This window comes from Desulfobacterium sp. N47 (assembly GCF_051233685.1).
Taxonomy (GTDB): Bacteria; Desulfobacterota; Desulfobacteria; order Desulfobacterales; family RPRI01; genus RPRI01.
Genome location: NZ_JBAMMY010000117.1, coordinates 1 through 52,630 on the forward strand (window position 1 = coordinate 1; position 52,630 = coordinate 52,630).

The 52,630-nt window shown below is 39.7% G+C and carries 53 protein-coding genes, 3 tRNA genes and 1 pseudogene; 19 read left to right on the forward strand and 38 right to left on the reverse strand.

The genetic code is table 11. From position 1 onward, the window contains the following. Positions 1–117 precede the first annotated feature (117 nt). The 7 genes from VXK47_RS07000 to VXK47_RS07030 all read right to left on the reverse strand — a co-directional run bounded on the left by VXK47_RS07000 (position 118) and on the right by VXK47_RS07030 (position 10,276). On the reverse strand, positions 118–843 hold the full coding sequence (locus tag VXK47_RS07000; RefSeq protein WP_435548056.1) for a hypothetical protein: 726 nt from the start codon (positions 841–843) through the stop codon (positions 118–120). Between the two features lie 14 nt (positions 844–857). After that, positions 858–4,247 (reverse strand): helicase-related protein, encoded by a 3,390-nt coding sequence (locus tag VXK47_RS07005; protein ID WP_435548057.1) that lies wholly within the window; start codon positions 4,245–4,247, stop codon positions 858–860. 1,279 nt (positions 4,248–5,526) lie between these two features. Continuing rightward, positions 5,527–6,249: a hypothetical protein gene (locus tag VXK47_RS07010; RefSeq protein WP_435548058.1), complete on the reverse strand. Its 723-nt coding sequence runs from the start codon at positions 6,247–6,249 to the stop codon at positions 5,527–5,529. An 85-nt stretch (positions 6,250–6,334) separates the two neighbouring features. After that, a complete protein-coding gene (locus tag VXK47_RS07015; protein ID WP_435548059.1) occupies positions 6,335–6,904 on the reverse strand; it encodes a hypothetical protein in 570 nt (189 codons plus the stop codon). Between the two features lie 261 nt (positions 6,905–7,165). Beyond that, on the reverse strand, positions 7,166–7,714 hold the full coding sequence (locus VXK47_RS07020) for a hypothetical protein (protein WP_435548060.1): 549 nt from the start codon (positions 7,712–7,714) through the stop codon (positions 7,166–7,168). Between the two features lie 403 nt (positions 7,715–8,117). Beyond that, positions 8,118–9,956 (reverse strand): toprim domain-containing protein, encoded by a 1,839-nt coding sequence (locus VXK47_RS07025; protein ID WP_435548061.1) that lies wholly within the window; start codon positions 9,954–9,956, stop codon positions 8,118–8,120. A 128-nt stretch (positions 9,957–10,084) separates the two neighbouring features. Continuing rightward, on the reverse strand, positions 10,085–10,276 hold the full coding sequence (locus VXK47_RS07030; RefSeq protein ID WP_435548062.1) for a hypothetical protein: 192 nt from the start codon (positions 10,274–10,276) through the stop codon (positions 10,085–10,087). Positions 10,277–10,804: 528 nt separating this feature from the next. Between VXK47_RS07030 and VXK47_RS07035 the strand changes: the two genes are divergently transcribed. Beyond that, on the forward strand, positions 10,805–12,007 hold the full coding sequence (locus VXK47_RS07035) for a FlgO family outer membrane protein (protein ID WP_435548063.1): 1,203 nt from the start codon (positions 10,805–10,807) through the stop codon (positions 12,005–12,007). 134 nt (positions 12,008–12,141) lie between these two features. On the opposite strand, the gene VXK47_RS07040 is transcribed toward VXK47_RS07035, so the two are convergent. From VXK47_RS07040 to VXK47_RS07050, 3 genes are all read right to left on the reverse strand, one after another. After that, positions 12,142–12,744 (reverse strand): hypothetical protein, encoded by a 603-nt coding sequence (locus VXK47_RS07040; protein WP_435548064.1) that lies wholly within the window; start codon positions 12,742–12,744, stop codon positions 12,142–12,144. A 120-nt stretch (positions 12,745–12,864) separates the two neighbouring features. Then, the gene (locus VXK47_RS07045) at positions 12,865–14,601 is read right to left on the reverse strand and encodes an aldehyde ferredoxin oxidoreductase family protein (protein ID WP_435548065.1); all 1,737 of its coding nucleotides are present in this window, start codon (positions 14,599–14,601) and stop codon (positions 12,865–12,867) included. 344 nt (positions 14,602–14,945) lie between these two features. Then, the gene (locus VXK47_RS07050) at positions 14,946–15,209 is read right to left on the reverse strand and encodes a MoaD/ThiS family protein (protein WP_435548066.1); all 264 of its coding nucleotides are present in this window, start codon (positions 15,207–15,209) and stop codon (positions 14,946–14,948) included. A gap of 410 nt (positions 15,210–15,619) precedes the next feature. On the opposite strand from VXK47_RS07050, the gene rd reads away from it, so the two are divergent. From rd to VXK47_RS07120, 14 genes are all read left to right on the forward strand, one after another. Further along, on the forward strand, positions 15,620–16,312 hold the full coding sequence (rd, locus tag VXK47_RS07055; RefSeq protein WP_435548067.1) for a rubredoxin: 693 nt from the start codon (positions 15,620–15,622) through the stop codon (positions 16,310–16,312). A gap of 100 nt (positions 16,313–16,412) precedes the next feature. Beyond that, positions 16,413–16,562: a hypothetical protein gene (locus VXK47_RS07060; protein WP_435548068.1), complete on the forward strand. Its 150-nt coding sequence runs from the start codon at positions 16,413–16,415 to the stop codon at positions 16,560–16,562. Beyond that, a complete protein-coding gene (locus VXK47_RS07065) occupies positions 16,534–16,914 on the forward strand; it encodes a hypothetical protein (protein WP_435548069.1) in 381 nt (126 codons plus the stop codon). Before VXK47_RS07060 ends, VXK47_RS07065 begins: the two co-directional genes overlap by 29 nt. Before the next feature lie 3 nt (positions 16,915–16,917). Next, positions 16,918–17,934, forward strand: coding sequence for a VWA domain-containing protein (locus VXK47_RS07070; RefSeq protein ID WP_435548070.1), 1,017 nt, complete (start codon positions 16,918–16,920; stop codon positions 17,932–17,934). Between the two features lie 7 nt (positions 17,935–17,941). Further along, a complete protein-coding gene (locus tag VXK47_RS07075; RefSeq protein WP_435548071.1) occupies positions 17,942–18,136 on the forward strand; it encodes a hypothetical protein in 195 nt (64 codons plus the stop codon). A 36-nt stretch (positions 18,137–18,172) separates the two neighbouring features. Then, positions 18,173–18,613: an iron-sulfur cluster assembly scaffold protein gene (locus tag VXK47_RS07080; RefSeq protein ID WP_435548072.1), complete on the forward strand. Its 441-nt coding sequence runs from the start codon at positions 18,173–18,175 to the stop codon at positions 18,611–18,613. Between the two features lie 29 nt (positions 18,614–18,642). After that, on the forward strand, positions 18,643–19,410 hold the full coding sequence (locus VXK47_RS07085; protein ID WP_435548073.1) for an XdhC family protein: 768 nt from the start codon (positions 18,643–18,645) through the stop codon (positions 19,408–19,410). Then, the gene (locus VXK47_RS07090; RefSeq protein WP_435548074.1) at positions 19,407–19,727 is read left to right on the forward strand and encodes an XdhC family protein; all 321 of its coding nucleotides are present in this window, start codon (positions 19,407–19,409) and stop codon (positions 19,725–19,727) included. Before VXK47_RS07085 ends, VXK47_RS07090 begins: the two co-directional genes overlap by 4 nt. An 18-nt stretch (positions 19,728–19,745) precedes the next feature. Beyond that, a complete protein-coding gene (yqeC, locus tag VXK47_RS07095; RefSeq protein ID WP_435548075.1) occupies positions 19,746–20,510 on the forward strand; it encodes a putative selenium-dependent hydroxylase accessory protein YqeC in 765 nt (254 codons plus the stop codon). A 14-nt stretch (positions 20,511–20,524) separates the two neighbouring features. After that, a complete protein-coding gene (gene mocA, locus VXK47_RS07100) occupies positions 20,525–21,109 on the forward strand; it encodes a nucleotidyltransferase family protein (RefSeq protein ID WP_435548076.1) in 585 nt (194 codons plus the stop codon). A 399-nt stretch (positions 21,110–21,508) separates the two neighbouring features. Next, entirely contained in the window at positions 21,509–22,990 is a 1,482-nt protein-coding gene (locus VXK47_RS07105) for a TRAFs-binding domain-containing protein (protein WP_435548077.1), read from the forward strand. Positions 22,991–23,014: 24 nt separating this feature from the next. Next, positions 23,015–24,106 carry a metallophosphoesterase family protein gene (locus VXK47_RS07110; RefSeq protein ID WP_435548078.1) on the forward strand — a complete coding sequence of 364 codons (1,092 nt, stop codon included), beginning with the start codon at positions 23,015–23,017 and terminating at the stop codon, positions 24,104–24,106. A gap of 55 nt (positions 24,107–24,161) precedes the next feature. Next, complete coding sequence (locus VXK47_RS07115; RefSeq protein WP_435548079.1) at positions 24,162–24,512, forward strand: hypothetical protein; 351 nt, start codon at positions 24,162–24,164, stop codon at positions 24,510–24,512. A 10-nt stretch (positions 24,513–24,522) separates the two neighbouring features. Continuing rightward, positions 24,523–26,460 carry a CHAT domain-containing protein gene (locus VXK47_RS07120; RefSeq protein ID WP_435548080.1) on the forward strand — a complete coding sequence of 646 codons (1,938 nt, stop codon included), beginning with the start codon at positions 24,523–24,525 and terminating at the stop codon, positions 26,458–26,460. 88 nt (positions 26,461–26,548) lie between these two features. On the opposite strand, the gene VXK47_RS07125 is transcribed toward VXK47_RS07120, so the two are convergent. From VXK47_RS07125 to VXK47_RS07245, 25 genes are all read right to left on the reverse strand, one after another. Then, positions 26,549–26,623, reverse strand: a tRNA-Cys gene (locus VXK47_RS07125). 8 nt (positions 26,624–26,631) lie between these two features. Next, positions 26,632–26,706, reverse strand: a tRNA-Gly gene (locus tag VXK47_RS07130). A gap of 154 nt (positions 26,707–26,860) precedes the next feature. Next, a complete protein-coding gene (gene pgsA / locus VXK47_RS07135) occupies positions 26,861–27,424 on the reverse strand; it encodes a CDP-alcohol phosphatidyltransferase family protein (protein WP_435548081.1) in 564 nt (187 codons plus the stop codon). A gap of 21 nt (positions 27,425–27,445) precedes the next feature. Next, complete coding sequence (fsa, locus tag VXK47_RS07140) at positions 27,446–28,099, reverse strand: transaldolase family protein (RefSeq protein ID WP_435548082.1); 654 nt, start codon at positions 28,097–28,099, stop codon at positions 27,446–27,448. Positions 28,100–28,130: 31 nt separating this feature from the next. Further along, positions 28,131–28,400, reverse strand: coding sequence for a hypothetical protein (locus tag VXK47_RS07145; protein WP_435548083.1), 270 nt, complete (start codon positions 28,398–28,400; stop codon positions 28,131–28,133). Positions 28,401–28,429: 29 nt separating this feature from the next. Further along, positions 28,430–28,924, reverse strand: a complete 495-nt coding sequence (gene folK, locus VXK47_RS07150) for a 2-amino-4-hydroxy-6-hydroxymethyldihydropteridine diphosphokinase (protein ID WP_435548084.1) — start codon at positions 28,922–28,924, stop codon at positions 28,430–28,432. Positions 28,925–28,951: 27 nt separating this feature from the next. Continuing rightward, positions 28,952–30,121: an LL-diaminopimelate aminotransferase gene (locus tag VXK47_RS07155; protein ID WP_435548085.1), complete on the reverse strand. Its 1,170-nt coding sequence runs from the start codon at positions 30,119–30,121 to the stop codon at positions 28,952–28,954. Positions 30,122–30,174: 53 nt separating this feature from the next. Further along, on the reverse strand, positions 30,175–31,002 hold the full coding sequence (gene dapF, locus VXK47_RS07160; RefSeq protein WP_435548086.1) for a diaminopimelate epimerase: 828 nt from the start codon (positions 31,000–31,002) through the stop codon (positions 30,175–30,177). A 17-nt stretch (positions 31,003–31,019) separates the two neighbouring features. Then, on the reverse strand, positions 31,020–32,273 hold the full coding sequence (gene lysA, locus VXK47_RS07165) for a diaminopimelate decarboxylase (RefSeq protein WP_435548087.1): 1,254 nt from the start codon (positions 32,271–32,273) through the stop codon (positions 31,020–31,022). An 88-nt stretch (positions 32,274–32,361) separates the two neighbouring features. Further along, on the reverse strand, positions 32,362–32,823 hold the full coding sequence (locus tag VXK47_RS07170) for a fibronectin type III domain-containing protein (protein WP_435548088.1): 462 nt from the start codon (positions 32,821–32,823) through the stop codon (positions 32,362–32,364). Positions 32,824–32,931: 108 nt separating this feature from the next. Beyond that, positions 32,932–34,317 carry an argininosuccinate lyase gene (gene argH / locus VXK47_RS07175; RefSeq protein WP_435548089.1) on the reverse strand — a complete coding sequence of 462 codons (1,386 nt, stop codon included), beginning with the start codon at positions 34,315–34,317 and terminating at the stop codon, positions 32,932–32,934. Positions 34,318–34,335: 18 nt separating this feature from the next. Beyond that, positions 34,336–35,547, reverse strand: a complete 1,212-nt coding sequence (locus VXK47_RS07180; RefSeq protein WP_435548090.1) for an argininosuccinate synthase — start codon at positions 35,545–35,547, stop codon at positions 34,336–34,338. 34 nt (positions 35,548–35,581) lie between these two features. Then, the gene (gene argF, locus VXK47_RS07185) at positions 35,582–36,511 is read right to left on the reverse strand and encodes an ornithine carbamoyltransferase (RefSeq protein WP_435548091.1); all 930 of its coding nucleotides are present in this window, start codon (positions 36,509–36,511) and stop codon (positions 35,582–35,584) included. Between the two features lie 92 nt (positions 36,512–36,603). Continuing rightward, positions 36,604–37,782, reverse strand: a complete 1,179-nt coding sequence (locus tag VXK47_RS07190) for an aspartate aminotransferase family protein (protein ID WP_435548092.1) — start codon at positions 37,780–37,782, stop codon at positions 36,604–36,606. 9 nt (positions 37,783–37,791) lie between these two features. Further along, complete coding sequence (argB, locus tag VXK47_RS07195) at positions 37,792–38,667, reverse strand: acetylglutamate kinase (RefSeq protein ID WP_435548093.1); 876 nt, start codon at positions 38,665–38,667, stop codon at positions 37,792–37,794. Between the two features lie 103 nt (positions 38,668–38,770). Further along, complete coding sequence (gene hslU / locus VXK47_RS07200) at positions 38,771–40,144, reverse strand: ATP-dependent protease ATPase subunit HslU (RefSeq protein WP_435548094.1); 1,374 nt, start codon at positions 40,142–40,144, stop codon at positions 38,771–38,773. A 5-nt stretch (positions 40,145–40,149) separates the two neighbouring features. Continuing rightward, positions 40,150–40,707, reverse strand: a complete 558-nt coding sequence (hslV, locus tag VXK47_RS07205; RefSeq protein ID WP_435548095.1) for an ATP-dependent protease subunit HslV — start codon at positions 40,705–40,707, stop codon at positions 40,150–40,152. 1 nt (position 40,708) lies between these two features. Beyond that, complete coding sequence (gene xerA / locus VXK47_RS07210) at positions 40,709–41,641, reverse strand: tyrosine recombinase XerC (RefSeq protein WP_435548096.1); 933 nt, start codon at positions 41,639–41,641, stop codon at positions 40,709–40,711. Then, the gene (locus tag VXK47_RS07215; RefSeq protein ID WP_435548097.1) at positions 41,638–42,219 is read right to left on the reverse strand and encodes a 5' nucleotidase, NT5C type; all 582 of its coding nucleotides are present in this window, start codon (positions 42,217–42,219) and stop codon (positions 41,638–41,640) included. Before VXK47_RS07215 ends, xerA begins: the two co-directional genes overlap by 4 nt. 49 nt (positions 42,220–42,268) lie before the next feature. Next, entirely contained in the window at positions 42,269–42,589 is a 321-nt protein-coding gene (locus VXK47_RS07220; RefSeq protein ID WP_435548098.1) for a transcription termination factor Rho, read from the reverse strand. A 210-nt stretch (positions 42,590–42,799) separates the two neighbouring features. Further along, positions 42,800–43,570 (reverse strand): slipin family protein, encoded by a 771-nt coding sequence (locus VXK47_RS07225; protein ID WP_435548099.1) that lies wholly within the window; start codon positions 43,568–43,570, stop codon positions 42,800–42,802. Positions 43,571–43,630: 60 nt separating this feature from the next. Further along, complete coding sequence (locus VXK47_RS07230; protein WP_435548100.1) at positions 43,631–44,920, reverse strand: NfeD family protein; 1,290 nt, start codon at positions 44,918–44,920, stop codon at positions 43,631–43,633. 7 nt (positions 44,921–44,927) lie between these two features. Continuing rightward, positions 44,928–45,614, reverse strand: a complete 687-nt coding sequence (locus tag VXK47_RS07235; RefSeq protein WP_435548101.1) for a uracil-DNA glycosylase — start codon at positions 45,612–45,614, stop codon at positions 44,928–44,930. A gap of 149 nt (positions 45,615–45,763) precedes the next feature. Next, a complete protein-coding gene (coaBC, locus tag VXK47_RS07240; protein ID WP_435548102.1) occupies positions 45,764–46,999 on the reverse strand; it encodes a bifunctional phosphopantothenoylcysteine decarboxylase/phosphopantothenate synthase in 1,236 nt (411 codons plus the stop codon). Between the two features lie 27 nt (positions 47,000–47,026). Next, on the reverse strand, positions 47,027–47,512 hold the full coding sequence (locus VXK47_RS07245; RefSeq protein ID WP_435548103.1) for a hypothetical protein: 486 nt from the start codon (positions 47,510–47,512) through the stop codon (positions 47,027–47,029). 421 nt (positions 47,513–47,933) lie between these two features. Between VXK47_RS07245 and VXK47_RS07250 the strand changes: the two genes are divergently transcribed. Then, positions 47,934–48,009 (forward strand) — tRNA-Arg (locus tag VXK47_RS07250). A gap of 79 nt (positions 48,010–48,088) precedes the next feature. Then, positions 48,089–48,385, forward strand: a complete 297-nt coding sequence (locus VXK47_RS07255; RefSeq protein WP_435548104.1) for a hypothetical protein — start codon at positions 48,089–48,091, stop codon at positions 48,383–48,385. A gap of 86 nt (positions 48,386–48,471) precedes the next feature. Here the strand turns inward: VXK47_RS07255 and VXK47_RS07260 are convergent, their stop codons facing one another. Then, positions 48,472–49,623: an IS4 family transposase gene (locus tag VXK47_RS07260; protein ID WP_435548105.1), complete on the reverse strand. Its 1,152-nt coding sequence runs from the start codon at positions 49,621–49,623 to the stop codon at positions 48,472–48,474. Positions 49,624–49,641: 18 nt separating this feature from the next. Continuing rightward, positions 49,642–50,804 (reverse strand): IS3 family transposase gene (locus VXK47_RS07265; protein ID WP_435548106.1). Its coding sequence is split into 2 segments (ribosomal slippage): positions 49,642–50,549 and positions 50,549–50,804, totalling 1,164 coding nucleotides; the frame shifts between segments, so codons are not numbered across the junction. 566 nt (positions 50,805–51,370) lie between these two features. Between VXK47_RS07265 and VXK47_RS07270 the strand changes: the two genes are divergently transcribed. Both VXK47_RS07270 and VXK47_RS07275 read left to right on the forward strand, forming a co-directional pair. Further along, entirely contained in the window at positions 51,371–51,619 is a 249-nt protein-coding gene (locus tag VXK47_RS07270; RefSeq protein ID WP_435548107.1) for a hypothetical protein, read from the forward strand. Continuing rightward, positions 51,612–51,956: a type II toxin-antitoxin system PemK/MazF family toxin gene (locus VXK47_RS07275; RefSeq protein ID WP_435548108.1), complete on the forward strand. Its 345-nt coding sequence runs from the start codon at positions 51,612–51,614 to the stop codon at positions 51,954–51,956. Before VXK47_RS07270 ends, VXK47_RS07275 begins: the two co-directional genes overlap by 8 nt. 77 nt (positions 51,957–52,033) lie before the next feature. Here the strand turns inward: VXK47_RS07275 and VXK47_RS07280 are convergent. Beyond that, positions 52,034–52,468 (reverse strand): annotated as a pseudogene (locus VXK47_RS07280) (Card1-like endonuclease domain-containing protein); the annotation flags it as partial. Positions 52,469–52,630: the final 162 nt, after the last annotated feature.

The following is a 52,630-nucleotide window of genomic DNA, read 5'->3' on the forward strand; positions in this document are numbered from 1 at the left end:
ATCGCCAAGGCCGCGTTGGCTGATGATTTTAATGCCGTTTGCAACAAAAACCAGAAACTCTCCCGAAAATCTTTCGTGGACGCGCTGTTACGGATGGTCGCGTGAGTAAACCATGCATCATTTCGGTGAAACTTTAGATACTAAAGAAACAGGTGAATCGGGAAATGCGACCTCTTTGATTGCCCAAAAATACCAGTAGGAAATCTCCTGATAGAATTTTTTGTTTAGGATATTAACACTGAACACATCCTGCCAGTAGGCGTATAGCTTTGCAAAGGAATCAACCTTGTTTTTACCGCTATCAGGGATTTTTAAATCATTTACAATTCGTTCATGCCCGGCATGGGGGTTTATGAGATCGATATCTCGCAGCAGTGAAACTTTGCCGGCTTTTTCTCCTTCCCGCCACTCCTGTTTGTATTTCAACCGCTCTGTATTAGCGAAAGCTAAATACATGCCATATTTAAATACCACAATAACGGGGGTATAAAAATACTCTCGGTTAAATGCTCTGGCGATTTCCGCTAACTGAGAACGGCTGGGCAGACGGTTGTTTTCCCTTTCACTCAAGGTAACGCCAAATATAAGAACGCCATCGTAATCCGATTTGATTTTTGACGTATCTATACTTTTATTCCCGGCAAAAGCGGCATCATCCACCATGCCGAGGAAATAAACATCCTTCATCAGATTAAAGGCAGCATTGTCTTTCCAGGTATCCTTTAAAATACTTCTGGCGGAAGTCGGCTCGTCGGCTAAATAATTAATCGGAACTTGAAGGTCTTTAAACAATACCTTTAAGGCAGGTAGAAAATCCATCCGATTGAATCTGCTTAAATCCATTATGTTATACCCTTTTATGCTGTGACCAGAAACCAGGCAATTAAATCAAAATTAGTTAGTTGATATTTTTCACTGGTTTTAGTGTTTTGTTTTAACCTGGTTAAACTGCCTTTGTCTCCTCTTTTGAGCTTTGTCAATATATCCCGGGCTTCTTTACCCATTACTGCTTTTTCGGTTCCATCGGATTGTAGTTCGATTTCCGCGGCCTGATCGTTAAGCCATCCTTTCACGGCATTTACCAATTCTTTAATTACATCTTCATCACCCCTGTCTACATCGTCAGGCACAAATCTGTTTTTATCTTTATGCACTGACATAGCGTCGAGGATTTCTTTTTGATTTAACAATACCGCCTTCCCCTGCATATTAATATAAATCAGATCAAAAAGTTGATATTCATAATCCGGGTTTTTGGATGGTCTGGCCGGATATCCAAGGAGCGCAATAATACCGGTTTCTTTACAAATGTTATTATCAGCATTAAAGCCGGTATAAACGCCCTTTGGCATTCTTAAATACTTATTGTTGTCTTTATTGAACTCTTCCAGTAAGTCCTGCCGATAACGCTCTAATGAGAGGTCATCAAAGCCAAGTCCTTCATCCGACACTTCAATATCATCCCAGGTTGTTTCCATCAGTTTCATCATGCGGGCGTTCATTTTTTGATCCAGTGATTCATCATGAATCATTTCTGAGAATGTTTCCGAGAATTGATGGTCAACCTCCGCACCAGCCAGTTTCATAGCCACCATTCGTTGTTCAATCCTACCTTGCAGGTTAAGGTAGGCGTTAATATTATTGGAAGGCCAGAAGTTGATGCCGAAAATATTTTTATTGGGGCTTCCCAACCGGTCAATACGCCCCATACGCTGAATAATTCTTACCGGGTTCCAATGTATATCGTAATTGATCACCATATCTGAATCCTGCAAATTCTGCCCTTCGCTCAAGACATCCGTGGCAATGAGAATATCTAAGGGCTTTGCTAACCTGTCATGGACTTTGGGATGATTTTCGGCGATCCATATCTTCCATTCATAAAAGGATTTTTTGTCTTTCTTTTTTGTTTCAAAATCCCATTCTTTTTCATTAAAAAGTTTGGTATAGGGCGCAAAGCGTTCTAAGATCGGCTCAAAATTTTTGGTTGTTTCTTTGCTGTCGCTTGTTTCTGAGCCCGTTCCTGAGACCATGGCGATTTTATCAAACCCACGGTTTTTTAATTGCTCAAACAGATACACAGCAGTGTCACGATAGGCTGTAAAAATAACTACCTTTTGATTGTGATCATTTTCACCTTTGAGCCGTTTTTCAATTATTTTTGAAATCAACCGTTCTAATTTATCATCAGCGCTTTTTTGATTGCCGGGAGTTTTTATCTCTTCGTTTAATCGGGTCTCAAATTTTTGCATATTGATAAAAAGATTATCTAACGCATCAATGTCTTGTTTAAGATCCTTTTTAAACACATCCAAATTACCATTTTTATCAATATCAGCCAGACGGACTTTTCTTTTTTCGCCTAGAGTGAATTCATCTATTTCATTTTCAAGATCGTCATCTTCAAATAAAGCAAATTCATCGTGTTCAATGGTGGTATCTGAATGGTTCTTCTGGTATGCTTTAATTTTATCAAGTGCGTTTTGATGATGAGCTCTTACCTTTCCTACTGTGGAATAAAAAGAGAACCAGGAAGATTCGAGTCGTTTCACCAGAAGAATATATAGCATTTTCACCAGGAATAAATCCCGCTGCCGTTCATCGTGGAGAATATCTTTATCCTTTTTTTTATCTGCTTCCAGATAAAAGGATGGCTGGTATCCAGACAGTTTGGGCGGAAAATGGTCGAAAAGCTCTTCAAACGAATCAAAATTTCCTAATTGTTTTGGAGTAACAAAAATATTTTCTGGTTTTGCTTTGATAGGAAACGTTAAAGCATCCTGCTGGCCTTCAACCATCTTTCTAGTTCGTGCTACGGTTAATGAATCAGTTAAGGTAAAGAAACTGGCCGGTAATTTTTTAATAAATTCGCTGATCTTAGGATGTTCGTTTTCCCGCCATTTGTTGAATTCTCTCTGTGCCGTCCTGAAAGAATAATCAATGTTTTTAACGCCTAATTGTTCATCATAACCGTGCACATTGCCCTGCACCATTAACTTGAACTGATTTCGAATATCATTTAAAGAATTGTTAATTGGTGTTGCCGATAAAAGCAGCACTTTAATATCCTCATTTTTTTGAAGGATATCCTTCATGAGCAGTTCATATCTCTTTGATTTATCATTTCTAAGATTATGACTTTCATCAATAATGATAAGTTTGGGTTTTTCATTGGTGAAGTATTTATCGGCCCGGTCACAATATCTTTCCAATCTCTCATCAATCATATCTGTATGAAACCGGATAAAATAATCCAATTGATCTTTTTCAAATCGGGATTCCTGATGTTTTTTATAACGGTTCCAATTTGCTTCCAGTTTTTTGGGACACAACAGAAGTGTTTCCCTTCCCTGTAACTGAAAAAATTTAATAACAGCTAATGCCGTCCATGTTTTGCCCAAACCAACGGCATCCGCAAGTATAGCTCCATTATATTTCTGAAGCATCCTGATAAGACTTAGCACTCCTTTTTTTTGAAATTCATAAAGCACATTATAAATTACCGAGTTTTCTAATCTGCCAATCTGCCTGTTGAATTCTGGGTCGTTTTGTTCATCAAGAATTTGACTTCCGAACAGTTCGAAGAGTACTTTATAGTATATTTCTCTTGGCGTATATTGAACGAATATCTTCTCGATCTCATTGATTAAATATTGTTTAAAATCAATTTTTTCTTTTGAGCCGTCCTTGGAAATGACTGTTTTATTTTTATGGGCTTGAGGTTTTTTCCATAGATTTTCAAACCATTTAACCAATTCTTTATATTGATTGTTATTCCCGGTTTCTGCAATGTTCAATTCTACATTGTTTGTTTTTTTTAACCCAAGGCCTGCCTCCGTAAGGTTGGAACTACCTGAGATAAAATACTTATTCCTGTCATCATTTTTATCAGGTGAAAAAAGATAATTTTTGGCATGGCAAAAATTGGGCTCCAGGGTTTTAGCGGCAACTTTATCCTGTTTTAGGAAACGAACGGCTTCTCTGGAAAGTTTGTTCAATTTTAAAGCAGCCTCAATTGTTATATTTTCATTTAATAAATCAAGAGGTCGGTTCTCTTCTGGAGTAACATTTACAATATCACCAAGGATGAATCGAAAGTCCGTGATTTTAGAATTTACCTTCTCGGATAAATAAGCAAGTGCGGCAATAGTGAAATAGCCTGTCACAATATCCAGTTTCCCGTTTTCAGTGTATTCCGAAATCCATTCATGAACTTTAAAGTTATTGTTTTCGTTATCTAGTATCATTTTTTCCTGCCTGCGAAGAGAGTCATTTAGAATACACCACACGTTAGTTGACCAAAGTGATTTAGAAAATGGGCCATTCTTGCCACAGTTTAGTGGCAAGTACAAATTGAAAAATTAAGTGTTCAATATCATAGATAAGCTAAAATCACCAGATATTGATTTTTATGGGATGGTATAATAAGCCTTTTTCGCTTTGGTATATCTTTCCATAATAACAGGATATCCGCCAGCCAGAAAACCTTTGATATGTACTATAAGCTCTCATTTTTTAGTGGAAATTTCCACCGGCGGCCTATAAATCTTCACTTTGTTGATAAAGTCCCTGAATATGCATAACAACAACGGAAATAAAGAGTAGACGACTTTAACAGATATTATGTGAAGGATAAACTGAATACAAGTGTGCTTCTAACGATGTTTTAACTGTTTGTTTGTGCTGCTTTGAATTTTTATCACTGCTTTTTCTGTGGTGCTGGAAAGCAAAGGGATGGGTTGAAGGACGGGATGCTGGAAGGGAAAACGCTGTTCTGTGGGACGGCATACTGGCATAACATTTATATGATACTTTAATTATTATATTATTATTTTGTATTGCACATTCTATCTTTAAGTTTAATTTAGCATCCCGTTTACCTCTATTCAAATTCACATAACATTGTTTCAAATATTTCCTATGCTTTATCTCTTTCCTTTTTTATTCCTTAAATCGTAAAGCACGGGATACTGGAACAATATCCAATTCTTCACAACATCGGTTTCCTGAAGCTACTCGTTAATACAAGGGTTTACTGCCTATAATAACAGCTATTTCCGGTTGTTTTATGGGGGGTTTTGTTCTCAAGAAAACTGGCTTTAAGGATAGATCGTTTTTATGGAAAGGGATAGAGGGATGGGATAGTGATTGTATGCTAAATTAGCATGTTACTACTATACTATTACGATCTAACTGAGATGGGAGAATGTCTGTATTTATGGTTCTGCGGGTGGTTTTCACACACACTTTTTATTTTATTGATGAGGAATGGTTTTTATGGACATAATCGGCAGGCTGTTAATAAGATGACCATAATGGTAGTTCTTCACAAGCGCAGAAATATTCATGACGATAGCAAAGCCCAGTTGCAAGAGTTTATTTAGATAACACCTGTAAAGTCTTAATGGTGGATAATCATCAGAATTGAGGATGATAGGTTGAAAGAGAGTAAACGCTCGGCATATGGCGTAGCGACATTTTGCCGTTGCACTTAATACCGTTGATACCTTGTTTGAACGTATTGTTTTATATGACTGTAATCTCAGTCCTTTTTTTATTGTGAACAATATCTCGGGTGCCATTAATTCCAAACCATATCCATTCACCATCAATACTTGAAATTTCTATGCTGATATTTTTCATAATAAAATCATCGAAGTCTTTCAGATTTTGAATAATAAGCGGTTCTGTAGATAATTCCTGGCATTCTCCGATTAAAATCCTGAACTCCCGTTGGTATTGGTAACTTGTACTCTTACATATTGGAGACCACTCTCTTTGTTTTTCACTGTACGTAATGTTGCCAGCTGAAACTTCATGAGTGGTCAAGGTTTTTATGTATTCTATAAAAGGGTTAATATTGGCTGGTGGTATATAAGCATAATTGAGCCCGAACTCACTCCTGATGCGCTTTATGTCATTTACTAAAATCTCGAGTTCCGCTTCATCTTGGGGCATTACCAAGGTTGTCCAACAATGTAGCCAGCCATCTTTCATTCCAGTAGATCTAAAAGTGATATTAGCCAATGTTCCTATCGAATGGCCACCAACTACGATTTTTGCACCAGTATCACCACGACTTTGCCTAAAGGACCAAGTACAGCCTTCAGAACGGTCCGAAATGCCTATTTCATTATGAAGTCGGTAAAACTCTGGCGTATTGCAGAAAAGTTTTCCTCCACATAATTGGGATAGATATTCATCATCCTTAAAAAATTTAATAATTCCGAAAACTTCACTATTTGTCATCTTTTACCTTCCATGTATAACGAGTTCGTAACCGGCTGGCAATGGAGCGCAGCGAAATTGCCAGACCAAGTTGATGCGATCGTTATCATTGAGCCAACAGAGAATTGCCTTTGTCGACTATCACCTTAAGTGTTGACAAGTCACTCGTGGCAAAATAGCAGCTTGCTGGGCTTATTATGCCACTCTTAGAAAAAGCCGTTACTTTGGTGCCCTTCTGGTAAATACCCAGAATAAAATCCCCCTTTGTAGAGAAAATCACCTCTGTATACTCTCGGTTAATGCCTTGCCACTTTCCTAACAGTGTTATCATATATGAAATGGCTTGAGAAAGACTTTCTACTTCGTCCATATCCAAAAAGGAGGTATTACTCCGTTCAAGCCTGCCTCCTTCACGAACTTCAATCCGAAGCCCACTAATTTTGTCTGTTTCTTTACCGGGCTCATAAATCGTCATTGCGTCAACAGTTATTTTTGTTCCATACTGCCCGTTAAGAACACCAGCTTCATGCGTATCCTTTATGATTAGCTTCCCTTTCTTAGCCAGAAATTGCTCCAACTTCGTAACAGGTTCATTTTGGATTGGTTGTTGCCCATAGGCAAAAGTAGATACAAGCAATAGGACAACACAACAACCAACCAGAACTCTTCGTATCATTTTGGCCCCCTTTTAACGGTTAACAATTAATATGCCTAAAAACATAACTTTACAATTTATACTATACATAACACCAATAACAGTTATATATCATTACATAATTTTAGATATAATTTCTTCCATTAATAATATGATCCAGGATAATATATAGATTTGGTTGGGCATCACTTTTTTTATCATTATCTTTCGCCTCTTTTCTTAGAAAGTTGAGATACTAGTTCTTTTGATTACATGAATTTTTTGTGATTGCAACAACTTTGATCAGTTAATCATTGTTGGCTCAGTCCAACCAATAAATATTTCATCGCCCCAATATACTTTAACTTTAACCTTCGGGAATATGCCCTCCAATATTTCCACGCGGACTTCTGCATTAGTCATATTACACAAGCATTTGCCTGTAGCCAACATACTCATTGCATATGCTTTGTTATTTCTGTTTTTAACATATTCATTGTATTGTTCTTTTGTTCTACACACGAGAGCATACTTCTTAAGTGTTTCTTTATTATATGTGAGCTGGCTAGTCATACATTTTTTTTCAACCCAAGGTGTCTTACCAAAAACATCTACTTGTACCCAATCTCCTTGTTCTTTAACGATTTCATATTTTTCTCTATCATCCAAAGTAAGTGCTTTCTGGGCAGAATGTGAAAAGAAAAAGAAACCACTACTTTTATTGGGACCATTGTATGTTTGACAGCATTCGGTAGCATACAAGGATTTTCCCCAACATGAAGTTGAGCCGACAAAAAATGATATGCAAGTCGAAGCAAGTAACATGAAAGTCCAAAAAACAGTTTTCCCCATTTTATCCTCCTTTCAAGTATTAAAAAAATATTCTTTAATGATAAATTCTTTTCCGATCAACTACCATAAGTTACTATTATAATTTGCGATAAAAATCTAATAGTTTCCACGAAAATGTTTGATAATCTGTTTTCAGATAATCATAATTATGACAAAAGGAGTTTCATTTTTTGTTCCATTAGCGATAATCATATATTGAAAATCCCAACTATCCTGTATGCCTATTCAACAGTATCCAGACTTCTTTTTCTGTCGATGATAAATCAATCCGCACTTTACAGGTCATACTATAAATAACACCGATAACTCTTATATACCATTATATATTTTCATTATTTCAGACATACCGCTCCCCTTTAAGAATATAAAACGGAATGCTGTATAGATGGTGATACTAAATAGTTTATTCAGTATACACGGTTTCCTTAGAAAAATACCGAACGGATAACTTTTGAAGTTTTTTACTTGCATCGATATTCAGAAAACCGAGACTTTTGAGCCTGGTCTTGTGCTTGCTGATAGTCTGCCGTGATGTTTTCAACCAGTCTGCCAATGTCTCATCTGTTTCGGCAATTTTCCGCTTTCTTGTTTGCTGTTCGATTACAAGTCTTATCCAGAGAATTAACGCTTGTCCTAAATCGTCATATCCTTCCGTCTTTAAGAAATTTACAGGTATAGTAAAAACCTTCTCTGACTTTGGCTTTTCAGGGCGTGCTTCGAGCAGTTTAATTATCTGTTGAAGATTTTCGTCCAGCATCACCTTATTGCTGTGGTCATAAGCCAGAAGAGGCAGGAAGTCGTTAACGTCATAAATAAATTCCTTTGCATCAGATTTTCCCTTTAAAAAATCATATGTGTTTCCTGTATCTGTTGCCTCGAAAACAACATCGCTACGCTTTGAACTACCTCTAGACATAATGTGGATGTTTACAGGCTTGTCCGTTTTCTCCTGCATTTTCGATGCAGAGGTCATCAATCTATCCAGTGAAAAGCCGTTAATTGCGTTTACAGCGTGTTTTAGCATATCATACGGGTCTTGCCCTTCTTTCAGCCCGCCAAGAAAATAAACCTTTCCCTCGACTTCTGAGGCAATCTTTAAGATACCTTTTCTTCCTGCCTCATCGCCATCATACGCAACCACAAAGTGTTTGACACCAAGGCTTTTGAGAATGTTCAGCGCCTCTTTTGTAAGATGTGAACCCAGGGTCGAAAGTACTATTGGCTTTTCCTGGTCTTGTAGTATATTGTAAAATGCAAAATAATCAAAAATGCCTTCAACCAAAATGACCGCTCGATATTGTTTGATATATCGACTGGCTTTATCAATGCCATACAGCCAGCTCTTTGTACTCATTGAAGTATCTGTTTTTGTTTTCATCCAACGCATACCCCGATTATCAGGGCGTCTGCCTATAATACCGGCTATACTGCCATCTATATTGTAAATCGGAAATATAATTTTACCGGCAAAGTAATCTCCATTGCTGTTGGAAAACATGTCCTTTTTGGAGAAGTCGATTTGACTTCGATAATAAAAGTATGCTTTCGAGGTTTCATCGTTTAAGAGCCGTACCAAACTTGCTTTGAAAAAGGGATTAAATGTTTTGTAGTCGTCTTCAAATCGGGAAAGAAAGTTATAAATTAAGGCTCTGCCTTCATAGAGCTCATCTGAATACGGAGGGGCGTAGCCAATATTAAATTTGCTGATTAATTCTTTTCCGACGCCCCGGCGGAGAAGATAAGCGAATATGTCTTTGAACTTTTCTTCATTTGACAGCAAAAGTTTATTGTAAAAGTTGGCTCCTTCATCCAATGCGGTAATAATTTCATTATCAACTTCCGGTTCTGCAAATGAAACATCATCATCAGGTTCATGCTCTGTGTCAGGTTCTGGAATATGCGAACTTTTTCCATTAAACGGAGAAAAATCCTTAATCCCCAAATATTCTGACCATACCTTCTGTGCCTCTTTGAAACCGCATTTATTTCTAAGCATAATGATTTCGTAGATGTCCCAATCACTATGGCAAGCACCGAAACAGTGGAACCGGACTTCATCTTTGCCATTAACATACACTCTGAAACTGTCTTTATTGTCGGAATGGAAGGGACAGTAGGCGCTATATCTCTTATCACCTGTGGAGTGGAACTTAACACCGAGCAGACTTTCCGCAAAATGAATTATCTGTTCCAGATAAGTTTCGGATTTAAGTTGTATATGGTCAAATTTTTTAGAATTCATATGCTAAATAATAGTAATATAATAAATAAGTTATCATTCAAGTATACCAAATTGTCCAGCTAACGTATAGCATCTTTTATCGGTACAGTAAATTGTATTTTCTTTGTCAATATAACTGTTTAAGGATGCTATGATGTAGTATTTTTACCTTTATGTTCCTCACAAGTTTCTTCCTTATCGCCTTCACACGTAATCTCATAAGCAATAAACAATGCCACTAGAGCGAGAATGAGCCACCATAAATTGATTACTACCCACAGCAGGGCTACGAGCACTACGAACGTGCCTACCGCCAACAATAAAAACTTAATAAATTTCATGCTTGCCTCCTTAGTGTGTATAATATATAATGTATTTAATATATTATGATACCAATAAGCCGTTTTTTTCTGCTTCCCGTGTTATACTGGTTTTTTACAACCACTTTTTTTGTGTCTTAAGATTTAGTGATTAGTTTTGGAAATAGAGTGGAAAGAAGCGGATATGGATAATTAAAGCAGGATTTCGGTATAGTGGTTTGATAATATACTGTAATTATTATATTGTTATGTTATTTGGAATTACAAACATGCATGGAGTGTGTTCTGTTATTTTGATAGAATTCATAATGTTTATAGCCCTTTTTGAGTATAATGATAAAAGACGGATAAATCAGGAGTTTCGTTGGGGACGCCAATTTATCTGATAAAAAACAGGAGTTAGCTCTTTTGAGTTGGTTCCTTTTTTTATTTTGGATTCTTTTTTCCACCCTATTGCATAAAAACCAATTAAATTATTAAAATAATAGTTCTAATATCCCTATGAAAAAAATCATTCCCCCATTCTTGATCATATCAATTATTTTGTTAATGTTTCAATCTCAGGTATTGGCAGCATCTTCTGATTTCAAGAAAACCAAGATTGCTGTCCTTGACTTTCAGCTTGAGGGCCAGGGTTTTGAAACTCAGGATATGGGTGTAATAGTTGCGGAGTGGTTTACAACAGCCCTTGTTAAATCAGGACGTTTTGAAGTCATCGAAAGAGGATTACTAAAAAAATTATTAGATGAACAAAAACTGTCGATGTCCGGTGTTGTGGATGCAAGTACTGCAACTAAGATAGGAAAATTTCTCGGGGCCCAAACCATAATAAGCGGTTCTGTTATGAAACTTCAGAATATAATTGAAATAAATGCAAGAATAATCGATGTGCAAACTGCTTCCATAATTGCAGCCGAAAACGTGAAAAGCACCACAACTGTGAAGCTTCAGGATCTGGTTGTTCAGATGTCCGGAAAAATAATAAAAAACTTTCCGCTGGAAGGTTATATTGTAAATAGATCCGGATTAAAAGTCACCATTGACCTTGGAAAGATGGCCGGTGTTAAAGAGGATATGGAGTTTTTAGTTTATAAAGAGGGAAAAGTAATTAAACACCCCAAAACCGGTGCAATAATTGACGTCCAGCGCATAGAAACAGGTAAAATAAAAATTACGTCTGTAAGGGATAAAGTCGCAGAGGGTGATATACTAAAGGAAGAATCCCCAAACTCTATTTCTTACGGACAGCTTGTCAGCAATATAGCAGGAGATCTTGAGCCGGTAGCGCAAAAAGCAGCGACTACGGATAAAGATTTAGATAAGGCCCTCTCCTCATCGGGAAGCTCTTCAAAAACAAGCGACAGCGGTTTAATTGCAGGAGGATCGGCACTTTTTTCCAGGCTATCATCTTCAATATCTTCAATTGCTTCAAAGACAAGCGATAGCCCTGACGATGTTACCGGTATGCTGAGATCCTCAAATTTTAAAGATAAAGAAGAAGCAGCTAAAATTATTGCAAAACATTATAGAAACGACGAGAAGATCCTTGATGTGGTAAATGATGAACTTCTGCAAGGATACAACAGCTCTTCGAATGACAAGGATTATGTTAGCGCCATGGCCGGGCTTTGCAATGCACTTGGAGCATCAGGGCAAGCCAAATATATATCAACTCTTGAAACTGTTTCAAATAGTGCGCCTAACAGGAAGCTGCAAAAACATGCGCTTAAAAACCTGAAGCGCCTTAGATAACCCCTGCCGTTAAACAGCATTTTATTATTTCAAACTTATAATTTTCAGATATTACGGATGCTTCCATGCGCCCGAACCCTAACCCGCTCCATACTGGACCGGCTCAAAATCAGGACAAGCATTTGATAGATTTGTTATAAAGACGTAATTTGAAGAAAAATTTCATCTTTTTCTTCCCATTTTACTTTAAAAAAAATGTCTTTCCCCATTTGTTTCCCATCCTGTATAGCAGATATAAATCCTTTGGCAATTATATCGCTGTTTGATTTTATTAGATCAGAGAATGTATGACCGGCAATTATGATCCCACGATTCAAAAATTCCGGTCCTAATTCTTTTGATACCAGGTTAAACAGCTTTATGATTACTTTGCCCTCATATAAATTACGGTCGGCATTGCCCGGCAGATAGGAAATAGATGTTCTCATTGCGGCAAAGAATCCGCCTTTTCTTAATGTAGCACCCACAAGCCCTGGCATTGCAGCGGAAAGTGAAAGAGTTGATCCGTCTTTTACTATTGCCGAATCAACATCATCAACCGGTTTTCCATCAAGAAAGATTGTCTGTATCCTGCTGTCAAGATAATCATTTTCAACAAGTTGTTTATTACATAAAAATTCTCTGATATTGCAGCCGACTGTTGCTTTTATTATAAAGCCGCTTTGAAGCAGTTGGTGGAAGGGAAAAATGCTATTTTGCTCACAACTTAATATAAGGTGTGGAAGATGCAAACTCATATGAGGCAATAACCTTTTTTTATAACAGGTACATATTTTCCTTATGGATTAAGACTCATCGATAAAGCAAAAAGGGAGAGAACTTTATAAGCCTCTCCCTTTATTTTATGAAAAAACAAATTACCAGTTAAAAACCTGGTCCAGATCTTCATCTTTTACAATAAAAGTTGTATTGTGCGGCGGAAGCGGTTCGTTTTTAAAGAATTCGGGAAGCCTGTCATGCTTTGAAGTAAAACCGGCTTTTTCATTAAAGTCTCTTTCATTCTTAAGTACGGATTTTCCTAGAGCCACAACATCGTCTCCTGTCAGGTTCGTACCCAGAAAACCGTTAAGAACATCAAGCAGTGCCTGGAAAGTATCAGCCTGATCCAGAATAGCAAAGGCTATAAATAAACACATTCCTGTAGAGTCAACAGCAGCTGTTGCTATCTGAAGATTTCTTGAAAGATCTATTTGGCCATCTGCTTTTAGTTGATCGACTTTTCCTCCCACTCCAAGAACATTTGCGGTTACAGCATAACCTGCCGTATGGTCTGCACCCATTGTGCTTGTTGCATAAGTAACGCCCATACCCTGAATAGCCCGTGGATCATAAGCAGGCATGGATTGACCTTTCACAACAGGAACTCTTTCCACACCAAATACTTTGCCTGTAACTGCAGCTCCGTTTCCAAGTATACGGCCAAGCGGAGTTCCTTTTCCAACTTCTTTAACCAGATTTATGGCAGCCTGGGCATCTCCGAATTTTGCAAGACCTGCATCCATTGCAACTGCGATTGTTGCTCCCATTTCTATGGTATCTACACCAAAATCATCATCCAGACGGTCGAGCATGGCAATCGCATCAAGATCGTCTATACCGCAATTTGCTCCATGCGCCCAAACGGTTTCATATTCAGGCTGCTTTGTTAAATAATTACCGTCCTTATCATTATAAATTCCTGAGCATCTGATAACGCAGCCCCTATGGCAACCATGAGTTACAATACCACCGCGGGCGCTCTCATTTGCTGCTTCCGTTTCACCACTGATTTTTGAAGCACCTTCAAATTTTCCAAATTTAAAATTGTTTACAGGAAATCCTCCCGCTTCATTGATTATATTGGTAAGTACATTTGTTCCTAAAGCAGGCAAGCCCTCACCTGTTACAGGATGTTTTTTAAGTCCCTGAACAAAATTTTTATTGGCTTCTTTGAACTTTTCAGGATCTTTCGGCGCTCTGTTCGGCATTCCGGCATCATCTAATACAATAGCTTTTACACCTTTTGATCCCATTACTGCTCCTGTACCGCCACGGCCTGCATGACGGGTAGGCCTTAATTCCATATCGGTAAAGGCAATAGAAGCTGCCGACATTTTCATTTCTCCTGCAGGACCAATCGATATACAGCAGATCTTGTCACCAAATTCTTTTTTTATCTTGTCTACAAGATCATAATTGCCAAGCATTTTAAGGCTGTTGTCCGCAACTATTTTTACTCCGTCCTTATTAATGATAATTTTGTAAAGAGTATCATCTTTAGGCTTTCCTTCAAAAATAATAGCCGCATATCCAAGTCTTCCGAGAACCTGTGAGGGTTGTCCTCCTGAATTTGATTCTTTTATACCACCGGTAAGAGGACTTTTGCAGCCTACTGAAATTCTGCCAGACATCGCAGCAAGTGATCCGCTCAAAAGACCCGGAGCAATTACAAGCTTGTTATCAGCACCGAGAGGGTGACACAAGGGAGGAACTTCTTTTGAAACTATAGCGGAGGTCATGGCTCTTCCTCCAAGTCCTGCGTAATCGCCAAGAGAGTTTATTGCAAAAGAAGGACCGCCTTCTGCGCCCATGTTAATTCTTAAAATTTTATCCATTAGCAAGCTCCTATTTCTTGAATGTTGAAAGATGTGATTATACTTTACTAAAAGTGGAACATTTCCTTTAAGATAGTCTACAACTTTATTTAACTTATTATAGTCAATTGTCAAGAATTTTATACAATTTTTATTTGAATAAACAATATGTTATGACACTGTTGCCATAACAAAACATAATAATGTTCTTACTACATTCATGCTTTGTATAATCACAATCTTCCCGGCAGATATCGCTGAAATTCAGAGAAGGCCTGAAGCCCTGATAAAATCATTAGAAAATAAATTCATTTAATCCTGAACATCCTTTTTCAGATAATTGGAAGAAAAAGCTGAAGGAATAATTATCCTCCGCCTACAGGGGGAAACATACTTACAATGTCTCCGTCATTTAAAACACGGGTATTAATCTCATCGGATATCCCTTGAGATACACCATTGATTAATATAAGCTTCTGCTGATCAACCGGTATATTTAAGATGCTTATTATATCTCCAATTGTTGAGCCATAATCAAAAGACATAACAGCCCTTCCTTCTGATGATCCTTCGGGCAGATATTGTTTTAAAGTTATAAACAATCTTAGTTCGATATTAATTTTTTTCATTTATACCCTTTTATTCACTTTTAATTATAAAACGGGACAGCATTTTTTAGTATAAAAACCGATAAATTATCTTGCACTGCAAAACTGCTGTTTCATTTTCTCATCATATAAAATCCCATCAGCATCCTTTATTGATTTTTGATGCCAATAACCAATTAAGGCAAATTCTTTGAAACTCTTTTAAAAAAAGATTGCCGAATAATTTTATGGGATATAAACTCAAAATTTCATATGCTTATCAAGAAATTAAGACAATAAAATAATATGGATTATTTGCATATACAATAAGTTATGACATTGATGCCATAACAGATCGCAAAAAGGCTACAGATACGATTATGCATTTTACAATGATAAACCTCTCATCCAATATTCTTATCGTATTTTAATAACTAAAGGAGACATAATCTATGAACAAATCGGCTCTTTACAAGCTAAGCTACGGTTTATATGTGATAAGTTCTTTAAGTGGCGATAAGCTTAACGGTCAGATCGCAAATACTGCTTTTCAGGTAACATCGGAACCTCCAACAATTGCGGTTAGCATAAACAAGCAGAACCTCACGCATGATTTCATTAAAGAAAGCGGTAAATTTTCCGTATCCATGCTGTCTGTATCAGCACCCATGGAATTTATCGGACGTTTCGGTTTTAAGTGCGGCCGCGAAACGGATAAATTCGATTGCATAAATTATCAAACCGGGCAAACCGGCGTACCTGTTGTTACCGATCATTGTGTGGCTTTTATCGAGGCTCAGGTTATCAAAGAGCTGGACTGCGGCACACACCGGATTTTTCTGGGAGAGATAAAAAATTGCGATATCATAAATGATGAAGAACCTATGACTTATGCATATTATCATTTGGTCAAAGGAGGCAAATCTCCGAAAAATGCGCCCACATACCAGGCACAGGAACCAAAAGCAAAGAAACAGGATGATAAAGCAAAAAGATACACCTGTTCGGTTTGCGGATATGTTTATGATCCTGAAACCGGAGATCCGGATAACGGAATAAAACCGGGAACAAAGTTCGAGGATCTGCCGGATGGCTGGGTATGTCCTGTCTGCGGGGCGGATAAAAGCAGTTTTTCACCCGAATAGAAAATCCTGAAAAATGTTGACTTTTTCAGATGGGTAAGATTAGTAACATAGCCAGATAGTTATTATTAATTAAAGCTGATGACTCATAAATAAGGTTGTAATGGAAAAACCACTGTCAACAGAACAAATTAAAAAGGCAATGAAAGAAAATTCTTATATTTGCGATGATCAGCTTGCCTTTGTGATATACCTCTCACTTGCAATGGAGAAACCCTTGCTTCTTGAGGGGGAACCCGGAGCAGGTGCGTGAGCTTCATGATGCGCTTAAGCGCCGCTGTCTTTATCATTATATTGATTATCCTGATCCGGAAAGGGAAATGGAAATCATTAAAACAAAAATTCCTGCCATAAACGATTATCTTGCCAAAAAAATTGCCGGGATCATGGCAAAATTAAGAGATCAGGAGTTTTATAAGCGTCCGGGTGTTTCCGAAACCATAGACTGGTCCCAGGCATTAACCATTCTTGAAAAAGAAGATGTTGATGAAGAGGTTATGGATCTGACCTGCGGATGTTTATTTAAATTCAAGGAAGATGTTAAACGTTTTAAGGATATGAAAACCGAAATATTGATAGAGTCCAAAGCCGATCCTGAGGAATAAACATTGGCTCAACCTCCTATAGTTACAATAAAAAAGGTTAACAGGGAATTTGACGAAAAGGACTATCAGCAACGCTCCGAAAAGCTGATTAAACGTATTATTATATTTGCCGATCTGTTGCGCATTAACCGGGTTCCCGTTCATATGACGAATCAACTTGACGCAATGGCTGCCATAAAGCATGCTGATATTAAAAGCCGCTTTGAATTTTATATGGCTCTTAAAACAACAATGCTGGTAAGCCATAAATACTTTCCCGTTTTTGATCAGCTTTTTGATCAGTTCTGGAAAAAGGAAGATGATTTACTGAGCATACACAGAAATAATTCCGAAACTAAGGATGGTGAACAATACGCTGAGGCAAAACTGTCTGCTGATAAAAAGGATGAAAAAGAAAAATCGGAAGAAAACCGGGAAGAAGAAAATAAACCGCCATCCGAAGCTGTATCCCTGCCCACTTATTCTTTATTAGATACTCTAAAGGAGAAAGACTTTGAAAATGTCCGGCCTGAAGAACTTTTAGTTTTTGACGAACTTTTCAAAACGCTGCGAATTAAAATAAAGGAAAAAAGAGGGCGAAGGTTTAAGTCAAGTTATAAAGGGAAAATCATAGATTTTAACAAATCCATACGCCAGTCCAGGCAAAAAGGCGGAGAAATTGTTAATATTTTTAAAAAAGAAAAAAAGCCGAAACACTCAAAACTGGTAGTTCTGGCCGATGTCAGCGGCTCAATGGATATTTACAGCACTTTTTTAATCAAATTCATCTATGAGATGCAAAAACATATCAGAGATACCGAGACCTTTGTATTCGGCACCCAGCTAAAACGAATAACCGATCTGCTTAGCTACCGCTCTATAAGAGTTGCTCTTTCCATGCTTTCGCGCAACGTCCTGTTCTGGTCAGGCGGTACTAATTTAGGCGGATCTTTTCGTGATTTTAATGATATTTATGGGGGAAAACTTAGAAAAAAAAAGCAGAATCCTTGTAATTCTCAGCGATGGCTGGGAAAAGGGTGATGTTGAAATGCTGAAAAAACAGATGATTATTTTTAAAAAAGGTTTTAAAAAGATTATCTGGCTTAATCCAAATCTGAAATACGATAATTATGAGCCACTATGTATGGGTATGGCGGCGGCTATGCCCTATATTGATTATTTTCTTCCATGCCATAATCTGAAAAACCTGGAAGCTTTTATAGAAATCATCAAAAAGATATAAACTGTTTAAAAATATTTATCAGGAAATATATTTCAAATGGATGAACACCATGATTGCGTGCTTAATAGAAAATTCATAGAAGATTCAGATCAAACAGCACCTGTGAGTGCTGCTGAGCTGATAAAAGATCATGCTGAAAACCCGCGCAATTTCGGTGATATGTGCGAAGGACTTGCAGATGTTTATGTTTTCGCAAAAGATCCGGCATGTGGCGATATTGCAGAACTCTGGATAATTGTAGAAGAAGGGAAAATCTTTGCAATGCGTTTTCAATCAAATGGTTGCAAAAGTACAGTTGCAGAATTAAGCATGATGACAACTCTTGCCATAGATAAAACCATTGAAGAGGCGAAAATGTTGACCGAAGATGATATTTTAGCTCCATTTGAAGGCTTGCTCGGCAAACAGCATGATTGCCCTCTTTCAAGCATAAAAATATTGCATGCAGTGCTTGAGGAATATGAGAAAACCCGCTAAAACTATAACTTCTAAAAGTGACGGTATCTATGAATATAATTTTTCGAATAAACGACCTTATCTCAAAAGCAGAAATATTTTGTCTTGCAACCGTGGTTTCTTCTTCTGATAATAGTATTTCCCCTGGCACAAAGACTATTATATATAAAGACGGGACAATGGAAGGAGAAATAAAAGACAAAGAAACCGGCCAATTAATTTGTGACATTGCCTTAAAAGCTTTCACGCAGCAGGAAAAGAAACTTGTAGAAATAAGAGCCGGTCTGACTGTTTTTTTTGATTTTATATCTACAAGTGCCCAACTATTAATATGCGGAGCAGGACACATAGCAATTCCTCTTGCACAGTTTGCGCAACAGGTCGGCTTTGCCGTTACAGTGATAGACGACCGGCCTGACTTTGCAAACCAGCCCCGTTTCCCGGGATGCGAGGTAATTGCTGATGATTTTATAACCACACTTCGCCGTATTCCGATACACAATTCTTCCTTTGTAGTTATTATCACAAGAGGGCATGAGCATGACGCAGAATGCCTTGAGGAAATAATTCTTCACCCTACAGCTTATGTAGGACTTATCGGGAGCCGCCGCAGAGTGAGCTTTGTTCTTGAAATGCTGGAAAAAGCAGGGATACCAAAAGAAAGGCTGGCAGATATCTGCACTCCGATCGGGATTCCGATAGGCGCAGAATCACCGGAAGAAATCGCTCTTTCCATAACAGCTGAGCTTGTGTGTGTGCGACGCAAGGGAGTAGACCAGGCTAAGGCTTTAAGCAATGCCATAAGAGGTATGAAATGAACGATAAAGAAATATTTGAACAGCTGGCGCAATTTCAAAAACAAAACATACCTGTGTGTCTTGCAACTATTATTAAGGCAGCAGGATCAACACCGCGTGAGGTAGGTGCAAAAATGCTTATCTGTGCGGATGGCAAAACTTATGGATCAATCGGTGGCGGCTGCGGTGAAAATCAGGTCCGCAGCGCATCTCTTCGCTGTCTGCTTACCGAAAAAAAACCTGCGCTGATAGAAGCGGATCTTACCGATGACTTAGGCACTAAAGGCGGAGACGTATGCGGCGGCAAAATGCTGATTTTTGTCGAACCTTATTTTTAATGATTCATTGCGGCTCAAATGGATATTATAGAAGCGCTTGATATAAGCCTTAATAAACCGGAGTTGGTCTGCCTTGTGGGAGGAGGAGGCAAAACAACAACCATGTTTGCTATTGCACAGGCGCTCAGGTTTTTCAAAAAACGTGTTCTTGTAACTACTTCCACACACATATGCTATCCTGATCCTGAAAGGGAAAAGTACGACAAGCTGATAGTAGATAATACTGATGATATTGCAATTTTTACTGACACTCAAAAAGAAACGATCACTGTATTCGGCACCGGCATAGTCACTGCTAAAGTGAAGAAACTGGCTGGAGCTTCAAGTCAGTTTATAGAAAAGCTTTTTTTGCAAAAGGTATTTGACTACATACTTGTTGAATGCGATGGTTCAAAGCGAAAACCCATTAAAGCTCCTGCTTCTTATGAACCTGTGGTTCCTGATAATGCTACAAAAACAATAGGTGTTATCGGCCTTGATGCGATAGGCAAGCCGATTAATGAAGAATTTGTACATCGTCTTGATATTTTTTGCGATGTAGTAAAACGGTTGCCTGGAGAAATACTGGATGAAGAAGCGGTAGTCAATCTGATATTATCTCCTGCAGGACTTTTCAAGGGAGTGCCTGAGGGATGCGAAAAATATGTATTGCTTAATAAAGCTGAAATTCTTCAAAACAGAAAATATGCGCAAAACATTTCAGCCAGATTAAAAAACACAGACAATCTTTCTTTCATAAAGTGCATTATTGCTGCAATGGCTGATAACAAAGTTTATTCATAATCCGGTGACAGCCTATGATCTCAGGAATTATTCTTGCTTCGGGATTTTCAAAGCGGATGAAAAGAGAAAAACTTCTTCTGCCTTTAGCCGGTATTCCGCTTGTTGAACATATAATAAGAACCGCACAATCATCTCATCTTGATGAAGTAATACTTATCTATAGAAATGAAAATATAAAAGAATTAGGGGCAAAATATTTAAATAAGATAATATTTAATGCTCATGCCGAAGAAGGGCAAAGCGCTGCCGTAAAACTTGGAATTACTGCAGCAGATAAAGAAACGGATGCTTTCATGTTTTTTGTCGGCGACCAGCCATTTCTAAGCTCAGCGATGGTCAACATACTGATAGATATTTTCACAGATTATCCCGATAATATCATAGTTCCGGTTTATAACGGCAAAAGAGGAGGTCCGGTTATTTTTCCGGCAAAGTTTAAAGATGAACTATTGGCTCTGGTTGGAGACAGTGGGGGAAGAAGTATAATTGAAAAGCACAAAGAAGAACTAAAACCGGTTGAAATTGAAAACGCCAATGCCGGAATTGATGTTGATACCCGGGAAGAGTATGAAAAGATAACAGGGGACTTTAAGGCATAAGCGCTAAGTTAATTTATAAAGTGTATATTTAAAAAAAACGAATACAGAATTTCGAACCAAGTTTCAACATGGTATCTGAATGGCGCAGGGTTAACCGGCCACCGTCAACAAAGGTCAGATTCTATTCCTGCGAATAAAATACGTACCCATATCCAATCGGAACAGATTTATGACAATTGCTATATAAAGAAATAATAATTGAAGTAAATTTTAGTCAAAATCCAAAGGCGGTTACCTTGTCTTCTGCACAACATAAATTTGACAAAACCGATATTTATGCGATATAAAAAATTAAGTCCAGCCCATAAATAATTATAATTTTTGCTGTTGTAATTTTATACTCTTGAGCCACTTTAAAAATGTTTCAGTTTGGTTGAGCCCAACGCTGAGATCGCCCAAATGGGACGTTTTGGAACTGACTCTCCTGTATCCGATTGTCATACATGGAAAATACTTATTATCTGCCGATCGTTTTTTGCGATAAGCTTTATTTTTGCAGAAAATGAACTGACAGCAAATACTCCAACCGCTCATAAAGAGGTTATCATGCTTAAACCACTTTGTTTTGTACTAATGCCGTTTGGCCGGAAAAATGACGAGGCCGGTCGTTTGATCGATTTTGATGCTGTTTACCAAGAACTCATTATACCGGCTGTTATAGCCGCAGGCATGGAAGTAATTCGTGCTGATGAAGAGCAGGCCGGTGGAATTATACATAAACCCATGTTTGAGCGCTTACTGCTCTGCGAGTATGCGGTTGCCGATCTGACCACTGCAAATGCCAATGTCTTCTATGAACTCGGAATACGTCATGCAACGCGCCGCTGGTCAACTATTCCCATCTTTGCCGAGGGTAGCCGTTTGCCCTTTGATGTCTCCTTTATCAGGGCTGTGCCATACAAACTTACAGCAGACGGAAAACCGGCGAATAATAAAACCGATGCCGAAATCCTGAGCAAAAAACTTATTGATGCCAAAGATCCCTTGACTGATAGTCCCCTTTATAGCTTTGACCTGATCAGCAATCAACCGGACATCGCCCGGGAAAAAACCGATGTATTCCGTGACAGAGTCCGCTACTCTGCTGCCATGAAGGGAAGACTTGCCGCTGCACGCAAAGAAGGCATGGCAGCACTTGAGCTCATCGAAACAGAGCTTGGAAACATCAGAGATGCAGAGGGAGGGGTGGTAATCGATCTTTTTCTTTCTTACAGATCTATCAAAGCCTGGCCGGAAATGATTGCACTTGCCAGCCGGATGTCCCAGCCACTGGCCAAAACCACAATGATTCGCGAACAGCTGGCACTGGCCCTGAACCGGGCCGGCAGAAGCGAGGAAGCGGAAGCGGAACTTATCGATCTTATCGCCCGGCGGGGGCCTTCGAGTGAAACCTATGGCATCTTGGGACGGGTTTACAAAGACCGCTGGAACACAGCATCGGAAAAAGGCGAGGCAACGCTTGCAAAAGACCTGCTTGAAAAGGCAATCAATGCCTATCTGAAAGGCTTTGAGACAGACTGGCGCGATGCCTACCCTGGCATAAATGCAGTTACTCTTATGGAGATAAAAGAACCTCCTGATCCCGAACGCAAAAAACTCCTGCCGGTAGTAACCTATGCTGCAGAACGCCGGATAGCGGCAGGCAAGGCTGACTATTGGGATTATGCCACTTTGCTTGAGCTTGCGATCTTGAACATGGATGAAAAAAAGGCAAATGCGGCACTTGCCTCAGCTGCGGCTGCTGTCAGGGAGTTCTGGGAGCCTGAAACCACTGCCCGGAATCTCCGTATGATCGGTATGGCGCGTGAGAAAAGGGGTATAACGGAAAAATGGATACAGGCTATAGAAAAAGAGCTTGAAGGCCTGGCCAAACAAAAATAATAAAAAACATAAGGAGAATATAAAATGACACTACCTCAATTTGAAGAGATACACGTTGTATCAGATCTCCATATGGGAGGTAAAACCGGTTTTCAGATACTTCGTGAAACACAGCGCCTGGCGGCATTTATCCGCTGGGTAGCAAAACAACGGCCGGACGACCGGGTAGCGCTGATCCTAAACGGTGATGTAATCGATACCCTGGCAGAAGATAGCGGCGGATATATCGCTGTTGATAAGGCCGAAAATATTGTCCGCAGAATCATGGGAGACCCATCTTTTTCAACAGTTTGGGATGCCCTGGCTGATTTAGTGAAAACAGAACGCCGCACACTTATTATCCTGATAGGCAACCACGATCTTGAGCTATCCTTTCCGGTGGCGCAGCGCACTATACTCGAACGGCTTGCCGGAGATAATGCCATATATCGCGCCCGTATCGAATTTTCCTGCATGGGAGCAGGCTATTCCTGTCTGGTGGGAGGCTCGCGGGTATTTTGCACCCACGGCAATGAGGTGGACGCCTGGAATTATGTCCGTTATGAAAACCTTGCTAAAGCCGCCCGGCGGCTAAATGCCGGTCGTTCACTCAAAGCCAGCGAATGGGAGCCTAATGCAGGCACCAAGATGGTAAAAGACGTTATGAATGTAGTAAAGACTGATTACCCCTGGATTGATCTTCTGAAACCTGAGATGAAGGCCGCTGTCGGCGTTTTGTTGGCCCTTGACCCCGGCCAGATAAGCAAGATTGATAAGCTGCTTCCTGTAATCGGTGAAAAAGTTGAAGGCAGCATGGAAGTTGATCAGCGTCTTTCCGCCGATGGATTCAACACCCCTTCAAAAAATCGTTTACGTCCTGCCACCGTGGACAACCTGCTCGGTCCAAGCTTAACGAAAGGGCTTCGTCATGGCTCAGGCAGTAATATTCCGACAGCCGATGCCATGTTGCTTGCTGCTGAACAGGAATATAAAACCGGTAGTGCTGCCACTGATAGCCACGATGAAACTCTTGGCACTCCTCAGTATATCTGGGACCGGCTGACCTCCTGGTTCACCGGCATAACTAAGGCTGAAGCACTCCGCCGGGCTCTCACAGACTGGCTGGCTCAAGGATGACCGGACTTTTGCCATAACTGACCGTGATGATACATATAAAGAGGTAATAAAAACTGTGGGACCGGATATCCATTTCATAATAACAGGCCACACCCATCTCGAACGCGCCATAGACATAGGCGGCGGCCGCTTCTATTTTAACTGCGGAACATGGATACGCCTGCTTAGTTTTACGGAAAACATGCTTAAAAACGAAGATTCCTTTAATCCGGTTTTTAACCTGCTTAAAAATTGCACTATGGATGACATTGACAAGGCTTCTTTCAGCGATGCCCCTTTTGTGCTTGATCAGAACAGCGCGGTCTGCATCAGTGCAGAAAACGGTAAGGTAACCGGTCGGCTCGTGCACATAGTAAAAGACGGAGATTCTGTGGCACAAAAGACTATCAAACAATTTCAGAGATAGAGGTGAAGATATGTTTGAAATCCGAAACATCAAACTTGAAATCCTGCGGCCAGGCCCGGCTCACAATCAGCTACTCTCACCGCTTACCCCATACATAGCCCTCTGCGGCTCCGACGGTCCGGTAACAGTTTATTTACCCTTTGAACAGCGGCAGCTTCTAAGCAGGCTGGAACGGCTCAGGTATTATGTTGGCGGAAATGCTATCGCTCCAAGCCAGCGCGAAGCTGAACTCCGCGATCTTGGTGAGATCATCGGTCTTTTTTTTGGCCAGGTTCCTGCGTTACTGGCCGAGCTTGGCAACAACCGGGCAGAGCGGGGAAAGCTTGTGCATCTGCGGCTTTCGCTTTCCGCCTTCGAGCTTGGTCTTGTACCCTTCGAGACAGCCATCGCGCCAAATGGTTTTCCAGGCTCCGGTTCGCCACTTTTTCTGCAATCAAATATACCCATTACCCTGACCAGGGAAGTCCGCCGCGGCCAGCCGCTGCCGGTGAAATGGGATCGTCCGCCCCGCATCCTCTTCATTTTTGCCTCACCTGGCGGATTAGCGACTGTGCCTGCCGAAAATCACCTGTTGGCACTTCGCCGTGCAATTGCTCCATGGGTAAAGGTCAAGGACAGTGTTGAAGATCAGGTGAAGGAAGTAAAAAAAATGATCACTGTTCTGCCGGAGGCAACCCTGGATCAGATTCGTATTACCTGCGCCGATACTGAATTTACTCACGTACATATCCTGGCGCATGGCGCTCCTTATGATAATAACATTGACAAACACTATGGGCTTGCTTTATGCAGCAGCTCCAATCCTGCCGAGATCGATATTGTCGATGGCGAACGCCTTGCCATCGCACTCACCCCTGAACGCGCCACAACAAGCACCGGCCGGAACCGACCTACGGTGCTCTCGCTTGCAACCTGTGATTCCGCCAATGTAAATTCAGTGCTTACCCTAGGCGGCAGTATCGCCCATGAGCTGCATGCAGCCGGAATCCCGTGGGTTTTCGCCTCCCAGTTTCCACTCTGGATGCGTGCCTCGACCATATGCACGGAGGTGTTGTACAAGCGTCTGCTCAAGGGCGCAGATCCCCGTTGCATACTTTATGAATTGCGGCAGCGTCTGAGAACATCATGCCCTGAAACACACGACTGGGCAAGCATCGTAACCTATGCAACCGTACCATGGAATTTTGAAAAACAGGTAGATGAATTTCGCGATAAGCAGACACGCGATAGAATCGAAATCAAATTTGCGCGTATTGATGATCTTCTAAATAACAGGAAATCCGAATCTTGTGCAGATGAAACCGTTTCATCGGAAATGAAGGTTCTGAGCGAGACAATCCGTAAAGAACTCAAAGAATGGCTCGATGATACAACTGTGCCAACAACTCCAAAAGAGCGTTCCGAACTCCTGGGTGTTAGTGCTGCCAGCGAAAAACGTATCGGTATTGCTTACCATAAACTCTCTGACAAGGCGAATAAATTACAAGCCTACAATAATTCCTGCGAGTTTTATCGAAAAGCCTTTCAGACTGATACAACCAACTCCTGGGTCATCACCCAGTATCTTTCCATGCTGGCAGTAATCAGGCAGGAAAAAGGTGACGGCATGACAGGATTGGCAGAAAAATATGGCCAGTTATGGAATGCAGCTTTACTAATCATCGATATGCAGTTACCTACCCTGGCTGGACAAGATCTTGCCTGGGCTTACGGAACCCTTGCGGAGCTGGAATTGCTCGAATCTATCTATGCCGGTGAAGAATATAAAGAGGAGACTTCCAAAGATTTAATTGCCAACTACTGTAAAGAAATTATAGAAACCTGTGAACCTGACGCATTTGCCGTACAATCAACCGAACGGCAGTTTAGCAGATATACTGACATCTGGAAAAATGAGAAATGGGATGCGCTTGCCAAAGCTGCGCTTGCAGTTCTCGGCAAAAGATAGAATTTGGATTCAACCTGATATTTTATATTTTGACAACAAATAACAAAAAAAATGGGCCTGCAAAAATTGCAGGCCCTTATATTTTTTATGGAGGCGGCATCCAGATTTGAACTGGAGAATAACGGTTTTGCAGACCGTTGCCTTACCACTTGGCTATGCCGCCAAAAAAAATGGAGCGGGAAACGGGATTTGAACCCGCGACTTCGACCTTGGCAAGGTCGCACTCTACCACTGAGTTATTCCCGCTCACTATAAAAACCTGCGACAATATTGTTTATGAATAATTACCTTGCACAGGTTTCTATCAGGCTTTGTTAAGTATAAGCTAATATGCTTTTTGTCAATAAAAATTTTGGATCTTTCTTAGTTGCGAAGGTGTTCGCTGATAGCATAACAAAATCTATTCCTTAAAAAGTTTCCAGAAATGAACAAAATAATCCATGCCTGACCAAACCGTCAAAATAAGCGCTGCCCAGAGAAAAACCATTCCTATAGCATGAAAATTGATCCCCATATATGGATAATGCGTCAAAAGAGGAATAATTGCCGCTACCTGAAAACCGGTTTTATATTTTCCAAGTTTTGAGGCAGCCACATCCTGACCATGTTCGGCTATAATACTTCTTAAGCCTGTTACCGCAAGCTCACGCCCTATAATAATACAAACAACCCAGGCAGGTATCCATCCGAAAGAAGCCATCATTATACAGGAACATGATATAAGAAGCTTATCGGCAAGGGGATCCATGAATTTGCCGATATTTGAAACAAGACCCCACCGCCTGGCCAGATAACCGTCAAGATAATCGGTAATAGCTGCAGCACTAAAGAGCAGTGCCGCAATCAATGTAAAATATTTGTTTTGAAACAGCAGAAATACGACAATTGCAGGAATTGCGGCCATTCTGTATATTGTCAAGCTGTTTGGATGCTTCAATATATACAGAATTCTGCTGTTATTCATTATGCCATTATCCTAATAATATTAATTTTTTGTTTTTTTCGATTTCTTCCAGTCATCCAGAAAAGATTTTATACCCTTATCCGTAAGCGGATGGGAAGCAAGCTTTGCCAGGACATTAAAAGGAATAGTAGCAATGTCTGCCCCGAGTAAAGCAGATTCAAGAACATGGAGAGGATCACGCACGCTTGCTACAATAATTTCCGTTTCGAAAGCATAGTTGCCGTATATGTCTACAATCTGCTCTACCAGTAAAAGACCGTCATGGGAAATATCATCAAGCCGCCCTACAAAAGGACTCACATAAGTAGCACCGGCTTTTGCAGCCATCAAAGCCTGAAGAGGCGAAAAAATCAAAGTAACATTTGTATTTATACCATCATCCGTAAGCTTTCTTACAGCTTTGAGGCCATCAACCGTCATGGGAATTTTTACAACCACATTCTTATGGATTGATGACAGCTGGCTCGCTTCTTTTATCATACCCTTTGCATCAAGGCTTATAACCTCAGCGCTGATCGGTCCGTCAACAATCTTGCAGATCTCTTCTATTACTTCTTCTAAAACACGGCCCTCTCTGGCAATGAGAGACGGATTGGTTGTAACTCCATCCACCATCCCCATACTGTTTGCTTCTTTTATTTCATCAATGTTTGCCGTATCAATGAAAAACTTCATAATAAATCCTCCTTAAGCCGCACTTCACACTTTATTTGTTCGAATTCAGCTTGACGAACTTATCCCGGCATTCCGGACTGCAAAAATACATATCCTTGCCGCCAAAATTGAGATGTATACCATCATGTCTGGGAAAATATACTTCACAAACCGGGTCCTTTACCATTACATCATCCACTGTATCAGCCTTTGTATCAGCCTTGCGATAAACTTTTTTCCCCGAAGGAGCCGAAGGGGCTGCCAAGTATTTAAAAATCTTAAATACAAAAAATATCAGTAAAATATATATTATTAATTTCATTGCAAATTTAACGCACTTATATCAGACCGTTAATATTTAATTATTTGCTGTTCATTATCATCCAGATTGTCGAGCAGATATTTTATATCTTTTTTAAAAACCGGATGAATTACAGATGAATCTATATCACAAAGAGGCTTTAGCACAAACAGCCTTTTATGCATCCTGGGATGCGGTATTGTAAGCTTCGGTGAATCAATAACCAAATCGTCATATAATATAATATCAAGATCAAGAACACGCGGCCCGAATCGTACTTTGTCTTCTATTCGTCCGGCATTATACTGGACTGAAACCATCTTTTTTAAAAGATCGTCAGGTTTAAGCGCGGTTTCAACCTTTACAACAGCGTTTATGAACCAATCCTGATCCTTATAATCAACAGGAGAAGTCTTATAAAAATGTGACCATGCAATAATTTCAACAACCCCCGGATCAGTCAGTGCTTCTATACCTTTTTTGCAGTTTAAAAGCTTATCACCGATATTGGAGCCGACTGAAATATATGCAGTGTGTTTCTCCACTTCAATAATACCGGTTAAACCGAAGGTTTAAATTTCAACAGATCGGATTCGTTCAACAACTTCTTTCATCCTCTCCTGGCCAACCGTAAGAGCCATACGAATATAGCCTTCTCCGGCAGAACCGAACCCGTTTCCGGGAGTAACAACAATACCTGTTTTTGACAGAAGAAGACTGGTAAACTGCGCTGATGTGTAACCCTTTGGAACCTCTACCCACACGTAAAAAGTAGCACGCGGCTTTTTAACCGAAAATCCAAGTCCCGTTAAGCCGTCCACCAGAATATCGCGGCGCTTTGTATATTCCAGGTTAAACTCATCCACACATGACTGGTCTCCGTCAAGAGCTGCAATACCTGCAATCTGTATGGCCTGGAATGCACCCGAATCTATATTGCTTTTTATCTGTCCGAGCCCATCGATCACTTCCGGTCTTCCTACAGCAAATCCCAGGCGCCACCCGGTCATATTATAGGTTTTTGAAAGCGAATGGAATTCAATTCCAACTTCTTTAGCACCTTGTGTTTCAAGAAAACTGGCCGGCTTGTAACCGTCAAACGCCATTTCAGTATAAGCCGCATCATGGCATATTATGATATTGTTTTTATGTGCAAATTGCACAACATCTTTAAAAAATTCTTCCGTTGCAACAGCGGAAGTCGGATTATTGGGATAATTAATAAACATCAGTTTTGCTTTTTTTGCTATATCATCAGGAATGGCACTAAGATCGGGAAGAAAATCGTTTTCCTTTTTTAAATCCATCAAATGGGATCTGCCTCCTGCGAACTGAACTCCAATATTATACACAGGATAACCCGGGCTTGACACAAGCGCTATGTCTCCCTGATTAATAAAAGCAAGCGGAATATGTGCAATACCTTCTTTAGATCCGATCAATGTTACGACTTCTTTGGCGGGATCAAGAGATACATTGAATCTTTTCCTATACCATCTTGCAACCGCATTATTAAACTCATCCATTCCTGTATATGAAGGATATTTATGATTTTGCGGATCTGTTGCAGCTTTCTGCAAAGCTTCGATTATATGAGGCGGAGTAGGCATATCCGGATCACCTACGCCAAGACTTATTATATCAACACCGCGTTTTTTAACTTCATCCTTCTGCCTGTCGATTTCCTTAAACAGATATGGAGGAAGATTTTTCAGTCTTTCAGATTTTTCGATCGTAATCATTTTACAAATACCATCCCTTTATTAAAATAATTATTGGAATATTGGCCTGAATATTAATATTGCCAGGCATCTTTTCCCAATTCACCTTTGTATATTACCCTGGCATCTCCTTCAAGATAAATATCATAAAACCTGCCGTTATCCTGTTTAAAATGAATGGTAAGAACCCCTTTGCTTCTGGTTACTACATCTATAGGAGACTCAACTTTATATTTACAGGCTGCAACCAGGGCAGATGCTATTGAACCTGTGCCGCATGCCAGAGTTTCGCCTTCAACACCTCTTTCATAAGTTCTGATATGAATCGTGCTGTTTGAAACACAGCTGATAAAATTTACATTTGTTCCGGCTGGAGCATAATTTTCATGAAATCTGATTTCCCTGCCTGTGCCGTCAACATCAGCGCCTTCAATGTCATCAGTTATGATAACTACATGCGGCACACCGGTATTTAAGCTTGAAACCGTTATCGGACCTTTTTTTAAAGGTATCTGATAATCATATTTACAATAAGTTGGGTCCATCATGTTTACTTTCACCCTGCCATCGGTTACCTGGGCATGCACTATCCCGGCATCGGTTAGAAAAGACATATCAGGTTTTGCAATCTTATTTATGCAGGCAAACATGGCCGCACATCTTGCGCCGTTTCCGCACATCTCAGCTCTGCTGCCGTCCGAATTGAAAAACTGCCATTTAAAATCAGCCGAATCACAATTTTCGATCAGTATAAACCCGTCGGCGCCTACAGACATTCTTCGCGCACAGACCTTTGTAATAAAGGAGGCAAGGCCTTTGTCTTCAATCAAATTTTCTCTGTTGTCAATTATGATAAAATCGTTGCCGCTTCCGCTCATTTTAAAAAAATGTATATTTTTCATATCCTGCTTATTGCCATTTATAAAAAATCAGGGATAATTTCGCCCCGTGTAAGATCTTCGTATTTCTGCCTTTTTCTTGCAACCTGAAACTTATCGCCATTTACCATCACTTCGGCAAGCTTAAGCCTTGAGCAATAATTTGATGACATAACAAAACCATAAGCCCCCGAACTCATAACAGCCAGCAGATCCCCCTGTTCAACTTTTTGAATATTGCGGTCAAGAGCTAAAAAATCACCGCTTTCACAAATAGGACCGACAATGTCTGCTTTAATCTCTTCATTATCCGAATCAACAACAGGTTTTATGGCATGGAAAGCCTCATAAAGAGTTGGGCGGACAAGATCATTCATGCCTGCATCAACAATAATAAATTCCTTGACACCGGTTGATTTCCGGTAGAGAACCTTTGTTACAAGTATTCCGGCATTTCCCACAATTACTCTTCCCGGCTCAAAAATCAGCTTAACCTTGGTATCACCAATAACTTCCTTTATTGCATTTGCATATTCTACAGGATCAGGAGGCTCTTCATCATTATACGTTATTCCAAGGCCTCCCCCTAAATCCAGATATTTTATATTGATTTTACATGCTGCAAGATCTTTTATCATGGTTTTTAAGATGTAAAGAGCATCCTTAAACGGCCCTGTTTGGGTAATCTGTGATCCTATATGACAATCAAGACCTATCACCTTAATATTTTTAAGCTTTGCTGCAACTTTATATGCCTCCATGGCTGCTTCGATATTTATACCGAACTTATTCTTTTTCATACCTGTTGAAATATATGGATGAGTTTTGGGATCAACATCAGGATTTACCCTGATTGCTACAGGCGCTTTTTTCTTCAGCAATCCTGCTCTCTGATCTACAATCTCAAGCTCCTCCATGGATTCGACGTTAAACATCAGTATTCCCATTTTAAGAGCATAATCAATCTCATCTATTCTCTTTCCAACACCCGAATAAACTATTTTGTTTGAAGCATATCCTGCCTTTAAGCCTCTGTAGAGTTCCCCTCCCGAAACGATATCAAGCCCTCCTCCAAGTTTAGAAAACAGGCTTAATATAGCAAGGTTTGTATTAGCCTTTGCGGAAAAGCAGACAAGTTTGTTTACACCTTTAAAGGCATCGTTAAACGCTTTAAAGTGTCGTTTCAGTGTAGCATGGCTATAGATATATAAAGGCGTGCCTATCTTTTGCACAATATTTCTTACAGGCACATTCTCACAATACAATTCTTTGTCACGATAAATAAAATGATTCATAATTCTCCCAACGAGCACCAATTGCATAATAGCTAAAATCGAAATATGCTGTACGTTATTCGATATTCGCTTTAATGGTTTTTATGTATTAATAATCAAATTTTATTATATTTGAATCTCTGCTCTCTGATGTCATGTTTTTACTAAAAGCAGTAACCTTGAAAAAATACTTAAATCCCTTATCAAGCTGTTTAATATATTTTATTTTTCTGTCATTTCCATTAAAATCCGCTGCAACCTCAGCAATCGGCTTATAATTAATCGGACAGTTTTCACAAATTTCTTCTGAAAGAGGATATTTAGCCTGGCGAATAACAAATCCTGTTATAGGGGGACTCTCTTTCTCTTTGGCTTCAGGAACAGTCCAGGTAAGTATAACATTATTAGCTTCAATTTTAGATTCAAGATTGTTTACAGAAGGAACAGCCAATTGCCTTGGCGGTGATGGCGGGCCTTTTTTGCCGCAGCCGGCCACTGATAAAACAACCACCATTACAACCATGGCTATAAATATTAAATTGTATTTAAATAATTTATATAAGCTAGTCATTTCCGTTTTATATGCCTTTTATAATTATAAATAAATAATCAACATGCCGACCATTAGCGGTATAAACTTACCTGCTGTTAAATTTGAGGCCTTCGCAAGGAAAACTTATCAGGCTTCTTTAGCAATATCTTTTTTTGCTTTCTTAATAGCAGCAAGAACATTGCCGGTAGCAGTTCCCCCGGATGATTTTCTCCGGTTTATCATGCTGGCAGGTGTTAATACTTCAAATACATCATCTGAAAAAAGATTCGAAAAAGTTTTAATCTCATCAAGAGAAAGTTCATGAAGCTCTTTTCCTTTTTTTAAAGCAAAAGCAACCGCCTTTCCTGCGCATGAATGTGCTTCTCTGAAAGGCATGCCCTTTATAGTCAGATAATCAGCCAAATCCGTGGCATTTAGAAACCCCGAAGAAGATGCTTTAAGCATAACCTCTTTATTTATTTTCAGCTCAGGAAGCATTCTCGTATAAACCTCAATGCATGCAGTTAAAGTATCAACGGCATCAAACATTGCAATCTTGTCTTCCTGCATATCCCTGTTATATGACAGGGGTAAGGATTTCATAATTGTCAGCATTGAGATAAGATCTCCGAATATACGCCCTGACTTGCCTCTTACCAGTTCACAAACATCCGGGTTTTTCTTTTGCGGCATTATAGAACTTCCTGTAGCAAAAGCATCGGGAAGTTCTATAAAACCGAACTCATATGATGACCAGATTATCAGATCTTCGGAAAACCGGCTGAAATGAACCATGCAGATTGCGGCAGATGAAATAAATTCTATTATAAAATCCCTGTCTGCAACCGAATCCATGCTGTTTGCGGTTACTTTTGGAAAGCCAAGAAGCTTTGCCGTATAATTTCGGTCTATCGGATAAGTTGTACCTGCAAGAGCAGCGCTTCCCAAAGGCATCACGTTTATACGCTTAAAGCAATCACGCATCCTTTCGGTATCGCGCAAAAACATCTCATAATATGCCATAAGGTGATGAGAAAAAAGCACCGGCTGGGCCTTTTGCAGATGGGTGTAGCCGGGCATAATCGTATCCGTATTTTTTGCGCAAAGATCAATGATGACTTTTCTCAGCTCAATAAGGCCGCTTATGATTTTGTTTACTTCATCTCTTAAATACATCCTTACATCAAGGGCAACCTGATCATTTCTGCTTCTTGCCGTATGAAGTTTTAAAGCAACCTTTCCTATGTCTTTTGCAAGTCTTGACTCAATATGCATATGGATATCTTCGAGGCTGTCATCATATTCAAATTTACCGCTTTCAATATCTTTTTCTATCTTTAAAAGACCTTTTTCTATCAGCGAAGCTTCCTCGCCGGTGATTATGGATACATTTGCAAGCATGCGGCTATGGGCGATGCTTCCTTCTATATCATGGGCATAAAGTCTTTTATCCACCATTATAGAAGACGTAAATGCTTCCACAATCTTATCTGTTTTCTGAGAAAATCTGCCATCCCATGGTTTGTCCGACATATAAAAAGCCTCAATCTTTTATGTAATATTTCTATTTTTTAAGCTCTGAATCCTTAAACGTAAGGCATTCAGCTTTATAAAGCCTTCGGCATCCTTCTGGCTGTAAACGCTGTCTTTTTCAAATGTGGCAAAATCATGACTGTATAAGGACTGATCAGATTTTCTGCCAAGAACCATGCAGTTTCCCTTGTAAAGCTCAATACGGGCCGTACCTGAAACATATTCCTGGGTTTGGTCTATCATATTTTGTAAAATTTTCATCTCGGGTGAAAACCAGAAACCATAATAAACAAGTTCTGCATATTTTGGGATCAGAGAATCCCGAAGATGCATTACTTCTCTATCCATTGTTATAGATTCAACAGCCATGTGCGCTGCTCTTAATATTGTACCTCCAGGGGTTTCATATACTCCGCGCGATTTCATACCTACAAACCTGTTTTCGACCAGATCAATTCTTCCTATACCGTGTTTTCCTCCAAGTCTGTTAAGCTCCTTTAAGAGTTTGGCAGGAGAATATGTTATCCCGTCAATTGCAACAGGATTTCCTTTCTCAAATGAGATCTCTATGGTTTCCGGTTCATCAGGAGCATTTTTCGGAGATACGGAAAGAGTGAACATATCTTCCGGCGGTGCATTCCATGGATCTTCAAGCACTCCTCCTTCATAACTTATATGAAGCAGATTTCTGTCGGAGCTGTATGGCTTTGCCTGAGTAGTAGGCACCGGAATACCATGTTTCTTGGCATAATCCATAAGAAGCGTTCTTGATCCTAAATTCCATTCACGCCATGGAGCTACAATTTTTATACCCGGATCATGCGCAAGATATGTAAGCTCAAACCTTACCTGATCATTGCCCTTGCCGGTAGCCCCGTGGCTTACCGCATCCGCCCCTTCGATTTTTGCAATTTCCATCTGGCGTTTTGCAATAAGCGGTCTTGCAAGAGAAGTCCCCAGAAGGTATTTGCCTTCATAAACGGCATTTGCACGAAAGGCAGGAAAAACATAATCCTTTGCAAATACTTCTTTAAGATCATCGATATATACCTTAGCAGCACCGGTTTTTTTAGCTTTCTCATCTATATAGTCAAGCTCTTCTTCCTGTCCCAAATCAGCCGAAAAGGTAATTACTTCGCATTGGTATGTTTCTATAAGCCATTTAAGAATAACAGAGGTATCCAGTCCGCCCGAATAGGCCAATACTATTTTTTTAATTTTATCCGACACGTTATTTCTCCAAAAACAAAATGTTTAAAAAAATCTATGAAACAGCCGATTTACCGCCTATTAAAGCTTCAAGTATTGCTTTTGTCATATGAAGCTTGTTCTCAGACTGATCCCATACAACGGATTTAGGGCCTTCAAGTACTTCTTCGCTGATTTCTTCCTCACGATGTGCCGGAAGGCAATGCATAACAATGACATCTTCCGATGCATATTGAAGAAGTTTACCTCTTAATTTATAGGGCTCAAAAACAAGCTTTCTTTCTTTATGTTCGTTTTCCTGCCCCATGCTAGCCCATACATCGGCATACAACACGTCTGCATCGCTTGCGGCTTCAACAGGATCGGATGTTAGTTTAATTTTTCCGCGTCCTCTTTCAAAGGCCCTTTTTAATATCTCTTCATCAGGATAATAGCCTTTTGGACATGCAAGTACAAGATCAAGGCCCAAAACAGCAGCTGCATTGATCCATGAATGCGCCACATTGTTTCCGTCGCCGATCCACGATATTTTGATCTTGTCATATCTTCCTTTTTTTTCAACTACCGTCATGATATCGCTTAATACCTGGCAGGGATGATACAAATCGGTCAGTGCGTTTATAATCGGGATTGAAGAAAACTGTGCAAATTCATCAAGCAGCCCTTGGGAATACGTTCTTATTGCAAGACAATCGATATATCTTGAAAGCACTCTTGCCGTATCTCTGATCGGTTCATCCCTTGCTATCTGGGTATCTTTTGCGCTTATAAAAAGCGGGGTTCCGCCAAGCTGAATCATTGCAGCCTCAAAAGAAATACGTGTCCGTGTCGACGGCTTATCAAAAATCAAACCAAGAGTTTTCCCTGCAAACGGGCGGTATGAAACACCTTGCTTTTGCATTTTTTTCAGTTCAATAGCCCTGTTCAGCAAATAATCAATATCAGTTTTTGTTAAATCCAATATGGTTAATATATCTTTTTTCAAGGCACCCTCTGCAATATATCATCAAGTAAAAATGTAAAGACGCAAAATCTTGCGCCTCAAGGAATTTGCGTCTCTACGGGTTGGTTTTTAGTCTATAGTATTTCATCAAGGCACAAAACAAGATCGTCGATTTCCTGCTTACTGATAATAAGAGGCGGAATAAAACGAATTACATTACCCTGTATGCAGTTTACAAGAAAACCTTTCTCAAGGCATTTGTTGACCACCGGCTCTCCTTCAGTATCAAGTTCTATCCCAAGCATAAGCCCTATCCCACGCACATCCCTGATAGAACTATGCCTGCTTTTAAGCCACATAAGCCTTTCCATAAAATATGCGCCGATCCTGCCGCAATGCTCTATAACCTTTTCTTCCGAAAGTACTTTTAATACTTCAAGCGCAGCTGCCGTAACAACCGGCGTACCCCCAAAAGTAGAGGCATGGGAACCATGTACGAAAGCTGATGCTACATGCTCTTTTGCAAGCATCGCTCCTATCGGAAGGCCGTTTCCAAGAGCCTTGGCCAAAGTCATGATATCCGGCTCAACACCAAAATGCTGATAGGCAAAAAGTTTTCCGGTACGCCCTATTCCGGTTTGTATTTCATCAAAAATAAGAAGAGCGCCGGTCTCATCGCAAAGCTTTCTTACTTCTTTCAGATAACCCGGAGCAGGTCTCCATAATCCCCCTTCTCCCTGAACCGGTTCAAGAAGTACAGCACATGTTGAAGAATTAATTTTATTTGCCAAAGCATCAATATCATTAAAGGGCACAAAGTCGAATCCTTCAAGAATAGGGTCGTAACCTTTTTTTACCTTATCCTGACCGGTAGCAGATAAAGTTGCCATGGTGCGGCCATGGAAAGACCTCTCCATAGAAATTATTTTGTATCTTTCTTTTTCGTTGTTTGTGCTAAAGTATTTCCGTGCCAGTTTTATGGCTGCCTCGTTTGCTTCCGCTCCGCTGTTGCAGAAAAAAACCTTGTCTGCAAAACTGTTTTCTACAAGCCATAAAGCAAGTTCGACCTGCGGCACCGTATAATAAAGATTAGACACATGAAAAAGAATATCCGCCTGGCTGCACAAAGCTTTTACTACCCTGGGATGGGAATGCCCAAGGCTGCAAACAGCAACCCCTGCTACAAAATCGATATAGGATTTTCCATCGGTGTCCCATACTTTGCAACCCCTACCCTTCTCTATGACAATAGATGGCCTTTTATATGTATTTACGATACACTTTTCCGCTTTTTCAATTATATCATTATTCATAACTTGATTTTACTTCCTTACTTCCGTTCCTATGCCCTTATCGGTAAACAACTCCAGGAGCAAAGAATGCCTTTTTTTGCCGTTTATAATGTGAACCTTCTCAACTCCCTTTTTCAGTGCTTCCAGAGAACATTCTATTTTTGGAATCATTCCTCCTGAAATACTCTGCTTATCCATCATTTTTTTGGCAGTAACAGAATCAATTGACGTTATCAGATCTCCGGAAGCTTCTAGAACGCCATCCACATCGGTAAGTAAAATAAGACGGCCTGCGGAAAGTGACATCGCTATGCTTGCTGCTACAAGATCAGCGTTTATATTAAAAGTCTCCCCTGATTTACCGGCGCCGACAGGAGCTATAACCGGGATAAAACCCTTGCCGGTAAGTGTAGTTATTATGTCAGGATTAATATTTATAACCTCGCCCACAAGCCCCGGGTCAATTATTTCAGGCGGTGTGTTTTCATCTTTTTTAAACACTATGCGAAGTTTTTTAGCCAGTATCAGTCCTCCGTCTTTTCCGCTCAAACCCACCGCTTTCCCGCCATGCTGATTAATCTGGGCAACAATAGCTTTGTTGACTTTTCCGCCGAGAACCATCTCAACAACATCCATTGTAGGCTGATCGGTAAGCCGCATACCTCTCACAAAAGTTGATTTTATTCCCATCTGGGAAAGCACCTGGTTTATCTGCGGACCACCTCCGTGCACAACCACAGGATTAAGCCCGACAAATTTCATAAGTACGATATCGCGGGCAAAATCTTCCTTTAATTGCTCATCAACCATTGCATGGCCGCCATACTTTATTACTATTGTCATGCCGTAAAAACGCCTGATGTACGGCAAAGCTTCAATCAATATATCCGCAACATTTGGATCCATTTTTCTTATATATACCCCTCATCCCGAACTTCTCAAACAACCCCCTTTGTCCCCCTTTGTTAAGGGGGAATGGGAGGAGAAAACCTTGAACCTTTAACCTTGATTAGAGAATATACCTGCTCAGGTCCTCATTATCTTTAATGTCATTTAATTTGCTTGAAACAGAATTCGCGTCAATTACAACATCTTTGCCAGGCATATCCGGAGCATCAAAAAGAATATCCTCAAGCAGGCATTCCATAATGGTATGAAGCCTTCTTGCCCCTATATTTTCAGTATGATTATTGACCTCTTCAGCTATTCTTGCAATTTCTTCAATTGCTTCCGGTTCAAAAACAATATTGACCCCCTCTGTTTTAAGCATGGCAATATATTGGATAAGCAGAGCATTTTTAGGTTCCTTCAGAATTCTGACAAACTCTTTCTGACCCAATGCTTCAAGCTCGACCCGGATAGGAAAACGCCCCTGAAGTTCGGGTATCAGATCGGAAGGTTTAACGGCATGAAATGCACCGGAAGCAATAAAAAGTATATGATCGGTCTTTACCGGGCCATACTTTGTAGTAATTGTACTTCCTTCTACAATCGGAAGAAGATCTCTTTGCACGCCTTCCCTTGACACGTCAGGACCGGACCCACCGTTTTTACCTACAATTTTATCAATTTCATCAATAAATATAATTCCGGATTGTTCGACTTTCAGAATCGCACTTTTTACTACTTTATCCATATCCACAAGCCGCTGGGATTCGTCCAATGTCAATATTTCCATAGCCTCGGAAACTTTTACTTTGCGCTTCTTTGTGTTTTTTGGCATCAGGCCGCCAAGCATATCTTTAAAATTAACGCCCATCTCTTCCATGCCTAAGTTGGAAAATACTTCAATTACAGGCATTTGTCTTTCCGAAACATCAAGGTCTATAATACGGTCGTCAAGCTTTCCCTTTCTGAGCATGTCACGAAGTTTATTTCTTGTTGCAGATAAATCGGTGCTTTCAGCATTAACGGGCTCCAACCCGGTTTCGCCTGATTCATTCTTATTGTCAACTTCCTGGCGGTTTGTTTTAGGAAGCAGGATATCAAGCATTCTTTCTTCGGCAATAATCATTGCTTTCTCTTTGACATCCTCCTGTTCTTTTGACTTAACCGCGTTGACAGTCAATTCAAGAAGATCCCTTACCATAGATTCAACATCGCGCCCTACATATCCTACCTCGGTAAATTTGGATGCTTCAACCTTGTTGAAAGGCGAATCCGTAAGCTTTGACAGTCTTCTGGCAATCTCTGTTTTTCCTACACCTGTGGGACCTATAAGTATGATATTTTTAGGAGCAATTTCATCACGCAGATCATCAGGCACCTGCTGCCTGCGCCAGCGGTTTCTTAAAGCTATAGCTACCGATTTTTTAGCTTTATTCTGACCGATTATATATTTATCAAGTTCCTTTACTATTTCAGACGGTTTTAAATTTTCCATATTTCTCAAAGTTCTTCTATAGTTATTTTGTCGTTTGTGTATACGCAAAGAGATGAGGCTATTTTCATCGATTCTTCAACGATTTCTCTTGCGCTCAGATTGGAGTGCTTAATAAGAGCTGCTGCTGCTGCCTGTGCTCCAATTCCTCCTGATCCTATGCCGATAAATCCCTCATCAGGTTCTATAACATCACCGTTTCCTGAAATAAGAAAAATTCTGGTGTTGTCAACTGCAATCATGAGAGCCTCAAGACGTCTTAAATACTTATCGGTCCGCCAGTCTTTTGCAAGTTCAACGGCGCTTCTTGTAAGATTGCCGTTATATCTTTCCAGTTTGCCTTCAAGACGTTCCGAAAGATTAAGCGCATCAGCTGTGGCTCCTGCAAATCCGACTATAATGGTATCATTATATATCCTTCTGACCTTTTTAGCCGTGTGTTTAACAACCATGTTATTAAGAGTTACCTGGCCGTCACCGGCAACTGCTATTTTATCCTTATGCCTAACGGCAAGAATTGTTGTCCCGTGGAAATTCATGATTTCGTTTTCCTGTTTTTTCAGCATATTATTTTCTTGGATGAGCCTTGTCATACGTCTCCATAAGTCTGTCTATACCAACATGCGTATATCTTTGAGTGGTTGAAAGGCTTTTATGCCCCAACAACTCCTGTACAACTCTCAGGTCTGCTCCGGCATCCAGCATGTGTGTGGCAAAAGAGTGCCTTAGAGCATGAGGCGAAACAGGCACTGAAATACAAAATTCACTGACAAATTTTTCTAGTACCCGCGCAATGGATCTGGTTGTAAGACGTCCTTTATTCTTATTTAAAAAAAGCGGGCTGTTTTTATCTGATAAGATATTATCTCCTTGTATCTTTTGTCTGTATGACTTTATTGTATCCATTGCCTTGCTGCCGATAGGTACTATCCGCTCTTTACCACCCTTTCCAAAAACTTTTATTAAACCTGCGCCAAAATCCACACTCGAAACATTAAGACCTGCAAGCTCTGAAACACGTATTCCGGAAGAATACATAGTCTCAAAAATCGCACGGTTTCTTAAACCGGAAACAGTATCGGTTTTTATTGAATCAAGCAGACGAAACATTTCATCAACAGTAAGATAAGCAGGAATATTTTTATCCTGTTTGGGTGTTGATATTAATTCAAGAGGATTATCAGATATAATGTTACGCCTTACAAGGTGCTTAAAAAATGACCTGAGAGCGGACAGCTTACGAATAATTGATTTTTTTTTGTTCTTCTTGTGCAAAAAACCAAGATATGCTCTTATCAACAGATAATTTGCATCTTCTACCATAAATGTTGATATTTCAGATTCTTCATCACTGTCCTGCCCGGATTTTTCAGCGGCATAAGAGGAAAACTCATAAAGATCATTTGCATAAGCCCGGCAGGTATTAACCGAATATCCTTTTTCGGAAGCAAGAGTTTCGATAAAAGAGCTGATCATACTGTCAATAGGATGCTTGCTCATCGGATAGAACCGTTAAAATTGATCAATAATTCAAGTTCGTCCCAGCTTCCAACCTCCATAAACGGGTGTTTTTCTCTGTTCCAGGGCTGTTTAAAAACAACAGGTGTAACACCTTTTTCATTTAACGCAAAACATGTTTCAAGTCTGTCTTCCACAAAATATGAAATATTTTTCCCCAAAAGGACATCAGCCTTTGCTTCAAAGGAACCTGTGGCTACAACCTCCACCAAAGCAGGATCTATCGACAATGTTTGCGATATCCAGTCGTGTATTGGCCCGGGATATGGCCTTGCGGTCACAAAAAGGAGCGGCCCTTCGCTGCTCAGCCTTTTCAGCACGCGCGTTGATCCTTTAATAGGTTTCAAGGGAGCGCTATGCTTACCATCAATTATTTTGTTTATTATATCACTGATTATCTCAGGTTTAATATCAACACATTCTTCAATATAATAGCATTTAATATCTTTATATAATATACTATCAATATTATATTCGTCCCTGGCAATATCAATAAATAAAGACATTATATCGGCAAATACGCCGTCAATATCAAAAGCCAGAGAAACCGTATCTATCATTAAAGCACCATGTCACACAAAATTTAAATATATAAAATATCCTGAATTTTTATACTCTTGTCTTCTTTTTAAGTTTTATTATCCTGTCGTGGTATATCCGGGCCATTTTCGGATTTTCATCACCAATAGCAACCTCATGTTTTGCCTTTATTTCCTTAATCTTAGCTTTCAATTCCCTAACGGTTGCATTGCTCTTTTCAGAAGGCGCTTCCACTATTCCTCTCGCCTCTTTGATAGTGCTTATAAGCTCATCTTTATTCATACCATGAGCGCCTGTTACTCCCGGAGTGTTAATCGCGAGTTCTCTCAATTCCTTAGCTGTCATTTTATCAAGAGGTTTTTCTTTTACCGCTTTTTTCTTGCTACCCATCTTAATTCCAATCTCCTTTCTCTGTTCATGTATCATGTAAAAAGCACAAGCGGAAGCGCTTATGCTTCCGCCATAAAATTAAAATATTTTAAACATCCCTATTATGATGAACATGCAAAATGTCCATCGTAATTCTTAAACTATTTATTTTTATAAAGTCAATAAAATAGATAGGCCCGCATAAAACCCATCAAAACGCATATTCTTCAATTAATCAGCTTTTTCATGCGATGCAATAGCCTTTGCTATATCTAAAAAGGGCCTGAACATGTCTATCGGTACCGGGAAAATAGTAGTAGTGTTCTGCTCGGACGACATTTCTCTCATTGTCTGAAGATACCTGAGTTGTAAGGCCATCGGATAATCCCCTATGATCTGTGCAGCTTCGGCCAGTTTAGTCGCAGCTTGCTGTTCGCCTTCCGCATTGATTATTTTAGCTCTCCGCTCTCTTTCAGCCTCAGCCTGTTTGGCCATAGCTCTTTGCATTTCCTGAGGAAGATCAATATGTTTAAGCTCTACAGTTGCAACCTTTATTCCCCATGGATCCGTATGCGTATCAAGTATCTCCTGTATCTGGGAATTAATTTTTTCTCTTTCCGATAAAAGATCATCAAGCTCACCCTGACCGCAAATGCTTCTTATAGTAGTTTGGGCAAGCTGAGTCATTGCATACTGATAATTTTCAACTTCAACAACAGCTTTTACGGTATCTATAACCCTGAAATATATAACCGCATTTACCTTAACGGAAACATTGTCTCTTGTGATTACATCCTGAGGATCCACATCTATTACAATAAGTCTAAGGCTGACTTTTACCATCTGGTCGACAAACGGAATTAAAATAATTATGCCGGGACCCTTTGCCTTGATAACCCGTCCGAGCCTGAATATAACTCCCCGTTCATATTCATTTAATATTCTTATAGATGTTGAAAGAAAAAATATTACAATAACCACTATTACAATAGATGAATACATTTTATTCTCCTTTTTTTGTTATAATTAATTAATTAAGTGGATCTTGTAAAAAATTCATCTTTATTTATTAATCTGCTCAACTTCCAGAACAAGATTATCAACCTTAATGACCTTAACTTTAGTTCCTACCGTTAAAGGCATTATTGATCTTGCTTTCCACAATTCACCATGCACAAAAATTTTTCCTTCCGGCATGATATCTTTTTTTACTATTCCTGTTTCTCCGATTAAAGCTTCGGAACCGGACATTGATTTCAATATCTGGGCCTTAAAAACAAGCGCTGAAACAGCCACAAAAAAGAGTGACACAAAAACAACTGTTGGAAGAAGAACATCCATAGATATCCTTACACCGGGAACCGAACCTTCAAAAAGCATAAGAGAACCAAGTAAAAATGATGTGACTCCTGCCACGCTTAAAAGTCCGTAGCTGGTAATCTTCATCTCTAAAATAAAAAACACCACAGCCAGCACTATAAGAAGTACTCCGGCATAGTTTATCGGAAGCACCTGAAAAGAATAAAAAGCCAGTATCAGCGAAATTCCGCCTATTACTCCGGGAAAAACCACACCCGGATGCGCCATTTCAAAATAAAGGCCTGCAAGTCCTATCATCATAAGAACATAAGATATATTCGGATTGCCTATGATATTTAAAATTTTTGTTCTAAGAGTCTCTTTGTATTCGGTTATTTTATAGCCATCAAGCTGTAAAACACCTTTGTCCTTAATTTTCCTCCCGTTTATTTTTGTTATTAATTCATCAAGATCTTTTGCCACAAGATCAATTACGTTTTGTTTAAGCGCTTCCGTCTCAGTTATGGAAACGCTTTTTCGGACTGCATTCTCTGCCCACTCAACATTTCTTTGTCGCTTAGCAGCAATACTTCTTGCAAATGCGGCCATGTCGTTTGTGATCTTATCAGACATTGTTCCGCCCGTATCTTTTCCACCGATCCCTACAGGATGCGCAGCTCCGATATTTGTACCGGGAGCCATCGCTGCTATATCAGCAGCTATGGTAATCATCACTCCTGCAGAAGCAGCCCGGGCTCCGTCCGGAGCCACATAAACTATAACAGGAAGCTTTGACGCAAGAATATCAACTATCATTTCCCGCATAGATTCCGAAAGTCCTCCCGGTGTATTAAGTTTTATTATGATACAAGCGAAGCCATTGTCCCCGGCAAACTTTATTCCGCTTTTTAAAAAATCGGCAACACCCGGATTTATATCGGCTGAAATACTGATCAGACATATATCCTGCCTGCCTGCATAACCATAATCCGCCGGTACAAGGATAAATAAAGATAAAAAGATTAGTATTATTCCGGATATCCCGGTTTTCATATATATTTTAACCTTTCATCATACCAATCAGTTTTTTCATATCTTCCCATACATCGCGTTTTTTTTCGGGACTCCTCAACAGATATGCCGGGTGATAGGTAGGCATAACCTGCATACCCCGATAATCAAACAAACGCCCCCTTAATTTTGAAATCGGCTCGTTTGTATCAAGCAGGGTTTGAGCAGCAAATGTACCAAGTGCGCAAATGAAATCAGGGGCGATTGCATCAAGCTGGCGTTTCAGAAACGGAAAACATGCTTTTATTTCATCAGGTTCAGGATTCCTGTTTGAAGGCGGACGGCACTTAATGATATTACAGATATATACCTCGTCTCTTGTAAGATTAATAGCCTCAATAATTTTGGTTAACAGCTGCCCGGCTCTTCCCACAAAAGGCTCTCCTTTTACATCTTCATCATAGCCTGGACCTTCCCCGACAAAAGCAAGCCTGGCATTGGGATTTCCCGTACCAAATACTATATTTGTCCGTCCGCCGGAAAGCTTGCATCTTTTGCATTCTCCAAGCTCGCTTCTAATTGAATCAAGATTATCAAGGGAAAAAGAAGTTATTTTATCAAGTTTTTCCACAACACCTATAGTTTTTTCAGAACAATCAAAACCAGCACAACCTGCTTTTGCCATAAACTTAAGCGTACTGCTGACTTTATTTAAAACATCATCAATATCTTCCATATCCCCTTTTCCTGAACCCCGCCCTTACCTTTCACCTTGCACCTTTAACTTGCACCTTGATCCTTTAACCTTGATCCTTTAACCTTGCTCCTTTAACCTTGCTCCTTTAACCTTATCAACTCAAGAGCTTACCAACTTACTAACTTTTTTTATCTCTTATCTATGTCTGCTATCCGGTCGAGAAGAGCATGCGCAACCATACCTTTTTCCATCAGCGGCAGATGTTCCGTATCTCCATTTCTGAAGAAAAATACCACCTTGTTTGTATCCATACCAAAAACCGGAGATTTTTCATCATCGTTTTCGTCATTTTGTTCATCCGGTCTTTCCCCAACAAGGTTTCCGACGATAATATCAAGGTTTTTTCTGGCAAGCTTATCCTTTGCGTTTTTTTCAAGATTTTCAGTTTCGGCAGCAAAACCCACCAACACACGATTTTTTTTGTTTTTTCCAAGTTCAAACAAAATATCCTCGTTTTTCTGAAGAACAAGCGATATTTCATCCATGCCTTTTTTAATCTTCTGTTTAGCAGCTTCCTTAGGCCTGTAATCCGAAACGGCTGCGGTTTTAATTATGATATCGAAATTTTCCATGCTATCAAAAACAGCTTTTGCCATATCAGCTGCAGAAACAGTATTAACCATTGTAATATTAACCGGAGGTTCAAGATTAACAGGACCTGAAACCAGAGTAACATCGCCCCCACGGTGTTCGGCAGCTCTTGCAATAGCATAACCCATTTTACCGGAAGACGGATTACTAATGAATCTTACCGGATCAATATGCTCTCTTGTAGGGCCAGCCGTAACCAGAATCTTTTTACCTTTAAAATCCTTGGGACTGAGACAATAGATAAGCCTGTCCAATATCTCTTCAGGCTCAGGAAGACGTCCCTGTCCGCTGGTGCCGCAGGCAAGTTCTCCTGAAGCCGGTTCCACAATATAATATCCGTCCTTTTTCAAAGTTTCAATGTTTCTTAAAACCGAAATTTTTTCGTACATATTTGTATTCATTGAAGGACAAATCAACACAGGGCAGGTAACGGCAAGAAGAAACGTGCTTAAAGCATCATCTGCTATTCCGTTTGCAATTTTGCCTATTATATTAGCGGTAGCAGGGGCTACAACAACTGCATCAGCATCTTTAGCCCATTCTATATGCCTTATTTCAGAGTTTCCTCCCTTTTCAAAAGTATCCGTATATACAGGTTCTTTCGAAAGAGCTTCAAATGTTAAAGGCCCTACAAAATAACCGGCATTATGCGTCATCACAACCCGTACATTTGCATCCTGCTTTTGAATAAGTCTTAAAAGTTCAGCACTTTTATATGCAGCAATTCCGCCGCTTATGCCAATAACAATGTTCTTATCTTTAATATGTCTCATAAATTATTAATCCGCATACGGGAAAATCTATTTAATTAAACCTGAAGAATTTTCGGCAATTGACGGCGCAACCCAAATTTCAACATCAGTAAATATCATGCCGTCAACAATATTTATTACACACCATCTGTTTTGTTTTTGAAACAGCATTAAAGTGTGTGGCGATTTAAACAAACTTACAAGTTTCCAGTTATCTTTGGCCATGTTATTATCAAAAAAAGTGCAAAGCGAACTAAGCTCAACTCTTCCGCTTAATGCAAGCACACCGGCAGGAAGGCCGGATGTTTTATATATAAATGATTTTTCAATTTTGACCTTAAGTTCTTTAGGTACAAGAACATCACCAAAATCATAATAACTGGGCATATCTCCGATATCTTTCTGAACAGAAGCACTCGCCGTGGCACTGTTTTCATTCTGACTCAGAGCAGCGCATCCGGAAAAAACAAGCATAAAAACCACACTTAACAGGGCAAATGTCTTGAGATTACTAAACCACCTGATTTGAAACATCTTTTCCTCCTTGAAGTTTAAATTGATCATATAAATACCGTACACAACAAATTTGATGAATCCGTAAAAAGTCTTCAAATCGTCATACCGGCGAAAGCCGATATGCATAGCTCATATAATTTGATGGATTAAGGCTTTCATCGGTATGATAGAATATGATGTTTTCCAACTTTTTACCAATCTTTTTATTATTACCATATAACATAAATAATCTATGTATAGCAATAAACTTGAAACGATGTAAATCGTTGGCTGAGTTTTTACAAACCATCAGCTTTTAAATGTTGAATTTATATTTTCTATCTGATATTGGAAATCAAAATCAAAATGTTGAATAATTCACATTCTTCATGCTTGGGTATACATTTAGAACGAATATTATTCAATGCTCCCTAAATATTAAAATTTCGCTTCATTACATGCCCCCGTAGCTCAGTGGATAGAGCAATGGATTCCTAATCCATTGGCCGCAGGTCCGATTCCTGCCGGGGGTACCAATAAAAACAAGAAGTTAGCAAATTGCTTAACCCTTTAAATTTTCTCTTTGATACCCTATAGCTACCCTAAAGAGTTTTTTTGCTTTATAATTTTCACATAAAATGGAATGAATTCTTTTCCTGCAAAAAACAGATTGAAAGCAAATACAAAATTGAATCCGGACTTTTAAAAACCGATAAAAAACACAACATAATGCAGGGGAAACGCGGCAAAGGCTCCGAAGTTATACTCTTAAAGCCAAATAAACCCGGTTCTAAACAAGGCCCGCAAATTCCAATTAAAAATCATGGCCCTTCAACTGAAATACATTACCCTGTTATAATATCAATCTTGCGTCGTTTCGGGATCGACCCTAAAGATTTTTGGAATGATTAAGAAAAAAATGTGAGGTGATCTTATGAAAATAAAAACAATTATTCATGAAGCGGAAGAGGGCGGCTTTTGGCCCCAATGCTGTTGGCTTAAGCCTTTAGTACGGATCTTTTTATTTTGTTTTTATCCCATTTATTTAGCGGACTTTTATTTACTCTTGGTTGAGGAGATCGAGGTTTTTTAGGTCGATAATATTTCACTCGTGCTATTTCCTCCAATATTTCTTTAAATATTGTTATTGCTTTTTGGGGATCATCAGCTACGAGAAAAGCAGCCTCTGATGCAAGTGTTAATATTGCATTTTTGAACTGGAGCTCTTTTTTCCCGGAAAAGAATGATTGCGATGATAGCACCATTAAGGTTCTCGATATGACACTCATAATCATTGCTGCATAAAATTCCTGAAGAATTCCGTTAACTGTTTTGCTATGAAACTTTTCGATTTCAAGTGTTATTTTTTCGTCACGGTAGTAGCTTTCTACTTCCCATCTTCGAAAATATAAATCTATAATTTCTTGACGTTTATAGTCCTTTTTTTTAAACAGATCGGTTAATAGAACAGATACGGTTCCATCAGGGCTTACAAGCCTGATGACCCTGAGTTTGATGGGTTTGAGTTCTTCCCGTTGTTTTATACCAACCTTGCTTATGAATTTATTTGAAGGTGCAATCCATATTATATCTTCTTTTTTCCCTTTTTTGATAAAAGTTTCTACAGCCGGAAATGTACAACTTGCCGGTGAACGAAAAATAAAATGTCCGTCATAATTTTCTTTCAAATATAATATCGATTCATAACCTGGATACCCTCTGTCAAACAGCCAAACACTTTTTGCAGGTACAAAAGGCATAAGGCTCTTAATTTCTTCCCGTTCAGAACTATCATTTCCAACGACTGTTCTGGCTATGGGAAGTCGCCTGAATACATCATAAAGAGTTGAAATCAGGCATTGTGAATAATGCCCTTTGCCTTTGTTTTGGAGGCCGCTATTGGGGTCGAACTTTCCTCGAATATCGTCTGTTGCAGGCAGGTTGTATTTAGAACCATCGGTAGCATAAACAGATATGCCATGCCATAAATATTTTGCATTTTGCGGCCATAAATCGTAGGCCACTTTAACGGCGTCTAAAAGGATATCCGGAAATACTTGCCATGGCACTTTTTGACGTGCTTTAGAAATGCTGCTCCGGTGTACTGCTTTGGCATCCGGCCATAATCCACTGCGACTTGATCTGGTCAAGTAAAAACGGACACCCGGTTAAGCTGCTTTTGCCAATGTAAAACTCTTTTCAAAATCATTAGGGTTTTTATATCCCAAGTAAGAATGCAGACGATTACTGTTATAAAACATCTCGATGTATCGGATCACATCATCTCTCGCATCGCTCCTAGTACGATAAAGGATCTCAGCAGTCCATTCGGTTTTCAAACTGTGAAAGAAACTCTCCGCAACAGCATTATCCCAGCAATCGCCCTTCCGACTCATGCTGCAGATCATACCATAGGTATTCAAAAGTTTCTGATAATCACTGCCGGCATATTGGCTGCCCCGATCAGAATGATGAATCAATCCTTTGCCAGGCTTTCGCCGCCAGTAAGCCATCATAAGAGCCTCTGTGGCAAGCGATGCCTTCATGCGGCTGCTCATGGCCCAACCGACAACTTTCCTCGAATACAGGTCGATTACCACCGCCAGATACAGCCATCCTTCCATAGTCCACAGATAAATGTCGCTGCACCACACGGTGTCGGGTCGATCTACCTGAAACTTTCGATTCAGAAGATTAGGAGCCACGGGCAGATTATGTTTGCTATCCGTCGTTATTCTGAATTTCTTGCGATGCTTTACAGATACACCGGCTTTTTTCATCAGGCTGCGGGCACGATACCGGCCCACATCATGCCCCTGAGAACGGAGTCTTTCGGACGTTCTGCGAGAACCATAAGCGCCCCGGGTTTCTCCGTTGATCTGCCGGACTTTTGACATTAATTCGAAATCCTTATCTATTTTTATATTATGGTCTGTTTTCAAATATTGATAATATCCACTCCGGCTGGCTTCCATAACTCTGCACAAAACGGTTATGGGATAGGCCTTCTGTTGCTGCCGGATAAAGTCGTATCTTACATCAACTCTTTGGCAAAGAAGGCCGCGGCCTTTTTTAATATTTCATGCTCCATTTGAAGCCGCTTATTTTCTTTTTGCAGCCGATGCAGTTCCTCTATTTCCGGTGCCATATGGCCTTTGCCTGGAAATGCTTGGTCGCTGTCGGTTTTAAGCTGGTTTCTCCAGTGCCGCAGAACATTCGGGTGGATATCAAGATTTCGGGCGGCCTCCGAGATCTTGTAGCCTTGCTCGGTCACAAGTTTAACGGCTTCAATTTTAAATTGTTTCGAATAACTCTTTTTCTTCGTTGTCATTTTTCACCTCCAAAAGTTTCATCCCTATAACACACTTTTCGAGGTATCCGCTATACCTGTACCATTTCAGACATCCGTGGTGCCACGGTCTGAAACTCAGCGCTTGAACGCCCTTGGTGCCATAGCCTCATTGAAAAATGCATTGACACTGCGGGATACTTAAACCTCTTTAACTCCAAGCCTCGCTTTACAATTGAGTTGTAATATTGCGTTACATTCTTACAAAACAGTTGTAAATTTGGCTTATGGAAAAAAGCCTGATATCTCGACTGCTTCATGTCACCGAATATTTTTTTCATTTTCTGTTTCATGCCAAATACGACACTGTAAATATGCTGAGAAGTTTGCATCATGAAATGTGATTGATGGCGATTGAGAAGAATTACGGAGGAATAGTGGAGATGTTTATGTGTATTTTGTAATAAATATATCTTTTCTAAAATAATTATTTGATTTTATACAATTATTAGTGTAAAAAAGATTATAGACAAACTCTGCAGACAGATTTTTAAAACAGGTAATTTAAAGTTTATGCTTAATTTATTTGAATTTCGTGGGGTAGCAAAATGGAAATTCCTATGACAGCAATAGAAACAACAGGGACAATTGATGAAAATAGTCAACTTAAATTGGATGGTCCTCTCCCATTTTCCGGTCCAAAACGTGTAAAAGTTATCGTTTTATCGCCGCTGGATGATGAAATAGATGAAATCTCATGGTTACGTGCAACATCTTGTAACCCCGCATTTTCATTTTTATCTGATCCGGGAGAAGATATTTATTCAATCAGTGATGGGAAACCATTCCATGACTAAGTATAAAGTTGTTCTTGTCCCCTTTCCTTTTGATGATTTATCCGGTAGCAAGGTTCGTCCCGCTGTATGCCTGACAGAGCCAATTGGACAATACCGGCATGTGGTTATAGCATTTATCACAAGTAGGATACCGGATGAGCTTTTAGATACTGATATTTTGATAGCATCTGAACTCAATGACTTTAAATACACAGGATTACGAGTTTCTTCAGCATTAAGATTACATCGTGTGTTAACTGTCACTGCCACTATGATTCAGCGGGAATTAGGATATTTGTCTGAGATAAAGCAGAATATCGTGCAGAATAAATTGAAACAGTTATTCAGCTTAGAATAATATCGAACCAGAGAGATATGATGGCATAGTAATCGAGTAGCGGAAAATAAATGCCACAACATATCAAAAAAGGTTTTTTATCCCTGTTGTTTTTTTATCCAATTTCTAAAAATGTTCTCTATATTGCAAATTCCGCTCTGGTCACAGACCTTAATGTTAAATTCATCAGCTCGGCGGCAAGCGGCTTCAGTAAAATGACGGTAGCTTATAACCATAGCTCGGGTTTCCTCTCCTCCCAAATAATTCCGCAGAGTATTTAGTTTATAAAGAACTTCCGTGGCTGCGTCATTCTTGTCATCTGCTTTGTCAAAATTTCGCGTTTTGCATTCAATAATAAACAAATGATTGTCGGCTAAGAATGCCACATCAATTTCATTGGATACAGGACTTCCTCTAACATCCCACTCTATGTTTACGTTTCTTGCCAGGTCTTGAATGGATGTTATTTCTTGTTTCATACGGAATAAAATTCCATATACATGCTCTTCCAGCCAGCCGCCATTGACGTAAAATCGGGCATCTTCTGATGAGAAATATAATGGACCCCGAAATTTGAACTGATGGTTAAGCTACTTTTTCTGTGATATTGACTCCATTATAAAGGAGACAGAATGAGAAAGCAATATCCAGGGAATTTTAAAGCAAAGGTTGCATTGGAAGCCATCAGGTCAGAG

Coding starts and splice junctions, on each gene's coding strand:
- VXK47_RS07085 (WP_435548073.1), top strand. CDS start 18,643: ATGAATATAATTTTTCGAATAAACGACCTTATCTCAAAAGCAGAAATA.
- VXK47_RS07000 (WP_435548056.1), bottom strand. CDS start 843: ATGGATTTAAGCAGATTCAATCGGATGGATTTTCTACCTGCCTTAAAG.
- xerA (WP_435548096.1), bottom strand. CDS start 41,641: ATGAGCAAGCATCCTATTGACAGTATGATCAGCTCTTTTATCGAAACT.
- rd (WP_435548067.1), top strand. CDS start 15,620: ATGAACAAATCGGCTCTTTACAAGCTAAGCTACGGTTTATATGTGATA.
- VXK47_RS07075 (WP_435548071.1), top strand. CDS start 17,942: ATGCTGAAAAAACAGATGATTATTTTTAAAAAAGGTTTTAAAAAGATT.
- coaBC (WP_435548102.1), bottom strand. CDS start 46,999: ATGAGACATATTAAAGATAAGAACATTGTTATTGGCATAAGCGGCGGA.
- hslU (WP_435548094.1), bottom strand. CDS start 40,144: ATGGAAAATTTAAAACCGTCTGAAATAGTAAAGGAACTTGATAAATAT.
- dapF (WP_435548086.1), bottom strand. CDS start 31,002: ATGAAAAATATACATTTTTTTAAAATGAGCGGAAGCGGCAACGATTTT.
- VXK47_RS07060 (WP_435548068.1), top strand. CDS start 16,413: ATGGAAAAACCACTGTCAACAGAACAAATTAAAAAGGCAATGAAAGAA.
- VXK47_RS07155 (WP_435548085.1), bottom strand. CDS start 30,121: ATGATTACGATCGAAAAATCTGAAAGACTGAAAAATCTTCCTCCATAT.
- VXK47_RS07030 (WP_435548062.1), bottom strand. CDS start 10,276: ATGAAATTTATTAAGTTTTTATTGTTGGCGGTAGGCACGTTCGTAGTG.
- VXK47_RS07050 (WP_435548066.1), bottom strand. CDS start 15,209: ATGAAAAAAATTAATATCGAACTAAGATTGTTTATAACTTTAAAACAA.
- VXK47_RS07020 (WP_435548060.1), bottom strand. CDS start 7,714: ATGGGGAAAACTGTTTTTTGGACTTTCATGTTACTTGCTTCGACTTGC.
- argH (WP_435548089.1), bottom strand. CDS start 34,317: ATGTCGGACAAACCATGGGATGGCAGATTTTCTCAGAAAACAGATAAG.
- VXK47_RS07220 (WP_435548098.1), bottom strand. CDS start 42,589: ATGGGTAGCAAGAAAAAAGCGGTAAAAGAAAAACCTCTTGATAAAATG.
- VXK47_RS07040 (WP_435548064.1), bottom strand. CDS start 12,744: ATGAGTTTGCATCTTCCACACCTTATATTAAGTTGTGAGCAAAATAGC.
- lysA (WP_435548087.1), bottom strand. CDS start 32,273: ATGAATCATTTTATTTATCGTGACAAAGAATTGTATTGTGAGAATGTG.
- VXK47_RS07245 (WP_435548103.1), bottom strand. CDS start 47,512: ATGTTTCAAATCAGGTGGTTTAGTAATCTCAAGACATTTGCCCTGTTA.
- VXK47_RS07090 (WP_435548074.1), top strand. CDS start 19,407: ATGAACGATAAAGAAATATTTGAACAGCTGGCGCAATTTCAAAAACAA.
- fsa (WP_435548082.1), bottom strand. CDS start 28,099: ATGAAGTTTTTCATTGATACGGCAAACATTGATGAAATAAAAGAAGCA.
- VXK47_RS07225 (WP_435548099.1), bottom strand. CDS start 43,570: ATGTATTCATCTATTGTAATAGTGGTTATTGTAATATTTTTTCTTTCA.
- VXK47_RS07120 (WP_435548080.1), top strand. CDS start 24,523: ATGTTTGAAATCCGAAACATCAAACTTGAAATCCTGCGGCCAGGCCCG.
- VXK47_RS07110 (WP_435548078.1), top strand. CDS start 23,015: ATGACACTACCTCAATTTGAAGAGATACACGTTGTATCAGATCTCCAT.
- VXK47_RS07275 (WP_435548108.1), top strand. CDS start 51,612: ATGACTAAGTATAAAGTTGTTCTTGTCCCCTTTCCTTTTGATGATTTA.
- pgsA (WP_435548081.1), bottom strand. CDS start 27,424: ATGAATAACAGCAGAATTCTGTATATATTGAAGCATCCAAACAGCTTG.
- VXK47_RS07190 (WP_435548092.1), bottom strand. CDS start 37,782: ATGAATAATGATATAATTGAAAAAGCGGAAAAGTGTATCGTAAATACA.
- VXK47_RS07010 (WP_435548058.1), bottom strand. CDS start 6,249: ATGACAAATAGTGAAGTTTTCGGAATTATTAAATTTTTTAAGGATGAT.
- VXK47_RS07005 (WP_435548057.1), bottom strand. CDS start 4,247: ATGATACTAGATAACGAAAACAATAACTTTAAAGTTCATGAATGGATT.
- argB (WP_435548093.1), bottom strand. CDS start 38,667: ATGGATCCAAATGTTGCGGATATATTGATTGAAGCTTTGCCGTACATC.
- VXK47_RS07270 (WP_435548107.1), top strand. CDS start 51,371: ATGGAAATTCCTATGACAGCAATAGAAACAACAGGGACAATTGATGAA.
- VXK47_RS07080 (WP_435548072.1), top strand. CDS start 18,173: ATGGATGAACACCATGATTGCGTGCTTAATAGAAAATTCATAGAAGAT.
- VXK47_RS07045 (WP_435548065.1), bottom strand. CDS start 14,601: ATGGATAAAATTTTAAGAATTAACATGGGCGCAGAAGGCGGTCCTTCT.
- VXK47_RS07035 (WP_435548063.1), top strand. CDS start 10,805: ATGTTTCAATCTCAGGTATTGGCAGCATCTTCTGATTTCAAGAAAACC.
- VXK47_RS07025 (WP_435548061.1), bottom strand. CDS start 9,956: ATGAATTCTAAAAAATTTGACCATATACAACTTAAATCCGAAACTTAT.
- VXK47_RS07170 (WP_435548088.1), bottom strand. CDS start 32,823: ATGACTAGCTTATATAAATTATTTAAATACAATTTAATATTTATAGCC.
- yqeC (WP_435548075.1), top strand. CDS start 19,746: ATGGATATTATAGAAGCGCTTGATATAAGCCTTAATAAACCGGAGTTG.
- VXK47_RS07145 (WP_435548083.1), bottom strand. CDS start 28,400: ATGAAATTAATAATATATATTTTACTGATATTTTTTGTATTTAAGATT.
- mocA (WP_435548076.1), top strand. CDS start 20,525: ATGATCTCAGGAATTATTCTTGCTTCGGGATTTTCAAAGCGGATGAAA.
- hslV (WP_435548095.1), bottom strand. CDS start 40,707: ATGCTGAAAAAACAGGAAAACGAAATCATGAATTTCCACGGGACAACA.
- VXK47_RS07230 (WP_435548100.1), bottom strand. CDS start 44,920: ATGAAAACCGGGATATCCGGAATAATACTAATCTTTTTATCTTTATTT.
- VXK47_RS07215 (WP_435548097.1), bottom strand. CDS start 42,219: ATGATAGATACGGTTTCTCTGGCTTTTGATATTGACGGCGTATTTGCC.
- VXK47_RS07235 (WP_435548101.1), bottom strand. CDS start 45,614: ATGGAAGATATTGATGATGTTTTAAATAAAGTCAGCAGTACGCTTAAG.
- VXK47_RS07105 (WP_435548077.1), top strand. CDS start 21,509: ATGGGACGTTTTGGAACTGACTCTCCTGTATCCGATTGTCATACATGG.
- VXK47_RS07015 (WP_435548059.1), bottom strand. CDS start 6,904: ATGATACGAAGAGTTCTGGTTGGTTGTTGTGTTGTCCTATTGCTTGTA.